Consider the following 56,650-nt stretch of genomic DNA (forward strand, 5'->3'; position numbering starts at 1 on the left):
AGACCGCCTGCCGCGGTGCGCGCTCGCCTTCGACGGTGAGGTACACGGGCGACGGGATGTGTCGAAGGTCGGCGGGGCGGTCCATGAACAGCCGCTTCGACATCGGATGCAGTCCGGTGAGGTGATCCTCGATGTCGGGAAGGTCCTCCGGCTCGGGGAGACCCGTCGGCATCGGGGCCTGGTGCTCGAGACCCGGCGTCTCGATCTCGAACGACGCGATCATCGAGAAGATCGGCAGTCCATCCTGGAACGCCTGCGTGCGGCGGGTCGAGAAGGAGCGTCCGTCATGGATGCGGTCGACCGCGAAGGTGATGCCCTGGTTCGCGTCGCCCGGTCGCAGGAAGTATCCGTGCATCGAGTGCGCGATGCGGTCCGACGGAACCGTTCGCGCCGCCGCGACGATCGCCTGCGCGAGCACCTGGCCGCCGTACACGCGGCCGAGAGGCATCCGATGCGACACGCCCGTGAAGATGTCTTCGGTCGTGCGCGCCTCGGAGTCGCTCAGCGCGAGCACGTCGAGCATCGACGCGACAGGGTCGGGGTCGGGGGTGACGCCCTCGGGCACCGGCTGATTCGCGTCGGTCACGAAGCCTCCCGTCTGCGCGGCCGACTCGCCGGTCGCCCTTGGTATTTTAGGCGGATGCCCGCCCGACTGCCGTTCGCCGATGCACACGCTGCGGCCGACGCCCTCACCTTCGCCGGGCGCACGACCCGGCTCGGCGACGGGGCGGTCCGGCTCGCCGGGCGGAACGGCGTGCTCGCGATGACGTCGGCGCCACTCGCGCCGCGCGGTCTCCTCGACCACACGCCGACGATCCTCGGCATGCGTGCGGTCGCCGTCGATCCCGAGCTCGAGTGCGACTTCGTCGTCGACGCCGAAGCCCTCCGCCGCGACCCCGAGGACGATCGCGCGATCCTGCTTCCCGACACCGCGGTATCTCCGGCATGGGCCGGAATCGCGCCGCCGCGTTCGGGGTGGACCGAGGTGGGGCGGGTCGCGGCATCCGTGCTCGCCGAACGCGCACAGTGGGGGATCGCGGCCGTCGCGCACGCCGTCCCGACGGATGCGGGTGAGGACGCCGTGCGCGCCGTGCGCGCGTCGGTCTGGGGCGCTCCGGATGACGCGCTCGACGGGCTCCCGCGGGGCGTCGCGTTCGCCGCGTTCGCACTCGGGTTCATTGCGGGTGAGGAGACCGTGCCGGTGCGCACGTCCGGCCCGTGGACCCGACTCACGCTGGCGCGCGGACACGTACTCGCGCGAGGGCCGGCGCGCGTCGGACTCACCGACGTGAGGCGCACCGGCCCGTCGGCGTGACCGACCCGCGGACTAGACCGCGGACGCCGCCGCCCGTCCTGCGACGCGACCGGAGAAGAGGCAGCCGCCCACGAACGTCCCCTCGAGGGCGCGGTAGCCGTGCACGCCGCCGCCGCCGAATCCGGATGCCTCGCCCGCCGCGTACAGGCCGGGGACCGGCTGTCCGTCCGAGCCGAGCGCGCGGCCCTGCAGGTCGGTCTCGATTCCGCCGAGGGACTTGCGCGTGAGCACATGGAGCTTCACCGCGATGAGGGGACCGTTCGACGGGTCGAGGATCCGGTGAGGTACTGCCGTGCGAACGAGGCGGTCGCCCCGGTACGAGCGCGCGGAGCGCAGCATCGCGATCTGCGCGTCCTTCGTGAACTCGTTGTCGATCTCGCGGTCACGCGCCTCGAGTTCGAGGCGCACGCGGTCGGCGTCGAGCACGTCGCCGCCCGGGAGCTCCTTCATGCCCGCAATGAGATCGTCGAGCGTGTCGCGCACGACGAAGTCGGCGCCCTTGTCCATGAACGCCTGCACGGGACCGGCCGCACCCTTGCCGAGTCGCGACTTGACGAGCAGCGGGAGGTCCTTGCCCGTGAGGTCGGGGTTCTGCTCGCTGCCCGAGAGCGTGAACTCCTTCTCGATGATCTTCTGCGACAGCACGAACCACGAGTGGTCGTACCCGGTGGCGCGAAGGTGCGCGAGGGTTCCGAGCGTGTCGAAACCCGGGAAGAGAGGTACGGGCAGACGGTGACCCGTGGCGTCGAGCCATACGGACGACGGTCCGGGCAGAATCCGGATGCCGTGGTTCGGCCACACCGGGTCCCAGTTCTGGATCCCCTCGACGTAGTGCCACATCCGGTCACGATTGATGAGTCGCGCGCCCGCGGCGTCTGCGACGATCTGCATCGAGCCGTCGACGTATGCCGGCACACCCGTCACCATCGTCGCCGGAGCGGGGCCGAGTCTCTCCGGCCACCACTGGCGCACGAGATCGTGGTTTCCGCCGATGCCGCCCGAAGCCACGATCGTCGCTCCGGCGGTCACCTCGAACGAGCCGACCGCCTCGCGCGAGGTCGCAACCCCACGCGCGGCGCCCGAGGGCTCGAGGATGTCGCCCGTCGCACCCGTCACCGCGCCGCTCGACATCGTGAGCGCGGTCACCCGATGCCGGGGGAGGATCGTGAGCCGCCCGGCCGCCTCGGCCGCCTCCACAGCGGCCTGGAACGGCGCCACGAGGCCCGGACCGGTGCCCCACGTGATGTGGAAGCGCGGCACCGAATTGCCGGGTCCTGCGGCCGTGTACCCGCCGCGCTCCGCCCAGCCGACGACAGGGAAGAACCCGACGCCCTTCTCCCGCAGCCACGCGCGCTTCTCGCCGTGCGCGAACTGGAGGTATGCCTCGGCCCACCGGCGCGGCCACGCGTCTTCCTCGCGATCGAAGCCCGCATTGCCGAACCAGTCTTGACGCGCGAGCTCGAGCGAGTCCTTGATGCCGAATCTGCGCTGCTCGGGCGAGTCGATGAAGAACAGCCCTCCGAACGACCACCACGCCTGGCCGCCGAGGTTCGTGCGGGGCTCCTGGTCGACGATCACGACGCGCTTGCCGGCCGCGACCGCCTCCGATGCGGCGACGAGGCCGGCCAGGCCCCAGCCGATGACGAGCAGGTCCGCGGAGTGCGGAGAGGATGCGGGCATGTGGCGACTCCTTTGTCGTGTGCTGCGTGGGTGTGCGGGGGAGATCAGTCGCTGTCGGGCGGCCCGGCTGAGTCGTCGCGTCGCTCATCGCCGGATGCCCGGGCGGCGGTCACCGGGATGGACGACCTCGGCACGGCCCCCGCGTCCGGTCCCGGTACGATCGTGGCGTCGCGTCCGCCTGCCGCGGGGCCGATGCCCGTCGGCTCGAACGTGTTCACCATCGCGAACGCCGCGCGCTGCAGGTAGTCCCACAGCGTCTCCTCGTGGAGCGGCGGAAGCCGCAGCTCGTCGACGGCATCCCGCATGTGCTTGAGCCACCGGTCGCGGGCCTCGGGGTTGACGCGGTACGGGGCGTGCCGCATCCGCAGTCTCGGGTGCCCGCGTCGCTCGCTGTACGTCGTGGGACCGCCCCAGTACTGCTCGAGGAACATCGTGAGCCGCTCGGCGGCGGGACCCAGATCCTCCTCCGGATACATCGGTCGCAGCACTTCGTCGTCGGCGACGCCCCGATAGAACGTGTCGACGAGGCGGACGAACGTCTCGTGGCCGCCGACCTCTTCGTAGAAGGTGAGGGGCGCGGCATCCGTGTCGTCGCTCATTGCGCACCCCCGCTCGGATCCTGTTTCTGCTGCTTCGACTTCTTCGGCTTCCAGACCACGCTGCCGGCCTTGCCTGCGTCAGGCGGCACGGGGTTGGGCTTCGTCTTCGGAGGGTTGGCTCCCCGCACGCGCTGCGCGCCCTCGAGGCCGGTCGGCATGACCGTGCTCAACTGCGGGAGCGTGAGGCCGAGATCATCGACGGCCCGCTTGAGGCGCATGCGCAGCTCGCGCGCGACGTCGTCCTTCGCGTTGGGGCGCGTCTTCATGACCACGCGGATGACGAGGGCGTCGCCCGACACCGATTCGAGACCCCACACTTCGGGCTGCTCGAGGATGCGCGTGCGCCACTTCGGGTCTTTGTGCAGGTTCTTGGCGGCCTGCAGCAGGGCGTCCTCGACCGTCTCGATCTCGGCGTCGGCCGGCACCGCGAGGTCGACGATGACGCGCGACCAGCCCTGCGACATATTGCCGATGCGCGTGATCTCGCCGTTGCGCACGTACCAGAGCGTGCCGTTGACGTCGCGCACGTGCGTCACGCGCACGCTCACGTACTCGACGATGCCCGTCGCGAGGCCGAGATCGACGACGTCGCCGATGCCGACCTGGTCTTCGGCGACGATGAAGATTCCGTTGAGCACATCTTTCACGATGTTCTGCGCGCCGAAGCCGAGCCCGGCGCCGATCGCGGCCGACAGCAGCGCGAAAGAGCCGAGGACCGACGAGTCGATCACGTTGATGATCATCAGGATCGCGACGATGACGATCGCGACGTTGACGATGTTCTGCAGGATCGAGCCCAGCGTGCGCGTGCGCTGCACGAGGCGCACCGCGGCGAGCGGGGTGCGCTCGAGCGCCTGCGTGTCGTCCACACGAGCCTTGTTCTTGGCGCCCGAGACGATGCGGTTGACGATGCGCCGGATGACGAACTTCAGCAGCCACGAGGCGATGAACGCGCCGACGATGATCGCCGCGATCGCGATGACCTTCCACCCCGTCTGGGTGATGATCTGCAGCCACCACTCCCAGGACCACTGGGCGGGCGGTGCCGTTGCGAGGGGCGCGATGTCCATTGCGTCGATCTTAACGAGGCGAGTCTGAGAGAAGCGGATGCCCCGGCTTCCGCGCACGGCGGGCCGGGGCATCCGTCACGGCGTGGTTACTGCGCGTCGCGGTCCTGCACCGAGAGGGCGCGCTCGACACCGGCGAGGTTCTCGAGCACGAGGCGGCGCAGCGCAGGGGCGGCGTCGGCGTTCGCCTCGAGCCACGCCCGCGTCGCGTCGCGTAGCTCGACGTTGGCGAGCGGCGCCGGGTAGAGCCCCGTGATGAGGTACTCGGCGATCTTGTACGTGCGCGACTCCCACACCGGCAGCAGCATCGCGAAGTACGGCTCGACGAACGCGGTGAGGTCGCCGACCGTCGCCGGGTGGGTGAACCCGAGCGTCGCCGAGCGCACGATCGTGTTCGGCAGATCGTCCTTGTCGATGAGCGACGACCACGCGGCCTTCTTCGCCTCGGCGCCGGGAAGCGCGGCCTTCGCCTGCGCGGCGAACTCGCCGCCCTTCGCGGTGTTGTCGGCGGCGAGCGCCTCATCGATGTCGGCGGCGGTCACGACGCCGCCCGCGGCGAGCGACACGAGCAGCTGCCACGAGAGATCGGTGTCGATCTCGAGACCCTGTAGCGTCGTCTCGCCGGCGCGGAGCTTTCGCACGGTCTCCCACTGGGCCGGGGTTGCGGCGGCGCTCGCGAACGCCGTCACGAACTGAAGCTGGCTGTCGCTGCCGGCCTCCGCCGCCTGCGCGAGCTCCCACAGGCCGTCGGCGACCTTCACGCGCGCCTCGGTTCGCTTCTCGGGCGCCACGTAGGAGTTGGCGGCGAGCTGAAGCTGGGCGAGGGTCGTGCGAACGGTCGTCGACTCGGTCTCGGAGCCGATGTTGCGCAGCACGAGGTCGATGTAGTCGCTCGCGGATGCCTCGGCGTCGCGCGTCTGGTCCCACGCGGCGCCCCACACGAGGGAGCGCGCGAGCGGGTCGCTGATCCGCGCGAGCTGGTCGATCGCGGTGCGGAGGGACCGCTCGTCGAGACGGATCTTCGCGTACGCGAGGTCGTCGTCGTTGAGCAGCACGAGGTCGGGACGCTTGCGGCCCTTGAGCTCGGGAACCTCGGTGAGGTCGCCGTCGACGTCGAGCTCGACACGGTGGGTGCGCACGAGTGCGTCGCCCTGCAGGTCGTAGAAGCCCACGCCGAGGCGGTGCGGACGGATCGTGGGGTAGTCCGCCGGGGCGGTCTGCACGATCGCGAAGCGCGTGATCTCATCGTCCACGTCGGTCTTGATCTCGGGCGACAGCGTGTTGACGCCGGCGGTCTCGAGCCACTTCTTCGACCAGCTCGACAACTCGCGGCCGCTCGTGGCCTCGAGCTCCGCGAGGAGGTCGGACAGCTCGGTGTTCGACCACTCGTGCTTCTTGAAGTACGCCGCGACGCCGGCGAAGAACTGCTCGATGCCCACCCACGCGGCGAGCTGCTTGAGCACCGACCCGCCCTTGGCGTACGTGATGCCGTCGAAGTTGACCTGCACGTCCTCGAGGTCGCGGATCTCGGCGACGACCGGATGCGTCGACGGCAGCTGGTCCTGACGGTACGCCCAGGTCTTCTCCATGGCGTTGAACGTGGTCCACGCCTCGGTCCACTCTGTCGCCTCGGCGGTCGCGATCGTCGACGCCCACTCGGCGAACGATTCGTTGAGCCACAGGTCGTTCCACCACTTCATGGTCACGAGGTCGCCGAACCACATGTGCGCGAGCTCGTGGAGGATCGTGACGACGCGACGCTCCTTGACGGCATCCGTCACCTTCGACCGGAAGACGTAGGTCTCGGTGAAGGTGACCGCGCCCGCGTTCTCCATCGCGCCGGCGTTGAACTCGGGCACGAAGAGCTGATCGTACTTCGCGAACGGATACGGGTAGTCGAACTTGTCCTCGAGGTACGCGAAGCCCTGGCGGGTCTTCTCGAAGATGTAGTCGGCGTCGAGATACTGCCACAGGCTCTTGCGGCCGTAGACGCCGAGCGGGATCACGCGGCCCGACGAGCTCGTGAGCTCGGAGAACGTCGCCTCATAGGGGCCCGCGATGAGCGCGGTGATGTACGACGAGATGCGCGGGGTCGGCTCGAACGCCCACGTGGCGGTGCCGTCGCCGTGCCGCTCCGGCTCGGGCGTCGGGGAGTTCGACACGACCTTCCACTGCTCGGGCGCGGTGACGGTGAACCGGAACGTCGCCTTGAGGTCGGGCTGCTCGAACACCGCGAACATGCGGCGGGAGTCGGGGACCTCGAACTGCGTGTAGAGGTACACCTCGCCGTCGACCGGGTCGACGAAGCGGTGGAGGCCTTCGCCGGTGTTCGTGTAGAGGCAGTCGGCGTCGACCACGAGCTCGTTCTCGGCCGCGAGGCCGTCGAGCGCGATGCGCGAGTCGGCGAACGCGGCGGCGGGGTCGATCGACCGCCCGTTCAGCGTGATCTCGCGCACCTCGCGGGCGATGAGGTCGATGAAGGTCGAAGCGCCTTCCGTCGCGGCGAACCGCACGACGGTGCGGGATACGAAGACCTCCGCCCCACGCGTCAGGTCGAGCGTGACCTCGTACGAGTGGGTGTCGACGATCGCGCGGCGCTGCTGCGCCTCGACGCGGGTGAGGTTCTCTCCAGGCACTGCGTTCTCTCCCAGGGGTGAAGGGGATGGGCGCCCGTGCCACGCCGTTCGCGCGCACGGCAACCATGACACTCTACGTCAGGCACGGCATCCGCCCCTCACCCCTCGGGTGCCTTCGGAGTCGCCTCGTCGCGGGGTCAGCGGCTGCCCGCGGCCTCGCGCGCGATGTGGCTGCGTGCGTGCTCGATCGCCGACGGAAGGTCGGCGAACAGATGCTTGTGGTGGCGCAGCGAGCCGAGCACGCCGACGGTGCGGAAGAGCTCCTCATGCCCCGGCTGCACGCCCTTGATGAGCACCGTCACGCCGCGCCGCTCGAGCGACTGCACGATCTCGCTGAGCACGCGTGCGCCGCTCGCGTCGACGAGCTCGAGCTGCGACATCCGCAGGATCACGACCGACACGCCGCGCGTCCGCATGACCGTCTCGAAGACGCGGTCCGACGCCGCGAAGAACAGCGGCCCGTCGAAGCGGATGATCGCGATGCGCTCGTCGCCAGGCTCCGCGGGGCCGGGCAGCTCCTCGCGTCGCACGCCGGTCGCGCGCGACAGGTTGCGGATCGCGAAGACGCCCGCGCACAGCACGCCGATGCCGACGGCGACGATGAGGTCGAAGGACACTGTGATGATCGCGGTGATGACGAACGCCAGCGCGTCGGCGCGGGTCGAACGCAGGATGGAGCGCACGGTAGCCGCGTGCACCATCCGCGTCGCCGTGACCATGAGCACGCCGGCGAGAGCCGCGAGCGGGATCATCCCGACAGGGCCCGATGCCACGAGCACGATGAGCAGCAGCACGATCGCGTGGGTGATCGAGGCGATGCGCGTCCGCCCGCCCGAGCGCACGTTCACGGCGGTGCGGGCGATCGCGCCGGTCGCGGGCATTCCGCCGAACAGGCCGGACGCCACGGAGGCGAGCCCCTGGCCCACGAGCTCGCGGTCGGGGTCGTACGGGCCCGTGTCGGCGAGCGACGCCGCCACGCGCGCCGACAGGAGCGATTCGATCGCCGCCAGCGCGGCGACCGTGAGCGCGGCGGGGACCAGTCCGCCGAGCGTCGCCAGGTCGATCGACGGCAGCGCGGGGGCGGGGAGGGTCGAAGGCAGGACGCCGATCACCGCGAGGGGCGTCGGCAGCACGGCTGCGAGCACCGCGACGATCGCGATGCCGATGAGCGAGCCCGGGAGCGAGGGGTGGATCTTCGGTGCGACGAGCATGCACGCCGCGACGATCGCGACCGCGCCGAGTGCCCACGGCACGTACGACCAGTCCGCCTCGAAGAGGGACTGCACCGCGGCGACGATCGCGTTCGAGCTGTGCTCGCCCGCGTGCGGCGTCGCGGGGGAGGTCACGAGCGGCACCTGCTGCAGGAAGATGATCACGGCGATGCCGAGCGTGAACCCCTCGATGACCGGCCACGGGATGAACGAGACCGCGCGACCGAGGCGCAGGGCTCCGGCCGCGAGCACCACGATGCCCGCGACCACGCTCACCGCGGCGATCGCGCCGACGCCGTGCGACGCGACGATCGGCAGCAGCACGACGACCATCGCGCCCGTCGGACCCGAGACCTGCACGTTCGAGCCGCCGAAGATCGCCGCGACGAGGCCCGCAACGATCGCGGTGATGAGTCCCTGCTCGGCCGTGAGCCCCGAACTGACCCCGAACCCGAGCGCGAGCGGTAGCGCGACGATGCCGACGGTGACGCCGGCGATGAGGTCGCGGCGCCACGTGCGCTTCGCCGGGCGGTAGTCGTCGGGCGAGGGGAGCAGCGCCAGCGCGGCGGCGCCCGCACGCCGCCACCGCGAGTCGGGGGTGGCGGGAGCCGTCGCGCGGCTCATCGCGGTGCCCCGGGCAGTGCGGGCAGGTCGTCGGCGTCGGCGAGGCGCGCGCCGTCCGAGCGGAGCATGTCGAGCAGGAGTGCGCGGGCGACCGCGAGCAGGTCGGCCACGCGCGGGTCGGCGAGCCGGTAGTACACGTGGCTCGCGCGCCGCTCGGATGCGACGAGCCGGTGCCGGCGGAGCACGGCGAGATGCTGCGACAGGTGCGAGGCCTCCAGGCCCGTCTCGTCCTGCAGGACGGCGACGCTGAGCTCGGGCTCACTCGCGAGGAGTTCGAGGATGCGGATGCGGAACGGGTGCGACAGACCCTTGAAGAGGCCGGCCTTCACCTCGTACAGCGGACGCTGCTGCTGGGTGAGTGGCATGATGAAGTCATCATATCGCCCTTTCGCGTGCCATCCCGCCACGGACGGATCCGCCATGACGCGGTGCGAGGATGGACGGGTGAGCGCAGAAGCACAGCAGGTTCCGTTCGCGTCGCCCGCGGCGAGCGGCGGCGCCCCGTACGTCGAGACCCCCGTTCCCTACGACGCCATCCTCCTCGCGAGCTTCGGCGGTCCGGAAGGACAGGACGACGTCATCCCGTTCCTGCGCAACGTCACGCGCGGGCGGGGCATCCCCGACGAGCGCCTCGAGGAGGTCGCGCACCATTACCGCGCCTTCGGCGGCGTGAGCCCGATCAATGCGCAGAACCGGCTGCTCAAGGCGGCGCTCGAAGACGAGCTCGACCGCCGCGGCATCGACCTGCCGGTGTACTGGGGCAACCGCAACTGGGCGCCCTACCTCGACGAGGCGGTGACGGATGCCGCGGCATCCGGCCACACGAACCTCCTCGCGATCGCGACGAGCGCATACAGCTCGTTCTCGAGCTGCCGCCAGTACCGCGAGGACTTCGCGCGCGTGCTCACCGACACCGGACTCGCGGGCACGGTCACCATCGACAAGGTCCGCCAGTTCTTCGACCACCCGGGCTTCGTGCAGCCCTTCATCGACGGAGTGCGCGACGCGGTGACGCAGCTCCTCGGCGAGGGCATCGAGGGGCGGTACATCCGCGTGCTCTTCTCCACGCACAGCGTGCCGACCGACGACGCGCGGCGGTCCGGCCCGCGCGAGGGCGACGAGCTGCACCGCGAGTGGGGCGAGGGCGGAGCGTATGCCGCTCAGCACGAAGCGGTCGCCGCGTATGTGATGTCGCAGGTCGAGATGTCCGTCGACGCCGTCGACATCGGATGGGAGCTCGTGTACCAGTCGCGCTCGGGCCCGCCCAGCCAGCCGTGGCTCGAGCCCGACATCAACGACGTCATCGAGTCGCTGCCCGCCGCGGGCATGCGAGCGGTCGTGATCGTGCCGCTCGGGTTCATCAGCGACCACATGGAGGTGCTGTGGGACCTCGACACCGAAGCGACGGATGCGGCAGCCGCAGCAGGGCTCCGAGTGCTGCGCACCCCGACTCCGGGCGTCGACCCCGCGTTCGTGTCCGGCCTCATCGACCTCGTCGAGGAGCGGCTGCACGGGACGCCCGCGGCGGAGCGTCCGCACGTGACGGATCTGGGCCCGTGGTTCGACGTGTGCCGGCCCGCGTGCTGCGAGAACGTGCGCGCGGGCTTCAAGCCCGCCGCGGCGGGCTTGAAGCCCTGACTCGTCCGTAGGATTGGGGTCATGCGCATCCACATCGCGACCGACCACGCGGGCCTCGAGTTCTCCACCCAGCTGCAGCACCATCTGGCCGGTCAGGGTCACGATGTGGTCGACCACGGTCCGGTCGAATACGACCCGCTCGACGACTACCCGGCCTTCTGCATCCGCGCGGCACAGGCGGTCGTGCGCGACCAGGAAGCGGGCATCGAGGCGCTCGGCGTCGTGTTCGGCGGCTCGGGCAACGGCGAGCAGATCGCGGCGAACAAGGTGCGCGGCGTGCGCGCCGCCCTCGTGTGGAGCATCGCGACCGCGGAGCTCGCGCGCGAGCACAACGACGCCAACGTGATCGCGATCGGCGCCCGCCAGCACACGTTCGAGGAGGCCGCGTCGTTCATCGACCGGTTCATCTCCACGCCGTTCTCGAACGAGGAGCGCCACGTGCGCCGCATCGGACAGATCGCGGCGTTCGAGGCGGACGGCACGCTCGAGCCCGACCCGCGCGCGACCGCGGGTGGGCCGGATGTGCTCGCCGACGACTCGAGCTCGTTCGACCCCGAAGCCGGCTGATGCCCGAGGGCCATTCCGTCCATCGGATCGCCCGTCAGTTCGATCGGAACTTCGTCGGCCGTACGGTGACCGCGTCGAGTCCGCAGGGACGGTTCGTCGAGGGTGCCGCCGTGATCTCGGGGCGCACGGTCACGGGCGTGCGCGCGGTGGGCAAGCAGATGTTCCTCGAGTTCGACGAAGAGATCTGGCTTCGCGTGCACCTCGGCATGTACGGCGCGTGGGACTTCGCGGGAGAGATCCTCGTCGACCCGACGATCGCGTCGGCGAACGGCCGCATGGGCCAGACCAACCAGCGGGGAACGTCGCTCGACGACCAGCCGATCCTCGACTCCGCGGGCGAGAACTCGCTCACGTCGATCGGCGCGCCGCGGCGTGCGCGTGTGCATGTGCGCATGTCCGAGCAGACGACGGGCCTCCCCGACGAGGGCGCCGAGTGGCCGCCGCCGGTCGTGGGTCAGGTGCGCCTGCGCCTGCTCACCGACACGACGTGCGCCGACCTGCGCGGTCCGACCGCGTGCGAGCTGCTCACTCCCGACGAGGTCGCAGCCGTGATCGCGAAGCTCGGCCCCGATCCGCTCGTCGACGACGTGCAGGAGGGGGAGGAGCGCTTCGTGTCGGTCGTACGGCGCAAGCCCACGCCGATCGCCCTCCTGCTCATGGACCCGAGCGTCGTGAGCGGCATCGGCAACGTGTATCGCGCCGAGCTGCTGTTCCGCGCCCGACTCAACCCGCACACGCCGGGTCGCGACGTGCGCGAGGAGGTCGTGCGCGAGCTGTGGCGCGACTGGGTGCGCCTGCTCGCGATCGGCGTCGAGACGGGCCAGATGATGACGATGGACGGCCTTGATCCCGACGCGTACCGCAAGGCGATGGCCAACCGCGACGACCGCCACTGGGTCTACCACCGCGCGGGGCTCCCGTGCCGCGTGTGCGGCACGGCGATCGTCGTCGAGGAGCTCGCGACGCGCAAGCTCTACTGGTGCCCCAAGTGCCAGGCGTGAGTCACGCCTGACCCCGACAGATGCTCACAGGTCGTCGACCGGCGCCGGGCCGTGCATCCATGACCACTCGGTGTCGCGCATGAACCACGCACCCCACGACTTCTCGGCGGCCGCGCGGTCGACGCCGTAGTGGTCGAGCACGTCGTGCACGAGCGCGTCGACGCGCTGCACCGAGGGATCGTCGTAGAGCGCGGAGATGTCGTCGAGAAGGCGGGCAGGGCGGTCCGGGGCATCCGCCGTGACCCGCAGCAACCACTTGTGGAACGGGAACAGCATCGCGTTCTCGTTCAGCACGATGCGGCACGCGAACAGCACAGCGCGGTTGAGCGAGATGCCGCGCAGGTAGGGGTTCTGCTTCTCCCAGCCCTGCTCGTGGTACCAGCGCCACGCGAGCGCCTGCGACACGAAGCGCTCGCGCCGCAGCGGCTGCTCCTCGGCGGGGAAGCGGACGACGTCGGCGAGAGTCCTTTCGAGCCCGGGTATGCGGGAGAAGAGCACGCGCGCGTCCTGGTAGCCCCACCGCGTCGCGTCGTCCCCGCGCGACGCGACGTCGTCGAGGAAGCGCCGCGACACGAACTTGCCGTCGACGTAGCCGCCCTCGTAGGTGCTGAGATCGTGGCTCACGAAGCCGGTGTCGGGCACGGCGAGCCGGCGCTCGAACTCGTCGTGAGGCACGACGATCACGATGTCGACATCGGATGCCTCGGTGCCGAAGCCGTGCGCGAGTGATCCGGTGAGCAGCAGCGCCTCGACATCGGGTTGGGCGGAGAAGTGCGCGAAGACGCGTTCGACGGTCTCAACCTGGTGCGGCCAGATGCGCACGTCGTCGAGTGGGGGAAGGGCGAGGGTCACAGTCGCACGCTAGCGCCTGACCGAGCTCCCTCGCGATCCCTCCGGCACGGGAGGACTCGTAGGCTGGTGGGGTGCGCCAGAACCCGTCCTTCGCGATGACCGACGTCGGTGAGCTGCGACGTCTCATCGACCACAACCCGTGGGTCACTCTCGTCAGCTCGACCGACGACGGACTCGTCGCCTCGCACTACGCCGTGCTGCTCGACGAAGGCCGCGACGACCTCACGATCGTGGGGCACGTCGGGCGTCCCGACGACATCGTGCACGGTCTCGGTCAGCGCGAGCTGCTCGTCGTCGTGCAGGGCCCGCACGGGTACATATCGCCGGGCTGGTACGGCGACACACAGTCCGTCCCGACGTGGAACTTCGTGGCCGCCCATCTCACGGGCGTTCCCGAGCTTCTGTCGACCGAAGAGAACCTCGCGGTGCTCGATCGGCTCGTCGAGCGGTTCGAGAGCCGGATGCCTCAGCCGAGGCTCATGTGGCAGCCTCCCAACGACCGCTCGTTCATCGAGAAGCTCGAGAAGGGCACCGTCGGCTTCCGTCTGACGCCCACGCGGGTCGTCGCGAAGCGCAAGCTCAGCCAGAACAAGAGTCCCGAGGTGGTCGAGACGATCATCGCGGAGCTCTCGGGCGACGGCCCGTACGCCGACCCGCAGCTCGCCGCCGAGATGCGTCGCGCGCACGATGCGATCGCCGCGGCACGCGCTTCGCTCGAGGCGGCCGATGCGGGTCCGGCCCGATGACGCTCGCGCGCGGCGAGCACGTCGCGGTCATCGCGAACGTGCGCCTGACCGGACGCGACCGCCTCGACCCGTTCGGCGCCGACCCCGTCGACGTCCACCTCGCGGACGGGGTGGTCGCCGACATCGCCCCGGCGAACGCCCTCCCACGTCGCGGAGCCGTGCTCGATGCCTCGGGGTCGTGGCTCATCCCGGGACTGTGGGACCACCACGTGCACACGGTCCAGTGGGCCCTCGTCGCGCAGCGCGAGGCGCTCGCGCACGCGGCATCCGCGGCTGAAGCAGCAGCGATCATGTCGAACGCACCCGTCCTCGGCGACGGCCGACGCGTCGGCACCGGCTTCCGCGACGCGCTGTGGCCCGACCAGCCGACGATCCGGATGCTCGACGCCGCGACAGGCGACGTGCCGACCTATCTCATCAACGCCGACGTGCACAGCGTGTGGCTCAACTCCGCCGCGCTGCGGCGGGAGGGCTTCGAGCCCGACGAGACCGGCATCCTGCGCGAGGCGCCCGCGTTCGATGTCTCGCGGCGCCTCAACGCGGTCGATGCCGCCGTCGGCGACCGGCTGGTCGCCGCGATGGCGACGGATGCCGCGGCCCGAGGAGTCGTCGGAATCGTCGACCTCGACATGGCGTGGAACGAAGAGGCGTGGGCGCGGCGTCTCGCCGGCGGGTTCGACGCGCTCCGCGTCGAGTTCGGCGTGTATCCCGACCTCCTCGATCGCGCGATCGCCGAAGGGCTCCGTTCGGGCGACGTCGTGCGCGGAGTGGACTCGGACCTCGTGCGCGTCGGCCCGCTCAAAGTCATCACGGACGGCTCGCTCGGCACACGAACCGCGGCGTGCTCGCATCCGTACCCCGGAGATCCGCACAACCACGGCATACTCACCGTCGATCCGGTGCACCTCGTCGAGCTCATGACGCGCGCGACGGGCGCGGGCCTGGAATGCGCGATCCACGCGATCGGCGACGTCGCGAACTCGCACGCGCTCGACGCGTTCGCGATCACGGGAGCGGTCGGCACGATCGAACACGCGCAGCTCGTGTCGGCTGTCGACATCCCGCGATTCGCCCGGCTCGGCGTCGCCGCGAGCGTGCAGCCCGAGCACGCCGTCGACGACCGCGACATGACCGACACGATCTGGGCCGAGCAGACCGCGATCCCGTACCCGCTGCGGGCGCTGGCCGACGCGGGTGCTGCGCTGCGATTCGGGTCGGATGCCCCGGTCTCGCCCCTCGATCCGTGGGCGGCCCTCGCGGCGGCGATCCACCGGACGCGCGACTGGCGTCCCGCGTGGCGACCCGAGCAGGCGCTGGACGCCGCGACGGCGCTCGCGGCGTCGACGCACGGCGGCTCGGGTGACGACGCCGCGACGATCGAGCCCGGCGCGATCGCCGACCTCGCGATCGTCGAGCACGACCCGCTCGCCGCGTCGGAGGGTGAGCTGCGGGACATGCGCGTCGCCGCGACGATGATCGAGGGCCGTCTCACGCACGTCGCCTGAACGATTCGACGCCCGGCGGGAACTCCCGCGCCCGAGCCGGGGGACAACCCCCGTCCGCATTCGGTCGGCACCCGGATGGGGTCGAGGGTCCGTCCTCGGTTGGCTGGAGTCATGCTTCACCGACCCCTGTCCGACCGCAGACTTCGACGCCCCCGCGCCGTCACGGCCACCCTCGCCGCACTCGCGGCCGTGGGCGTCGGCCTGTCCGTCGGCATCTCCGGATGCGCCGTCTTCGCCCGCCCCGCGCCGCCTGCAGCCGGCAGCGTGTCGTTCTCGGAGCCGCTCCGCGTGCCGCCGCTCGCGGAGTCGACGGTCGAGGACGGAGTGCGCGTGTACGAGCTCACGGCTGCTGCGGGCTCGACCGACATCGTTCCGCAGGGATCGACCCCGACGCTCGGCTACAACGGCTCGTACCTCGGTCCGACCCTGGTCGCCGAACGCGGTGAGACCGTGCGCGTCGACGTCGCCAACCGGCTCTCCGATCCGACGACCGTGCACTGGCACGGCATGCACCTGCCGGCCGCCATGGACGGCGGGCCGCACAGCCCGATCGCACCCGGCGCCACGTGGACGCCGGAATGGACCGTCGACCAGCCCGCCGCGACGCTCTGGTACCACCCGCACCTGCACGAGCACACGCGCGAGCAGGTCGATGCGGGGCTGGCCGGCATGTTCATCCTGCACGACGAAGTCGAAGCCGCGCTTCCGCTGCCGCGCGAGTACGGGGTCGACGACATCCCCGTCATCGTGCAGGACCGCTCGTTCGGTGCCGATGGCGCGTTCACCGGTGAGCTCGGGCAGTTCGACGGCGTTCTCGGCGACACGATCCTCGTGAACGGCACGGTGTCGCCGTACCTCGACGTCACGACCGAACGCGTGCGGCTGCGCCTGCTGAACGGCTCGAGCGCGCGCATGTACGAGTTCGCGTTCGAAGACGGCCGTGCGTTCGACCTCATCGCGACCGACGGCGGGCTGCTCGAGGCTCCCGTCGAGACCGAGAGCATCCCGCTGTCGCCGGGCGAGCGGGCCGAGATCGTCGTGACGATGACGCCGGGGGAGAGCGCCGTGCTTCGCTCGCTCGCGCCGGATCCGGCCCTCAACGCGGGCTCTTCGTCGTTCGATGTGATGGAGCTGCGCGCGGCATCCGATCTGTCTTCCTCTCCCGAGGTCCCCGAGCGACTCGCCGACATCCCCGAGCCGGATGCCTCGACCGCTGTCGGCGAGCGGACGTTCGAACTGAGCGGCCACAACATCAACGACCGCCAGATGGACATGGGCCGCGTGGACGAGGTCGTCACCGTCGACACTAGCGAGGTGTGGCGTGTGCGCAACGACAACCCGCTGCCGCACAGCTTCCACGTGCACGACACGCAGTTCCGCGTGCTGAGCATCGACGGAGAGGCGCCGCCGCCGCGACTGGCCGGCTACAAGGACACGATCGCGCTCGAGCACGACCGCGAGTACCGACTCCTCGTCCGGTTCGAGGACTACGCCGACCCGACCACGCCGTACATGTACCACTGCCATCTGCTGTGGCACGAGGACCAGGGCATGATGGGACAGTTCCTGGTCGTCGAGCCGGGCCAGCAGCCCGAACTTCGCACAACACCGGGAGGATCCGATGACCACCACGACCACTGACGCCGCCGTGGCGCCCCCGCAGAAGCGGCCCGCCGAGGGCTTCTGGGCGACGTACGGGCGGTGGTGGGTCAACGCGCCTGGAAGCGCGCTGTACCTGATCGTCGTGTTCGCCCTCGCGATGACGAGCATCGGGGTGCTCACGTCGTTCTTCTCGGCCGGCGTCGGACTGCTCGTCCTCGTGATCGGGCTCCCGTTGGTGGTGCTGACGCTGTTGATCGCGCGCGTGTTCGGCGTGGTCGATCGCTTCCTCCTGCGACTGACGGGCCTGCCGCAGATCGCCGAACCGGAGTGGAACCGCGACGCGCCGGACGTCGACGGCTTCTGGATGACCCTGACCCGTCCGATCCGCAACGGCCACTACTGGTCGTACCTCGTGCACGGGATGATCGTGAATCCGATCATCGCGACGATCTCGTTCGCGCTCACCGTGACGTGGCTCAGCGTGGGGCTCGGCGGGCTGACGTACTGGTTCTGGGGCATCTTCCTGCCCCGCGGCGACGTCGGTCGCTGGGGTCAGTACGTCGCGGACTTCATGCCGTGGCTGTTCGACGGCTGGTCGTGGTGGGCCGTCGAGGTCGTGCTGCACCTCCTCGCCGGCATCGTCCTCACGTTCACCCTGCCGTGGGTGGTGGGAGGTCTCGCCCGCATGCACCACGCCATCGCGCAGGGAATGCTCGGGCGGTGGCCGTCCGACGATCTCGCCGCCGAAGTGCGTGCGGAGGCCGCGGCCCGCGGCGCGGCCGTGCAGGCCGAGGATGCCGCACTCCGTCGCCTGGAGCGCGACATCCACGACGGCCCGCAGCAGCGCCTCGTGCGCCTGCAGATGGACCTGGCGGCCCTGCAGCGGCGCGCAGAGGCCGGTGACACGGATGCCGCGGCCGAGCTCGCACGCGAGGCGCAGCTCCATGCGAAGGCGGCCCTCGACGAGATGCGCGCGCTCTCGAGCGGGGTCGCCCCGCCACTTCTGCAGGACCGCGGGCTCGGCGCCGCGCTCAATGCGCTCGGCGCCGCGACCGCGTTGCCGGTCACGCTCGACGTCGACCCCGCCGTCGACGGGGTGAGCCCCGAGATCGCGCGCACGGTCTACTTCGTCGTGGCTGAGCTCCTCACGAACGCGGTCAAGCACTCGGGTGCATCCGAGGTGACCGTGCGCGCCGCGATCCGGCCTGCCACCCCGCAGACCCAGGCGATGCTCGACGTATGGGTCGTCGACAACGGACACGGCGGCGCCCACATGTCGCCAGGACACGGCCTCGAGGGTCTCCGCGACCGGGTGGCGGGCCTGCGCGGCATCCTCCGGGTCGAGAGCCCGTACGGCGGACCGACGACGATCGGCGCGCATGTGCCGCTGCCCGCTCCGGGCGCGGCGGACGCGGGAACGGGGGTGCGATGATGGCCGATCCACAGACCAAGACGCCGGATGCCGGGCTCCGCGTCGTGCTCGTCGAGGACTCCGTTCTCCTGCGGGAGGGCCTCGTGCGACTCTTCGACGAAGCGGGCTACGTCACGGCGGGAGCTTTCGGTGACGCCGACGACATCGTCGCGCGGGTGCGCGGCGCGCAGGCCGACGTCGCGATCCTCGACGTGCGGCTGCCGCCGACGTTCCGCGACGAGGGGATCAAGGCGGCCATCACGCTGCGCGCCGAAGCGCCCGACGTGGGGATCCTCGTGCTCAGCCAGTACGTCGAGGGTCTGTACGCACGAGAGCTTCTCGCGGGCGGCGACGGCGGCATCGGCTACCTGCTCAAGGACCGGGTCACGTCGCTCGAGGAGTTCACGGATGCCGTGCGCCGCGTTCGCGAGGGCGGCACGGTGCTCGATCCGCTCGTCGTGAAGGAGCTGCTCGCCGCGCGACCCGACCCGCTCGCGAGCCTGACGCCCCGCGAGCGCGACGTCCTCGAGCTCATGGCCGAAGGCCGCAGCAACGCGAGCATCGCGGAGCGCCTCTTCATCGGGGTGGGCGCGGTCGAGAAGAACATCAGCTCGATCTTCGCGAAGCTCGGGCTGGAGGAGACCGGCAGCGAGCACCGACGCGTGCTCGCGGTCCTCGCGTTCACGCAGCGGAGCTGACGACGGAATGACGGATGCCCCCGCCGGCGTGCGCGCCGGGCGGGGGCATCCGTGGGTATCGGTCGATCACTCGGCGAGGTGCGCGAAGAGGAACCAGCGGTCCTTCTCGAGCGACTCCTTGATGGCGATCGCGATGTCCTGGCTTGTGAGGTCGATCTCGTCGAGGCCGTCGATCGCGGCCTGCGTGTCGGCGATCACGGCGTCCATGTCGGAGATGACCGCGCGGATCATGTCCTCCCACTGCGTGAAGCCGCCGCCGACGGCGGTCTTCTTCGCCTTCTCGGCGACCGTCGCCACGCGCGCGTCGATCGGAAGGCCGAGGGCGACGATGCGCTCCGCGGCGGAGTCGGCTCCGTCCTGCGCGTGCGCCACCACGGTGTCGAGCAGCTCGTGGATCGCGATGAAGTTCGCACCGCGGACGTTCCAGTGCGCCTGCTTGCCGTTCACGGCGAGCGCCTGCAGCCCGAGGACGAGGGGAGTGAGGAACTGTGCTGCCGCTGCGGCGACCGTCGGGTCGGCAGCGGTTGCGGGGGTCGTTTGCGTGTTCGTCATGGCCTTCGCCTCCGATAGCGTCGGGGAACCGGTCGGTCCGATGGGAGCAACGCTACTCAGCACCCCGTATTCCGCAAGCAAGAGAAGCCTGGGCTAACCGCGCGGCGGGGGAGGGCGTCGACGGCTCGGCGCGTCGGTCGCATCCGCTCGGAGCGGCTAACGTCGAGGGGTGCCATCCGCCGATCACGACCTCGGACCGCAGCACCTCGAAGACCCCGCACGGGTCGTGCTGCGGCAGCCGACCGACCGTTCGCCCGAGCACGCCGAGCCGTCGCGGTTCATCCCCCACGTGCAGGGACTCCGCGCGATCGCCGTCATGTGCGTCGTGCTCTACCACTTCTGGCCGGGGCGGTTCCCGGGTGGGTACGTCGGCGTCGACATCTTCTTCGTGATCTCGGGCTTCCTCATCACGTCGCACCTCATGCGCGAGCTCACGGCGACCGGCACGGTGAAGCTGTCGCAGTTCTGGGCCCGCCGCGCGCGGCGCCTTCTGCCGGCATCGCTGCTCGTGCTGCTGTTCTGCGCGATCGTCGCGGGCTCGGCCTACCTCATGCCGACATCGGCGCTGCCGAACGAGGTGCGCGAGATCATCGCGTCGACGTTCTACGTCGAGAACTGGTATCTCGCGCTGAATTCCGCCGACTACCTCAACCATTCCGGTGATCCGACGACCGTGCAGCACTACTGGTCGCTGTCGCTCGAGGAGCAGTTCTACGTCATGTGGCCGCTCATCATGCTGCTGGCGGCGTGGATCGGGCTGAAGTGGTTCCGCGGCGCGCGCCGCCGCACCGTCATCGGGGCGCTCGCGGTCGTGTCGGTCGTGTCGTTCGTCTTCTGCGTGTGGTTCACACTCACGAACCCCGCACCGGCGTACTTCGTGACGTTCGGCCGCATGTGGCAGTTCGGCGTCGGGGCGATGGTGGCCCTCATCCCGATGCTCCGCATCCGCAATGCGGTCGGAAGCTTCGTGCTCGGGTGGGCGGGTGTCGCGGCGATCGTCTTCACGCTGTTCCGATTCGACGGCCAGACGCCGTTCCCGGGCTACGCGGCGGCGCTGCCGACGCTCGGTGCGGCCGCGATCATCGCCGCCTCGAACACGGAGCGCTGGTGGTATCCGACTCGCGTCCTGTCGCTGCGCCCGGCGCAGTTCGTCGGCGACATCTCGTACTCGCTGTACCTGTGGCACTGGCCGCTCATCATCATCGCGCCGTCGGTGCCGTTCTGGGGTCTCACGATCTACCACCGGCTCGCTCTGCTCGCGCTGTGCTTCGTGCTCGCCTGGCTCACCAAACGCTTCGTCGAAGATCCCGTCCGCGGCTGGAAGGTGCTCACGTCGAGACCCGCGCGCGTGACGCTGTGGTCGTCGCTCGCCGCGATGCTCGTGGTCGCCGGCGCCGCGGGGACGGCGTGGGCGGTGAACGCCCCTGCTTACAACGAGGGGGTCCGCGGACTTCAGGAGCTTCGCGAGAATCCGCCGCAGTGCTTCGGTGCGGCGCTCGAGCTCGACCCCGGGTGCGAAGGCGTCGACTTCGGCGACACGATTCTGCCCGCCCCCGGCTTCGCGGGGGTCGACCGGCCGGGCGACGAGCAGTGCTTCGTGCAGCTCAACGACGCGCGCCCGGTGTCGTGCGAGTTCGGATCAGACGATGCGGATGCCCCCACCGTCGCCCTCATCGGAGACAGCCACGCCTTCCAGCTGCTGTCGACGTTCCAGCGCATGGCAGAAGACAACGGCTGGCGCCTCGTGACCTACTTCAAGGGCGCATGCCCGTGGAACACGACGCCCCTCGCGACGCCCGGCGCGTTCGGTGCGGCGTGCACCGAGTGGCGTGACGGCGTGCGTTCCCAGCTCGCCGAGCGCGACCTCGATGTCGTGTTCACGGCTGCGATCGCGACGACCCCGTATTCGTCGGCCGGCTTCGACTCCGCACACGACGCCGCGGTCGCCGGATACCGCGAGGCGTGGGGAGAAGTGCTGGACCGGGGCATCCCCGTGGTCACGGTCGTCGACAACCCCGTGTGGGAGACCGACCCGAACAAGTGCCTGCGCACGCGCGACGCATCGGAGTGCGACGGTCCGCGGTCCGCTCTCCTCGTCGAGGACGATCCGCTCCGGGAGGCCGCGACCGACGTCGACGGTGTCTCGCTCCTCGACTTCACCGACGTGTTCTGCGGCCCTGAGGTCTGCAGCCCTGTCGTAGGCGGCGCGAACGTCTACCGCGATCAGGACCACCTCACGGTGACCTTCGCCGACACGCTCGCCCCGTGGTACACCGAGGCGATCCAGAGCGCGCTCGCCCGCGAATAGGCTCGAAGCATGACCATCGCCGACGATGCATCCGTTCTGTCCATCTCCAGCTCGAGTCCTGACCTGCACCCGACCGCCTTCGTCGCCTCCGGTGCGCGGGTGATCGGCGCCGTGACCCTCGGCGAGGGCGCGAGCGTCTGGTACAACGCGGTGCTGCGTGCAGACGGCGACACGATCACGATCGGTGCCAACACGAACCTGCAGGACAACGTGTCGGTTCACGTCGACCGCGGCTCGCCGGTCGTGATCGGCGAGAACGTGTCGGTGGGCCACAACGCCGTCGTGCACGGATGCACCGTCGGCGACGGCGCCCTCATCGGCATGGGCAGCGTCGTGCTCTCGAACTCGGTCATCGGCGCCGGCTCCCTCGTCGCCGCCGGTGCGGTCGTGCTCGAGGGCACGGTCGTGCCGCCCGGCTCGCTCGTGGCGGGCGTCCCCGCGAAGGTGCGTCGCGAGCTCACGGACGAGGAACGCGAAGGCATCCGCAACAACGCCGCCGGCTACCTGCGCCTGCGCGACGTGCACGAGTCCGCGAGCGCGGCCGCAGACTGACATGCGCATCGAGTCGCTCGGACCGGGCGAGATCTTCGTCTTCGGATCGAACGCGCAGGGCGCGCATGCCGGGGGAGCGGCGCGCTTCGCTCACGAGCGCTTCGGCGCGGTGTGGGGTCAGGCCGAGGGGCTGCAGGGGCAGTCGTACGCGATCGACACCATGTCGGGCCTCGACGTCTTCGAGGAGCAGGCTGCGCGGTTCGTCGCCTTCGCGCGCGATCATCCCGAGCTGCGATTCCTCGTGACCGAGGTCGGATGCGGCATCGCCGGCTACACGCCTGAGCAGGTCGCCGGGTTCTTCCGCGGAGCGCCGGAGAACGTCGTGCTGCCGGAGTCGTTCGTGAAGGTGCTCGAGCAGGATTGAGCCGCGGTCGGCGCCCGGGAGCGAGGCCGGTTCCGACGTCATCCACGCGAAAGCCCTGAGCGCCGCCGGTGGCGGCCCTCAGGGCTTTGGAGGGGATGACGGGAATCGGCCACTCCGCGCCTCCACCCGCCGCTGCGCGGCGCGCGGAGCCTCTAAGCGCGGAGCGGGACCCCCCGAAGCCGGTCGGTTCCGACGGCACTCACGCGAAAGCCCTGAGGGCCGCCGGTGGCGGCCCTCAGGGCTTTGGAGGGGATGACGGGAATCGAACCCGCGTAGCCAGTTTGGAAGACTGGGGCTCTACCATTGAGCTACATCCCCGTGCGCCCGATGGCGGGCACCGACCAATCGTAATACACGGGCGGACCTTCCTTGCCCACCGCCAGCCTCCGCGCGGATCCACGGGAGGAGACAGCGATGTCCGACGAAGGAAGGGCTGTCGTCGAGGCTCTCATCGCGACGCTCAACGCAGGCGATGTCCCGGGCATGGACGACGTGTTCCATGAGGACGCCGTGATGGAGTGGCCGCAGTCGGGGGAGCGCATCGTCGGCGGAGACAACCGCCGCGCGGTTTACGGCGCATTCCCCCAACTGCCGAAGATCACGCCGCGCCGGCTCACCGGTGAGGGCGACCTGTGGGTCGCCGAGGCCGACCTCGACTACGGCGACGGCGACCCGTACCAGACGGTGTTCATCTTCGAGCTGCGCGACGGACGCATCGCGAAGGAGACCGCGTACTGGACGAAGCCGTTCCCTGCGCCGGATTGGCGCGCCCGATGGGTCGAGCGGACGCGGTAGCGGGGCATCCGGCATATCAGCGTCAACACGTCGGCTAGACTTACCGGGGCCGAAATCGGCGCACTCGTGTGCGCACCCGCCCGGGGCGTAGCTCAGCTTGGTAGAGCGCCCGCTTTGGGAGCGGGAGGCCGCAGGTTCAAATCCTGTCGCCCCGACGTCACGGCCCCCGAGACCCAGACTTCAGCCGCCGCGCCGTGCGCGGACCACACGAGGAGAACGAACAGGCATGGTCACGAGCACCGTCGAGAAGCTCAGCCCGACGCGGGTGAAGCTCCGCATCACGGTCACCCCCGAAGAGCTCAAGCCGAGCATCGCTCACGCGTACGAGCACATCGCACAGGACGTGCAGATCCCCGGCTTCCGCAAGGGCAAGGTGCCCGCCCCCATCATCGACCAGCGCATCGGCCGTGCCGCCGTCCTCGAGCACGCCGTGAGCGAGGGTCTCGACAAGTTCTACCGTGACGCGGTCGCCGAACAGGGCGTGCGCGTGCTCGGCCGTCCCAGCGCCGACATCGTCGAGTGGCCGAACGAGAAGGACTTCTCGGGCGACCTGCTCGTCGACGTCGAGGTCGACGTCCGTCCCGACTTCGAGCTCCCCGAGCTCGAGGGCACCACGATCGAGGTCGACGCCGCCGAGGTCGACGAGGCCGCGATCGACGAGGAGCTCGACCGCCTGCGCGCGCGCTTCGGCACGCTCGTGACCGTCGACCGTCCCGCCGCCACCGGTGACTTCGTCGAGCTCGACCTCGTCGCGACGATCGACGGCACCGAGATCGACCGCGCCGACGGCGTGTCGTACGAGGTGGGCTCGGGCGAGCTGCTCGAGGGCATCGACGAAGCCGTCGAGTCGCTCACCGCGGGCGAGGAGACCACGTTCCGGTCCAAGCTCATCGGCGGCGACCACGCCGGCGAGGAGGCCGAGGTCACGGTCACCGTCAAGAGCGTCAAGGAGCGCGAGCTGCCCGAGGCCGACGACGACTTCGCCCAGATCGCGAGCGAGTTCGACACGATCGCCGAGCTGCGCGACAGCCTCACGGAGCGCGTCGGACAGCAGTCCGTGTTCACGCAGGGCTCGCAGGCTCGCGACAAGCTCGTCGAGCGTCTCCTCGAGCAGGTCGAGATCCCCGTCCCGGCACAGCTCGTCGAAGACGAGGTGCACAACCACCTCGAGGCCGAAGGCCGCCTCGAAGACGATGTGCACCGCGCCGAGGTGACCGAGGCGAGCGAGAAGCAGTTCAAGACGCAGATGCTGCTCGACGCGATCGCCGAGAAGTTCAACGTGCAGGTCTCGCAGGACGAGCTCACGCAGTACCTCATCCAGTCGTCGGCGCAGTACGGCATGGCGCCGCAGGACTTCGTCAACGCGCTGCAGCAGAACAACCAGCTGCCCGCGATCGTCGGCGAGGTCGCGCGCAACAAGGCCCTCGCGGTCGCGCTCGGCAAGGTCACCGTCGTCGACACCAACGGCGCCCCGGTCGACCTGACCGGCTTCATCGCCAGCGAAGACGAGGCTGAGGCTGAGGAAGAGGTCGTCGAAGAGGCCGAAGAGATCGCGGATGCCGCGGCCGAGGCCGACGCCGTCCTCGAGGCCGAAGAGGCCCGGGCCGCCGAGAAGCCTGCGAAGAAGGCTCCGGCCAAGAAGGCGCCCGCCAAGAAGAAGGCGCCGGCCGACAAGGAGTGATCGCCGAACGGCGATGTGAACCGGGGGACGGGTGCTGTGGCATCCGTCCCCCGGTCGTCTCTCGAGAGGATCGATGATGACCGACTGGGACGACCGCGTCGCCGCGGTGTGGGCCGACGAGACGCTCACCGACGAGGAGGTCGTCGCGCGGATCGACGCGCTGGCGGCGGAGCGACCCGACGGCGATGCACGCGCCCTCTTCGAGCGCGCCGGTGCGCGCGACTCGGCAGGACTCGAGGCCGATGCCGAGCCGCTGTACCGCGCAGCGCTCGAGGCGGGACTCGACGAGGAGCATCGCGCGCAGGCGGTCATCCAGCTCGCGAGCACCGTGCGCAACCTCGGCAGGACGGACGAGTCGATCCGGATGCTCCGCGCCGAGCTCGACCGCCGGCCGCGGTCGCCCCTTCGAGACGAGGCCGCCGCGTTCCTCGCGCTTGCCCTGGCCTCGGCGGGGCGCGAGCGGGAGGCGGTGTCCGTCGCGCTCCGCGCACTCGCTCCGCATCTGTCGCGGTACCGGCGATCCGTTCTCGCCTACGTCGACGAACTCGCGACGGACGCGCCCTGATCTGCCCACGGCGAACACGGGCGGGTCGCACGCGACGCGCCGGTAGATTCGATGCCACGAACGGAATCAGGAGTACACATGGCCGCTGAACCCCTTGTCGCGACGAGTGTCTTCGACAGGCTGCTGAAGGACCGCATCATCTGGCTCGGCTCGGAGGTGCGTGACGACAACGCGAACGAGATCTGCGCGAAGATCCTCCTCCTCGCGGCCGAGGACTCGCAGAAGGACATCTACCTCTACATCAACTCGCCCGGCGGCTCGATCACGGCCGGCATGGCGATCTACGACACGATGCAGTTCGTCCCGAACGACATCGTGACCGTCGGAATTGGCATGGCCGCGTCGATGGGTCAGCTGCTGCTCACGAGCGGCACGAAGGGCAAGCGCTACATCACCCCCAACGCGCGCGTGCTGCTGCACCAGCCGCACGGCGGCTTCGGCGGCACCGCGAGCGACATCCAGACGCAGGCGCAGCTCATCCTCGACATGAAGCGTCGCCTCGCCGAGATCACCGCCGCGCAGACCGGCAAGACCGTCGAGCAGATCAACGCCGACGGCGACCGCGACCGCTGGTTCTCGGCCGAGGAAGCGCTGGAGTACGGCTTCGTCGACCACATCCGCGAGCACGCCGCCGACGTGTCCGGCGGCGGCGGGACCGCGAGCTGACGGCACCGAGGGCGAAAGAGAGAGACATCGCTATGCACACCCCCACCTTCGGCGCCGGCCTTCCGCAGGGCTTCCAGGTCCCGAACAGCCGATACATCCTGCCGCAGTTCGAGGAGCGCACCGCCTACGGCTACAAGCGCCAGGACCCGTACAACAAGCTTTTCGAGGACCGCGTCATCTTCCTCGGCGTCCAGGTCGACGACGCGTCTGCCGACGACGTGATGGCACAGTTGCTCGTGCTCGAGTCGCAGGACCCCGATCGCGACATCATCATGTACATCAACTCGCCGGGCGGCTCGTTCACGGCGATGACGGCGATCTACGACACGATGCAGTACATCGCGCCGCAGATCCAGACCGTCGTCCTCGGTCAGGCCGCGTCCGCAGCGGCCGTGCTGCTCGCGGCGGGCACGCCGGGCAAGCGCCTCGCGCTGCCGAACTCGCGCATCCTCATCCACCAGCCCGCGATGGGCGAGGCCGGTCACGGCCAGGCCTCCGACATCGAGATCCAGGCGGCCGAGATCATGCGCATGCGCACGTGGCTCGAGGAGACGCTCGCGAAGCACTCGAACCGCTCGGTCGAGCAGATCAACAAGGACATCGACCGCGACAAGATCCTGTCCGCCGAGGACGCCGTCGACTACGGCCTCGTCGACCAGGTGCTCTCGTCGCGCAAGCGGGCGCAGCCCGCGCTCACGAAGTAGGCGAAGCCTCCGCGGATGCTCCGCCCGCGCCCCGTCGCCCGAGAGGGTGGCGGGGCGCTCGTGTTCTCCCGGGCTCCAGCCGGCGGGCAGGCTTTCGCTCTCAGCGGACGGGCGATCGCGGCATCCGGAATCCGCGTCGCAATCCATCCGCTTGTCGCCGTCACCCGTTAGGCTCGAACACGTTCACGGGGAATGCACCCACCGGCCCATGAGGAGGAGCCTGATGGCACGCATCGGTGAGAGCGCCGACCTGTTCAAGTGCTCCTTCTGCGGAAAGAGCCAGAAGCAGGTGCAGCAGCTCATCGCGGGGCCCGGTGTCTACATCTGCGACGAGTGCGTCGAACTGTGCAACGAGATCATCGAGGAGCGCATGGCCGAGTCCGGTCAGGGCGCTGTCGCGGACTTCGACCTCCCCAAGCCGCGTGAGATCTACGCCTTCCTCGAGGAGTACGTCGTCGGGCAGGAAGACGCGAAGCGCGCCCTGTCGGTCGCCGTCTACAACCATTACAAGCGCATCCGCGCTCACGGCACTCTCCAGCCCGCCGAGCAGCGCGCCGACGAGGTTGAGATCGCGAAGAGCAACATCCTGCTCATCGGCCCGACCGGATGCGGCAAGACCTACCTCGCGCAGACGCTCGCGAAGCGTCTGAACGTGCCGTTCGCCGTCGCCGATGCGACGGCGCTGACCGAGGCGGGCTACGTCGGCGAAGACGTCGAGAACATCCTCCTCAAGCTCATCCAGGCGGCGGACTTCGACACCAAGCGCGCCGAGACCGGGATCATCTACATCGACGAGGTCGACAAGATCGCGCGCAAGGCCGAGAACCCGTCGATCACGCGCGACGTCTCGGGTGAGGGCGTGCAGCAGGCGCTTCTGAAGATCCTCGAGGGCACGGTCGCGTCGGTGCCACCGCAGGGCGGCCGCAAGCACCCGCATCAGGAGTTCATCCAGATCGACACGACGAACGTGCTGTTCATCGTCGCGGGTGCTTTCGCGGGGCTCGAAGACATCATCTCGTCGCGCGTCGGCAAACACGGCATCGGATTCGGCGCCGAGCTGCACAACAAGGGCGAAGACCTCAACCTCTACAGCGAGGTGCGCCCCGAAGACCTGCACAAGTACGGCCTGATCCCCGAGTTCATCGGGCGACTGCCGGTCGTGGCATCCGTGTCGCCGCTCGATCGGCAGGCGCTCATGGAGATCCTGACGGAGCCGAAGAACGCGCTCGTCAAGCAGTACCAGCGCATGTTCGAGCTCGACGGCGTGACGCTCGAGTTCGAGACCGAGGCCCTCGAGGCGATCGCCGACCTCGCGGTCGAGCGCAAGACGGGCGCCCGCGGTCTGCGCGCGATCCTCGAAGACGTGCTCGGACCGATCATGTTCGAGATCCCGTCGACCGACGACGTCGACAAGGTCGTCATCACGCGCGCCTCGGTGGAGCAGGGTGCCCCGCCGACGCTCGTGCTGCGCCAGGCGCGCAAGAGCGCCTGACACCCGGGCGTGCGGTCGCCGACCGTGTCGGTGGCACTCCGTAGCGTGGACGGATGCAGAGGCTCCAGCCTTTCCGCATCGCCGTCGCCGACGAGGTTCTCGACGACCTGCGCGGTCGCCTCTCGAGGTTTCGTCCGTTGCCCGACTCTCCGCGCCGCCCCCGGCGGGCATGACCGCGGAGTACCTCGCGGATCTCGTGAAGTCGTGGATCGCGCTCGATTGGCGGGCGCGTGAGGAGTGGCTCAACCGCCATCCGCAGTTCCTCGTCGACATCGGCGACGCCACGATCCACTTCGCGCACATGCGATCGGAGCGAGACGACGCGCCGGCGCTGCTCGTCATGCACGGGTGGCCGCACACGTTCGCCCTCCAGCTCGACTTCGCCGACCTGCTGCGCGACTTCCATGTGGTCGTGCCGAGCTTCCCCGGGTTCGCGTTCTCGTCGTCGTACCGCGACGGCCCCATCACCGAGAAGCGCCTGGCCGACACGATGCACGCGCTCATGACCGATGTGCTCGGGTACGACCGGTACCTCACCTACGGCGAGGACGTCTCGGCGAACGTCAACGATCTCATCGCGGCGACGCATCCCGAAACGGTGCAGGGCATCATCGTCACCCACTCGCACTTCCCGTCCCGTCAGGAGCGCGCGACGCTCACCGCGCCCGACGAAGTCGCGTTCTTCTCCAGGCTCGACGCGGCGCACGGGACGGAGGGCGCGTACGGGCACGTGCAGGCGACGCGACCCGACACACTCGCCGCGGCCCTCAACGATTCGCCCGCCGGTCTGCTCGCATGGCTCGCCGAGAAGCTCGTCGAGTGGAGCGACACGCCGACCGATCGGCCGGCAGAGGTCGAGCGGCGTATCTCGCGCGAGCGCATCCTCACCGAGGCGATGATCTACTGGGTCACCCAGAGCATCGGCACGTCGTTCCGCCCGTACTACGAGGGCGCCGACCAGCCCGACGCGATGCCGCCCGTCGAGGTCCCGGCGACGGTGCACATCCAGCGCCACGAGGGCGATTACCCGGAGTCGCTCGCGCGCAGCTACTACCGCGACCTGCGCACGTTCGAGCGGCTGACCGAGGGCGGGCACTTCGCTGTGGCCGAGGTTCCCGACGTGATGGCCGAACGCGCGAGGGCGTTCGCCGCCGAGCTCGGTCTGCTCGCGGGCGCACGCGCTCCCGTGCCGGGGCGCTGAGGGGGATCACTCCGCCGTCACGATTCCGTCGTGGATCGACACGAGCCGATCGGCGTACGCCGCGATGCGCGGGTCGTGGGTCGACACGATCGCGGCGATCCCCCGCTCGTGCACCATCCCGGCGATGAGACCCATCATCGCCTCGGCGTTGAGACTGTCCAGCTGCCCGGTGGGTTCGTCGGCGATGAGCAGTCGCGGGCGCATGGCCAGCGCACGGGCGATGCCGAGGCGCTGCTGCTGCCCACCCGAGAGCTCCGGAGGGCGCTGCTCGGCATGCTCGGCGAGTCCGACGGCCTCGAGCAGTTCGATGACGCGACGTTCGCGCTCCCGGCGGCGCACGCCGGCAAGCCGCAACGGCAGGTCCACGTTCTCGCGTGCCGACAGCACGGGGAGAAGCGCGAACGTCTGGAACACGAACCCGAGGTCGTTGCGCCTGAGTTCCACGAGCTGCTCCTCGTCCGCATCCGTGACGTCGCGGTCTCCGATCCAGACGCGGCCGGAATCGGGGGTGTCGAGCAAGCCGATGAGGTTCAGCAGCGTCGTCTTGCCCGAACCGGACGGTCCTCGCAGCACGACGACCTCACCGGCTCGGAGGCTCAGTGAGGCCTCCCGCACCGCGTGGACCCTGCCCGCACCGCGGCCGTACGTCTTGGTGAGCTGCTCGCAGCGGACGATGACATCGGCGGTCATCGCTGCTCCTCGCGGTGATCGCTCGCCTCGGCATCCGGCTCACCTGTGGGGTGGACCGCGACGTGGTCCGTCTCGAGCTCGAGGCGAACGAGATCGCGCATGTCGAGTGCGCGCAGATAGTCGGCCGGAAGCTGGAGTCTTCCGACGCGATCGAGCACCGCATACTCCTGCGCGTGCACGCGTTCCTGCCCGTGCTCGTCGATCGCCTGGCGGCGGTGCACCTCGGTCGACAGCCGTCCGTCGCGGATCTGCACGGTGCGACGGACCTGCGCCGACACGCCTTCGTCGTGCGTCACGATGAGGATCGTCGTGCCGAGCTTCTCGTTGACGTCGCGGAGCGAGGAGAACACGAGCTGCGAGTTCGCCTCGTCGAGCTCGCCGGTCGGCTCGTCCGCGAACAGCACCTCCGGTTCGTTCGCGAGCGCGACCGCGATCGCCACGCGCTGCTGCTCGCCGCCCGACATCTCGGGGGGCCGACGGTCGCGCAGCGGACCGATGCCCAGGAGCTCGAGGAGGGCGGTCGCGCGCTCCTTCCGGGATGGGCGCGGGGTGTGGCCGATCGCGAGGGCCATCGCGATGTTCTCGCCGGCGGTGAGGTACGGCACGAGGTTCTTCGAGGCCTGCTGCCACACGAATCCGACCGTGTGCCTGCGGTACTCCGTGCGCTCCCGGGTCGACATCGTGAGGAGGTCGTGCCCCGCGACGTTCGCGGAGCCCGCAGTCGGCTTGTCGTGCCCCGACAGGATTCCGAGGAGCGTGGACTTGCCTGAGCCGGATGCGCCGACGATCGCCGTGAGCTCGCCGCGCTCCACCGTCAGCGTGAGTCCTTGCAGCGCCTGCACCTCGACGCCCTCGGTGCTGTAGATGCGCACGAGGTCGAGGCAGCGGATGTGGGCGGTCATCTCTCTCCCATCTTGAGCGTCGTGGCGACGGATGCGCGTCGCCCCAAGACGAACGCCACCGCGCCCGCCGCGAGCGCGAACACCAGGACCGTTCCCAGAGCGAGCACGATCGAGGCTGGATCGATCGTCGGTGCGGGGGGCGCGATGCCTCCGACGAACGGTCGCAGGTCGATCAGCCGCGCGAGCACGGCGGGGAGTGCGAAGCCGACCGCGGTCCCCACGAGCACGGCGGCGATGACCGGGGGAGCGAGCTCCCACAGGAGCACGCCGCGCTGCTGACGTGCATCGGCGCCGAGGATCCGCAGCACGGCCACCGTCCGTCCACGCGTGGCCGAGGCGGCCACCGTGGCGAGCGCGACGCCGATCAGCGTGAGCACGAGCGCGGCGGCGGACACCCAAGGAAGAGCCGCCTCCACGCCGCGCGTGAGCGGTGAAGAGCGTGCATCGTCGAGCAGGAGGTCAGCCGTGAGCACCGAGACCGTGCCGAGCCGGTCGTCGGGCTGTGCGGCCGACACCGCCTCTTCGATCGCGCCCGCGACGGTCGCGGCATCCGCGTCGTCGCTGAGACCCACGAGAAGCCGCTCGGTGCCGATGTCACCGCGGCCGACATCGGCGGCGAAACGAGCGTCGATGAGCGCCCACGCGCGGGCACCGCCCGGCAGCGCCTCAGGCGGAAGCTGACCGATCCGCTCGACCGCGGCGTTCCCGATGCGCGGGTCCGCACCTGCCCGCGCGAGGGCGCCGTTCGACACGACGATCGGCACCGCGCCGTCACGCAAGGTGTCGATCGCGGGGATGTCGGGGCGCACGCGGTGCAGCGCGGCGGTGTCGGCCGCCACGAGGGTGACCGTCGCCGTGCCGGCCTCGCCGAGCACCCGCACGCCGGCCACCGGCGCGAGGGCGACCACGTCATCGACGCCTTCGATTGCGTCGATCGCGGCGATCACATCCGGCCCGAGTTCCGCGGCCGACACCTGCGCGTCGGCGCCCACGCGGTCTCGCGTTCCCGACACGATGGCCTCGCGCAGTGTCGAGCCGAGCACCGCAGAGAAGACGACGACCGACACCCCGAGCAGGAGCGCGAACGAGGCCGCGAACCCGAATACCGGGGAGCGGACCGCGCGCGCCGAACCGAGCAGGGCGATCGCGCCGTCCCTTCCGCGGCGGCCGGCCAGCACGAATCGGAGCGGGATGGGGTACAACCGCAGCGCACCGATGCACAGCGCAGCGGCGACGAGGAGCGGCGCGAGCAGGATCAGGGGGTCGACGCCTCCCGCGTCGGTCGGGGTGTCGATGCCGCGACGGGCGAGGAGCGCGATCGACACCGCGGCCAGTCCCACCACCGCGATCTCCGTGACCGTGCGGGTGCGACGGTCTCCTGCCGGTGCGTCCTCTCGCTCCGCGCGGAACGGCCGCGGTCCGGAGAGGAGCGCGAACAGCCCGGGCACGGCGAGTGCGACGGGGATGGGAAGAGCCCAGGCATCCGCCCCGACCCGTTCCGGGATCACCGCCGCGGCGGCCGCGATCCCGAGCGCCGCGGCGGGCGCCGCGACCGCGAGGCCCTCGAGCGCCATCGCGGCGCGCACCTCCAGCCCGCTCGCTCCGCGGGCGCGCGCGAGAGCGAGCACGGGACGGCGTCGGTCGACGATCGATCCGACCCCGAGAGCGAACACGGCGAGCAGCACGCCGAGAAGGCCGGATGCCCCGAGAGCCAACAGTCCCGCGACCGTGGCCGTGCGACCCATCGCCTTGTTGAGCTCGTCGGCGAGCGCCGTGCTGAACGCGAGGCGTCCTCCGTACGGAAGGGCGATGTCGGCCGCGACCGCCGCGCGCAGCTGCTCGGCGACTTTCGCCGCTTCCACGGAGGTGAGGAGCGACCCGTCGAGGGGGACCCACGCGACAAGTGATCCGTCGGGGATGCTCGTCGAGAGCCCACCGAGCGAGCCGGGGTCGACGAAGACCGACGCGCGCACGGTGAGGGTCGACCCCGGCTCGCGTTCGACGAGCGGAGTCGCGAGGTCGGAGAACTGCGACCAGTAGCCATCCGCTTCGTCGATGGGCTCGTAGAGACCCGTGACCCGCAGCTCGAGTGGGCCGTACTCGAGCAGGTCGCCCACAGCGACGCGCGCCTCGGCGGCGACGGCGGTCGAGACCGCGATGTCGATGGGCGGCTGATCGGATGCCTCGTTCTCGTCTCCCGCCCACGGCGCGGGCGCGTCTCCCGACACGATGCGGACCTGTTCGAGCCACCGCGGATCCGAAGCCAGGCGCACGACGAACCGCGCGCCGGACTCTCCATCCGCCCGCAGTGCATCGCCGGATTGCGTGCTCGCGACCCAGTGCGGTTCGCCCGCCATCGACGCGACGGGCTCCGGCAGATCGTCGAGGAAGAGCCCGATGGCGCCGTCGGTCGGGGCGACGAGCCGCGGGGCCGGGGTGCCCGCGATTCCGACGGGCAGCCCGAGCCTACCGACACCTCGCAGATCGCGCACGATCGGCGGAGTCGCCGCGACCGTCCGCCGCACCTCCTCGGTGCCGAGCTGTGCGACGGCCCGCGGCGCGGCGGCGACCGCGAAGACCGACACCGCCACGAGGGCCGCCATGAGCAGCGACGCCGCCAGTCCACGCCGCGCGTGCCGCAGGAGCAGGCCGATCGTGCCGTATCGCGACCGCGCGTTCATCGCAGACCCTCCGGTCCTCGAACAGTGCGCGCATCGCGTGCGACGGTCGCCGAGATCCACACGACGGATGCCGCGCACACGAGCACGAGCGCGACGAGGGCGATCGCGAGCCCCGTGACGTCGATCCGCAGCGGCGTGCCCAGGCCGAGATCGGTGCACGGGATCGTGGCGCTCGCGAGCTGGGGAACGGTGAGCGCGGCGACTGCCAGCCCGGCCACGAGCCCGATCACGATGGCGCCCGCGAGCACTGCGGTCCACTCGCCACGTCGGGTCGACGCCTGCTCTCGCGCGCGGAGACCGAGCGCGCGCAGGAGTCCGATCTCAGGCATCCGAGTGCGGTGCTCCGAGCTCGCGACCGCCGCGAGAGTGACGAGCGCGAGGAGGCAGCACAGGGCGGCGGCCGCCCACACCGCGAGGGCGGCGGAGCCGACGACAGCGCGCCCGGCCGAGTCGTCGGAGTAGCTCAGGGCGGTGTTGGGCGGCAGCGCGCGGCGGACGTCGGCGGCGGCATCCGTCTCACCCTGCTGGATCCACAGCGCGTTCGGCGCACGGGGGAACTCGGTCGTGAGCACCGCGTCGACCTGCAGCACCGCGAGGTCGATGAGGACGGCATCCGCATCCCCCGCAGACGGGACGGCTGGAACGATCGCCACGACCTCGCCGTCGATGCGCGCGTACGACCGCTCGACCGCGAACGAGAAGATGTCGCCCACTGTGAGGTCGTAGCGATCCGCGAGCGACCGTGTGACCGCGATCGGCGGTCGGTAGAGTCCGGCATCGAGTTCGGCGTCGGGCATCAGTCGTACGTTCATGACGCCCGGTGCGGCGCCGAAGCCTCCGTCGGCGAGGGCGAGGGGCGCGACGACCACCATCTCGCCGCCGCGCGGGGACCACTGCCGCGCCGCGAAGGCGGGGAGCGGCTGTCCGCTCGAGTCGGTCCACGCGACGGGCACGAAGCGGGCCTCCTCCGACATGACCGCGTCGTCCGTCAGGTCGACGTCGAACGCGAGGATCTGCCCGCGGCCGTCGCGCGCCGACGTCGGCACGGCAGACGTGATCGTCAGCGTGCGTCCGACGGCGGCGTCGCCCGCGCCCGCGACATCGGCGGTCACTCGCGCGAGCCGCCCGGCACTGTCGAGCACGAGCATCGAGATGGTCGGGTCGACGGCGAGGTGCTTCGTGTCGGCCTCGAGCACGACGGTGTCGAGCCCCTCCGGGATCAGGACGCCCGGGGCCTCGACCGGCAGCGCCGCCGCCAGCGCGTCGGCGTCGATCGCCTCCGTGACCGGCGGTACGAGTGTCGGAAGCGCCGCGGGCGGTGCCGCGACCAGGGCGGCGGACCCGTCGCGCACCTGCAGCTGCGCGCGTTGCACGGGGAACACGGCCATGACCGACGACTGTCCGTCGAGCGTCTCCAGCTGCCGGGGCTGGAACCCGCCTCCGGACGCGGTCGCGAGGATGTCAGCGCCGGACCGGAAGGCGCTGACGCGCACGAATCCCTCGGCCCACGTCGCCTGATACGCGGCTGCGGCGACGAGCGAGCCCGTCGCGACCCCGAGCACGACGATCGAGGCCGTCAGGCGCGGCAGGCGTCTCGAGACGTTGTGGGCCGCGAGCATGCGGGGCGCCCGCGACCGGCGCGACAGCCGCTCGAACAGACGCATGACCGCGGGGAGGACCGTGAGCCCGATGAACACGATCGCGACGAGCGCGAGCGCGGGCGCGAGCGCCGTGACGAGATCGACGGATGCCTCATCGTCCGCCTGCTCCGTGATGGGGGAGCCGTACAGCTGGAGCTGCCACACCGCGATCGCGGCCGCGAGGGTGAGGAGCACCGCCGCCCCGGGGGCGACGAGACGGCTCGCCCGCCCAGCGTCGCCCGCGTCGGTGCCGTGCGGGCGCGAGGCGCGCAATGCACCGACGCCGAAGCCCGTCGCGGCCACGAGCGCGAGCGCCGCGACGTTGGCCGACACGGCGAGGACCGGCATTCCCCATGAAAGTCCCCACACCGACGAGACCGCAGCCGCCGCGGCCGCGCCGACGATCCCGCCGATCACGGCGGCCCCCGCCCCGAGCGAAGCCGCTTCGAGCGCGTTCGCCGTCGCCGTGCGTCCGCGCGACCACAGGAGTGCGAGCTCGTGGGCGCGGCTCGCGCCGGCGAGGCGTGCAAGCTCGGCGAGGGTGACGACGGCGGCCGTCGCGACGAGCAGCAGCACGACGGGCGCGATCGCCTGCATGCCCTGCACCTGCGCCCGCAGCTCCGCGGCCGTGTCGGTGAACCCTCCTGTCGTCGAGAGCACCGCGGGGTCGATGCCCTCGGCCCGCAGTGCGGCGCGCAGGCGTGGCCAGCCTTCCTGTGCAGCGGCGAGGTCGGATGCGGTGACCCTCGTCACGTCGGGGACGACGGTCCAGTGCACCCGCGCCGACTCCCACACGCGTTCGTCGGCCTCGCCGAGCACGATCGGGACGACGGCGCGCCCGCGTCCGGCGGTGATCCGCTCGTCTCCGAGCCAGCGCGCGTCCAGCGCATCGGTGACCAGCCATGTGCCCGTGAGCCGCATCGGGGTGCCGGCGACGACCACGGTGTCGCCGTTCTCGAGGCCGAGGGCGGTCGCGGCATCCGCCTGCATCGTCAGCTCCCCGGCATCCGTCGCCCACCGTCCTTCGACGATCTCCGTGTGGTGCTCGAGGTCGTCGTCGACGAGCACGAGGGCCTCGAGCTGCTCGAGCAGCCCGGGCACCTCGACGGGCGCCTCGCCGACGGTCGAGCGGGTGACCTCCACGGGCGCCGACACGGCGGCGAGCGCGCGCGAGATCGCAGACCGCACAGCGGCGTCCTGCTCCTGCGCCTCGTCGGCGAGGGGAAGGGTCGCCCGCAGACCCAGATCTGCCCCGGAGCGGGTCGCGAGGCCTCGCCGCACGCCGTCGTCGGCCGCGACGTCGAGCGTCCCGAGGAGCGCGATGACCGTGCCCGTGACGACCGCCGCGACGACGGCGACCGCCGTGAAGACAGCGCCGTGCGGGCGTGCCCGCCTGAACCACTTCACGGTGCGCCGGCCTCATTCTCTCGGGTGTGCGCTCTGGAGTGTGCCGAGTCTATTGGGGGACCGCGACACGACGTCGATCAGGTTGCGCCGCATCCGTCGCACAGGTCTTCCGGGCGGACCGTCGCGGACGTACACTCCGGCCAGAACACCCGACAGGAGGACGATCATGATGACCACGACCACGGACGAGCCCCTCGCGGCTCGCGCCGAGGCGTTCTCCGCCCGCCTCTTCGAGGCGCTCGTGCCCGCGATGGAGCTGCTCTGTGTGGAGCTGGGGGTGCGGCGCGGCCTCTATGCCGCCCTCGAGAGGATCGGATCGGCGACGGTATCCGATCTCGCGCGCGAGACGGGCATCGTCGAGCGCTACGCCCGGGAGTGGCTCGAGCAGCAGGCCGCCGCCGGCATCCTCGAGGTCGCCGAGGAGGGCGACGCCCGAAGCCGCCGGTACGCCCTGCCGGCCGCGCACGCCGAGGTGCTTCTCGACAGCGAGAGTCCGTACGCCATGGCGGGCGTCGGCTCATTCCTCGTCGGGATGACGGACGTGTTCGACGCCGTCGTCGACGACTTCGCAAAGGGTGAGGGCGTCGCCTACCACCGGTACGGGGCCGCCGTGCGCGACGCGATCTCATCCCTCAACCGTCCCGGATTCTCGCTCGCCATGGAGGAGTGGATGCAGTCGGCAGCCGACCTCGACGAGCGTCTTCGCACCCGCCCTTCGGTCATCGTCGATGCGGGGTGCGGCACCGGCTGGTCGACGCTCGCGCTCGCGCGCACTTACCCACTCGCGCACGTCATCGGGGTCGACCTCGACGAGGCATCCGTCGAAGACGCCCGCGCCAACCTGGCCGAGACGGACCTGGGCGACCGCGTCGAGTTCGTGCGTGCCGACGCCGGCGACGCGGAGGCCCTGCGCCGCGCCGTACCCGGACCCATCGCGCTGGGGACCGTGTTCGAGGCGCTGCACGACATGAACGGACCCATCCGGACGCTCCGAGCGCTCAGGTCGCTGCTCGCGCCGGGCGGTGCCATCGTGATCGGCGACGAGAAGGTCGCCGACGAGTTCACACCCGACGGCGACTTCCTCGAGCGCCTCAACTACGGGTTCAGCGTGCTGCACTGCCTTCCGGCGACGATCGCCGAAGGGCAGGACGAGGCGAACGGAACCGTGATGCGCGCGCCGACGGTCGAACGGTGGGCTCGAGAAGCAGGGTTCACCCGCTTCGAGGTGCTCCCGATCGAGCACGAGCTGTGGAGTTTCTACCGCCTGGGCACCGACTGACGCGCGCGGATCAGGCCACGAGCCCGCGCCGTTCGAGCAGTGGCTGGATCTCGGCGTCGCGCCCGCGGAAGTCCCGGTACGCCGCGAGCGGGTCCTTCGACCCGCCGACGCCGAGCAGCCGCTGGCGGAATCGGTCGCCGTTCTCACGGCGCAGACCGCCGTTCTCGCGGAACCACTCGACCGTGTCGGCGTCGAGCACCTCACTCCAGATGTACGAGTAGTAGCCGGCGCTGTAGCCGCCCGCGAAGACGTGCGCGAAGTAGGTCGACGAGTAGCGCGTCGGCACCACCGGGTTGTCGAGTCCGATGTCGGCGAGAGCGGATGCCTCGAACTCGGCCACATCGATCTCGCGAGACGCCTCCTCGCGTGAGAGCGAGTGCCACGCCTGGTCGAGCCACGCGGCGGCGAGGTACTCGCTCGTCGCGAAGCCCTGGTTGAAGCTCTCGGTCGCGCGCAGCTTCTCGACCACGCCGTCCGGCAGCTTCTCGCCCGTCTCGACGTGTCGCGCGTACGAGTCGAGGATCTCGGGCCAGTAGATCCACATCTCGTTGACCTGGCTCGGGAACTCGACGAAGTCACGGAACACGTTCGTGCCGGCGAAGTGCGGGTACGTCACCGTCGCGAACAGGCCGTGCAGCGCGTGACCGAACTCGTGGAACAGCGTCGTCACCTCGTCGAGGGTGAGCAGCGTCGGTCGGCCCGGAGCGGGCTTGGGCACGTTGAGGTTGTTGACGACGACCGGGCTCGTCCCGCGCAGACGGGACTGCGACACGATCGAGTTCATCCACGCGCCGCCGCGCTTCGTGTCGCGTGTGTAGAGGTCGAGGATGTAGAGGCCGAGCGCGGAGCCGTCGGCGTTGAAGACCTCGAACACGCGCGCGTCGGGGTGGTAAGCAGGCAGGTCCTCGCGCTCGGTGAACGTGATGCCGTACAGGTCGGTCGCAGCGCGGAACACCCCGTCCTTCAGCACTCGCTCCGTCTCGAACCACGGCCGGAGCGCGGTCGTGTCGAGGTCGTACTTCGCGGCACGCACCTTCTCGGTGTAGAACGCCCAGTCGTGGGCCTCGAGCGTGAACGGCTCGGGCTCGGCGTCGATGATCGCCTGCAGCGCTTCGCGCTCGCGCTCCGCATTCCGTCGGGCCGGTGCGGCGAGCCGGCGCAGCAGGGAGTGCACGGCCTCGGGCGATCCCGCCGTCTCGTCGGACGTCACGTATGCCGCATGCGAGGGGTAGCCGAGCAGCTCGGCGCGCTCCGCGCGCAGCCGCACGATCTCGAGGAGCACCGCCCGGTTGTCGTGCTCGTTGCCGCGCGACCCGCGCGCACGGGACGCGTCCATGATGCGCTTGCGGCTCTCGCGGCGCGTGAGCGTCGACAGATACGGATGCCCCGTGAACAGCGTCAGCGTCACGACGTACTTGCCCTCGAGGCCGCGGTCCGCGGCCGCCTGCGCCGCGGCCGAGAGCTCGCCCTCGGTCAGTCCGTCGAGCTCAGCCGCGTCGTCGAACACGACGGCGAGGTCGTTCGTGTCGGCGAGGAGGTTCTTCTCGAACTGCGTCGTGAGCGTCGAGAGGCGCTGGTTGAGCTCGGTGAGCCGCGCTTTCGCCGCCTCGTCGAGTCCGGCGCCGGCGTGCGACATCTCGGTGTAGCGGCGCTCGAGCAGGTAGCGCTGCTCGTCATCGAGGTCGAGCTCGTCCGCCCTCTCGTAGAGGCTGCGGATGCGGCTGAAGAGCGCGCTGTCGAGTTGGATCGAGTCCTCGTGGGCAGCCATGAGCGGTGCGAGCGTCTCCTCGATGTGCTGGATCTCGTCGGTCGCGTCGGCGGAGGACACCGTGTAGAAGGTGCGCGAGAGGTCGCCCAGCATGCGTCCACTCTCCTCGAGCGCGACGAGCGTGTTCTCGAACGTCGGCTCATCCTCGTTCTGCGTGATCAGGGCGACCTCGGCCTTGTGCCGCGCGAAGGCCTCTTCGAAGGCGGGGAGGTAGTGCTCAGGCTTGATCGCGGGGTAGTCGGGGAGTCCGTAGGGGAGCGTGCTGGGGGAGAGCAGTGGGTTGTCGGTCGCCATGCGCCCAGCCTAGTGACGGCGCATCCGATGCCGCCATTCCTTTGCAAACGACAGATTGCAAAGAAGTACTTGCAAAGAAGTGTTTGCAACGCTATCTTTGTGGACATGGACGAAGAGATCCGCGAAGAGGGCCGAGACGACGCCGAGACGGAGTCCGCGCTCCTGGCGCACCACCGCGACGACCGAGTGCTCGACACCGGCGCGCTCAGGGCGCTTGCGCACCCGATGCGCGTTCGGATCTACGACATCCTGAGTCAGTACGGTCCGCAGACCGCCAGCTCACTTGCCGAGCGGCTGGGTGAGTCGACGGGATCGACCAGCTACCACCTGCGCGCCCTCGCGAAGCACGACCTGATCGAAGAGGTCGAAGGGCGCGGCAACGCACGCGAGCGCTGGTGGCAGCGACCCGTCGGCGGCGTGTCGTTCGCGAACCCCGACGCGATGAAGTCGCCGGCCGGGCGCGCCGCGACCCAGCTCGTCATGAACGAGTTCTTCCACCTCCGTCAGGAGCAGCTCATGCGCTTCATCCAAGGCGGGCTGATGTCGGAAGACCCCGAGTGGCAGGAGTCGAGCATGATCTCCACCGCTCACGCGCGTCTCACACCCGCGCAGAGCGCGGAGCTCTCCCACAAGATCATGGCCGTGATCGATGAGGCCGTGGAAAAGCACCGCAACCAGACCGGCGATGACGTCCGGCCCGTCACCATCCGTGCCGACGTCTTCCCGCTTCCAGAACTTGGAGAAGAGTCATGACCACCATCTCCGCACCGCGGCTCTCACACTCACGCGTGTCGGCGACGCGATTCGAGCGCGCGCTGCTTCGCGTGACGGCCGCCATCGAGTCGTACGTCGCGCACCGCCTCGAGCGCCGCGCGATGGCGGCGGCGCGTGCCGCCGCGGCGTCGCAGGAGCGCTACGTCGAGGCGCGTCGCAACGCCGAGGCGCTCGGTGCCGCCGGAATGCTCCGCTGATGGGCGACGCCGTCGACACCACTGAGCAGAAGACGTCCGGAGGAGCGGCCGAGCGGGGGAGCAGGGCCCCGCTCGGCCGCGACTTCGGCAAACTGTGGACCGCGGCCGCGTTCAGCAATCTGGCCGACGGCCTCGGTCGCACGGCGGTCCCGCTCATCGCCACGACCCTCACGCGCGACCCGCTTGCCATCTCGGTCATCACGGCTCTGGCGTTCCTGCCGTGGCTCGTGTTCGGCCTGCCGGCCGGCATGATCGTCGACCGCTTCGACCGCCGCATCATCATGGCGGCGGCGAACGCGATCCGCGGCGGCGTCGCGCTGTGGCTCGCAGTGCTCACCGTCACCGGTTCGCTCGACCTGTGGGCGCTGTTCCTCGGCACACTCGTGTTCGGACTCGGCGAGACATTGTTCGACAACGCCACGAACGCCGTGATCCCCGGCGTTGTGACGCGTGCTCAGCTCGACCGCGCGAACGGTCGCATGCAGGCCGCCCAGATCACGATCGACTCGTTCGTCTCGCAGCCCATCGCAGGGCTGCTGTTCGCGGCGTCGCTCGCGCTGCCGCTGTGGGTGGGGTCGGCGGGCTACCTCGTGCCCATCGTGCTCGCCCTGCTGCTGCCGCTCTCGGCCGCGCGTCCGCTGCGTCGGCCCGATGTCGTCATCGATGCGGATGCCCCCGACGTCGCCGCCGGCGCCGTCGCCGAGCCCGTCGCGGTGCCGCCGACGCCGTCGAAGGTGTCGGCCCGCGAAGCGATCTCGTACCTCTGGCACCAGCGGTACCTCCGCACGATGGTGGCGTTCACGGCCCTCGTCGGCAGCGCGCTCACGTTCTCGCAGGCCGCGATCATCCTCTATTTCCTCGACGTCATGCGCGTCGCACCGGCGGCGATCGGATTCGTCACGGCGTCGATCGGGGTCGGCGCCCTCCTCGGCTCGCTCGTCGCGTCGCGCTTGGTCGAGCGGTTCGGGCGCGGCCCGGTCATGCTCGCTGCGAACCTGGGCGCGGGTGTCGGGCTGCTGCTGACGGGACTTGCGCCCGAGGTCGCGACCGCGTGCGTCGCGTACGCCCTCGGCGCCATGTCCGTTTCGATCTGGAACGTGCCGTGGGGCGCTCTGCGACAGCAGATCGTACCTGCGCAGCTGTTCGGTCGTGTGCTCGGCATCATCCGGATGCTGACGTGGGGGCTCTTCCCGATCGCCACCATCATCGGCGGGCTCGTGTCCCGCGTCGATCTGCGCGTGCCGTTCATCGTCGGTGGCGGCGTGATCGTCCTCGCTGCGCTGGTCGGCTCGCGTCTGCTCATCGTCGGGACGCGCAAGGCGGGCGCCGAAGCCGGTGTCGAGCACCCCTGATGACATGACGAAGGGGGCGGGCCGCCTGTGCGGCGCCGCCCCCTTCGCACGTTCTACCCGAATCCGGACTCGGGGTCGTTCTGCGCGACCGGTTCGCCGTTCTCGTCGAGCGTCACGATGACCCCTGTGTCGAGCTCGGCGATCGGCTTGCCCTCGAGCCACGTGAGCGTCCAGCGCGGACGCGGCTGACCGAGGTCGTCACCGGGGATCGACGCGTCGACCGACCGGATGCCGCGGACGAGCGCCTCCGGAACGGCCTTCGGGGGTTCGTCGCCCGAGGTCCAGCGAGTGCCGAGCTGCATGGTCACGCCTCCTGGGGGACGAGCTCGATGTCGGAGACGGTGACGGCCTCGGCATCCGCGAAGGTGAGCTCGTCGATGCGGCCGACGGCCTTGAGATCGCCTTCGGCGGCCTTCAGCGCTGCGACGGCTGCAGCAGGGGCGCCGATCGTGAGCCGGGCGACGGGCGTCTTCTGCGAGGCCTTGGCCTCGGTCTTCGCGCGACGGATGCCGATGAGCGCCTCGCTCACGGCGGCGAGCACGGCGGGGTCTCCCTCGATGCCGAGCGGCTCGGGCCACGACGCGAGGTGCACGGAGCCCTCGTTGAACCACGACCAGGCCTCTTCCGTCGCGAACGCGAGCACGGGTGCGAGCAGACGCAGCAGCGTCGAGAGGGCGAGGCGCAGCGCGAGCGCTGCCGATGCCTGGCCGACGTCGGTGCGGTCGTACGCGCGCTCCTTCACGAGTTCGAGGTAGTCGTCGCAGAACGTCCAGAAGAACGCCTCGGTGACTTCGAGCGCACGGGCGTGGTCGTAGGCCTGGAAGGCCTTCGTCGCCTGGCGGATGACGTCGTCGAGCGTGGCGAGCATCGATGCGTCGAGCGCGTGCGTGATCTCGGCGCCCTCGGGCACGGGGAACGACAGCACGAACTTCGCGGCGTTGAGCACCTTGATCGCGAGACGGCGGCCGATCTTCACCTGCGTCGGGTTCTGCGGGTCGAAGGCCGCGTCGGCGCCCAGGCGGCTGGAGGCTGCCCAGTAGCGGACCGCGTCAGACCCGTGCTGCGCGAGGATGTCGGCGGGCGTGACGACGTTGCCCTTCGACTTCGACATCTTCTTGCGGTCGGGGTCGACGATGAAGCCCGAGATCGCGGCATCCGTCCACGGCGCACGACCGTCTTCGAGGGCGCTGCGCAGCATCGTCGAGAACAGCCACGTGCGGATGATGTCCTGACCCTGCGGGCGCACGTCGAACGGCGCGACGAGGTTCCACAGCTCCGGGTCGCGCTCCCAGCCGCCCGCGAGCTGCGGCGTGAGCGACGACGTTGCCCACGTGTCGAAGATGTCGCGCTCGCCGTCGAAGCCGCCCGGCTTGCCGCGCTGGTCTTCGGTGTACCCCGGGGGCACGTCCGTGCTCGGGTCGACGGGGAGCTGCGACGCGTCCGGCACGAGCACACGGTCGTAGTCGCGCTCACCGGTCTCGTCGAGCGCGTACCAGACGGGGATCGGCACGCCGAAGAAGCGCTGACGCGACACGAGCCAGTCGCCGGTGAGGCCGTTCGTCCAGTTCTCGAAGCGCACGCGCATGAAGTCCGGATGCCACGCCATGCCGCGGCCGAGCTCGATGAGCCGCTCGCGCAGCGCCTCGTCGCGCGCGCCGTTGCGGATGTACCACTGGCGAGTCGAGACGATCTCCATCGGGCGGTCGCCCTTTTCGTAGAACTTCACGACGTGGGTGAACGGCTTCGGGTCGCCGATGAGCTCGCCGGACTCGCGGAGGAGCTCGACGATGCGCTTCTTGGCGCTGAACACGGTCTTGCCCGCGAGCTCCGCGTACGCGGCGCGGCCGGCGTCCGACGTGATCGCCTCGGGCGGGTCGGCGACGACGCGTCCGTCGAGACCGAGGATCGTGCGGTTCGGCAGGTTGAGCTCACGCCACCACACGATGTCGGTCACGTCGCCGAAGGTGCAGATCATGGCGATGCCGGAGCCCTTGTCGGGCTGTGCGAGCGGATGCGCCAGCACCGGCACCTCGACGTCGAACAGGGGCGTGCGGACGGTGGTGCCGAACAGCGGCTGGTAGCGCTCGTCGTCGGGGTGGGCCACCAGGGCGACGCACGCTGCCAGAAGTTCGGGACGCGTCGTCTCGATGTGCACGTCGCCCGCGCCGTCGGTGCGGTGGAACGCGACGCGGTGGAATGCGGCGGGCTGCTCGCGCTCTTCGAGCTCGGCCTGCGCGATCGCGGTGCGGAAGTCGATGTCCCACATGGTGGGTGCGAGGTCCTGGTATGCCTCGCCGCGCTCGAGGTTGCGCAGGAAAGCGAGCTGGCTCGTGCGGATCGTCTCGTCGGAGATCGTGCGGTAGGTCTGGGTCCAGTCGACGCTCAGGCCGAGGTCGCGCCACAGCGCCTCGAAGTGCTTCTCGTCTTCGACCGTGAGCTTCTCGCAGAGCTCGATGAAGTTGCGCCGGCTGATCGGCACCTGATCGGCGGCTTTGCTGCTCTTGTTGTCGCCGCCTTCGAACGGGGGCGTGAAGTCGGGGTCGTAGGGCAGCGAGGGATCGCAGCGGACGCCGTAGTAGTTCTGCACGCGACGCTCGGTGGGCAGGCCGTTGTCGTCCCAGCCCATCGGGTAGAACACCGTCTTGCCGCTCATGCGCTCGAAGCGCACCTTCACGTCGGTGTGCGTGTAACTGAAGACGTGTCCGATGTGGAGGGTTCCGGATGCCGTCGGCGGGGGAGTGTCGACCGAGTAGATGCCGGCGCGGCCGACTTCGACGGCTCGTGCGCGGTCGAACAGGTACGTGCCCTGCTCGCGCCACTTCGCGTCCCACTTCTTCTCGAGACCCTCGAGGGCGGGCTTGTCTGGGATCTGGGCGTCGGCCATGGGGTCTCCTAAGGCGATATATGCGGCACTGTGTGAGCGTGCCTGAGTGTGGGAACGGCCCGATTCTACCGGTCGCCCCCGATCGCCGCTGGCGGCCCGTCAGCAGCCTGGACCGCGAGGGTCTTCCGCGCACGTGCGGTCGACGAGCGCGGTGCGTGCCTCGAGCACCTCGATCCGGTAGGCGCCGGATTCGGCGGTGACGTAACCCGGCACCGGTCGCCACACCCCCGACCCGAAGTCGACGGCCGCCGAGTAGAGCACACGCGCCGACGCGGTGTACGTGCCGCGTGCGCGGTAGGTGTGACTGGTCGCCGTCGGTGTGAACTGCGGCTGACCCGCCGCAGCCCATGCCGCGCCGCCCGTCGCCGTGCGGAGCGTCGTGCCGTCCCCGTAGTCGAACACGTAGCCCGCAGGACGGAAGCGGACGGTCACGTCCCATCCCAGCAGCTCGCCGTTCAAGCGCTGTTCGGATGCCGCGGCCACCACGTTCGCCGGCAGCCCGACCACTCCGAACCCGAACGGCTCGCCGGTGAGCGTCGGTGCGGCGGGCCGGAAGGAGGCGAGGTCTTCGATCGTGACGTCTGGGACCGAGATGATCTTGTACGGCATGTCGCGACAGACCGTCGCGGTGGCGCAGTCGTCGGGTTCCGTCGAGCGAGGAGATTCCATCCTTGAATTGTCTTGCTCAGCGTGCCCCGGAGCTATTGCGGACCCCGCGATGTCTACCTGATCTCCTGAGTTGACAATCTCACAGATCTCGATCGCGTCGTTGCAGAGCGCGGCTTGCGCGAGGTCCGTTGGGACCAGCGTGAGCACAGTAATGAGGATTACGACGCCAAGCGCTACCCGTCGCAAGTTGGTTCCCCGTCTCTCCCATCGATGCTCGTTATAAGCAGTCCTGTCGGCGACTCGGCACTACTCGTCAGTTCGACAGCGATCGACTGAACATCGGGCCGATTTGTGTTCACGACCGACTTTCCAGACGGGTCGACGACTTCCACGTCGGAGACGTCCAGGCAGACGTTCAGAGCAGCCACTGAGATCTCCGACGTCGGCTCTCTGACGGCCACAAGGACTACTTGACGTGCGCCGGACAGACGCCACGCCTCTGCATGCATCTGGCTGTACTGCTTGCGGGCGTCGGCGGCTGCGTCGTCCGTCAACAGCGTGAAGACCGACGCAAACGTTGCGGGGTCCGCTAGATCGACGGCGTTCGTCGCATCCACATACGCGCGGTACGTCTCCTCGGCCGCCGCGAACGCCTCCTCGTCGGTTGCGAACGTCGGCGCCGAAGGGGTCGAGGGTTCCGGCGCGGGCTGGCCGCTGCATCCGGTCACCATCGCGCCGACCAGCAGGAGGGCGACGAGGCCCGAGACGATCCGTGGCAGCACACGAACACGGTAATCGCGGGTTGCTGCGCCCCTGCCGAGTTGTCCACAGGCATGCGCGTGGGGAGGAGTGGTGGACGAGGCATCCGCGTGGTGCCATGCTGACCACCGTGAGATCGGTTCGAGTCTTCTCCGCTCTCGTCGCCGTCACCGCCGCACTGATGCTCGGCGCGTGCAGCCCGGCGATGAACGGGCCTGTGATCGCACCGGTGACGATGAGCGCGAACGATCTGCAGGGGCAGACCGTCGACCTCGTCGTGGGACAGGTGCTCAACATCGACACGGGGTCGCTCCCGGTCGACAGCTACAACGCCGATATCGAGGACGAGTCGGTTGCCACGTTCACGCAAGGACGTGAGGACGACACGGCGACCTTCAACCCGGGCATCAACGCCGTGGGAGTCGGCTCGACGGGTGTCGTCATGCCGAACGAGGACGGCGGCATCCAGCCGCTGGAGTTCACCGTGGTTGTGACGGAGCGGACTCCGTAGCCGCGGTGGGCGGCTCCACGAGAGCCTCGTGGATGCGCCGCAGGTCTTCGAGCAGCGAGCCGATCAGGACCCAGTGGTCCGCCGACGGCGTCTCGATCGTCAGCGGCGCGGTCAGCGCCGGCCCCTCGTCGGCGGTCGTCTCCGCGTCGGCGTGCGGCACGCGCGGCGCTTCCGGAGCTGTGGAGGCGAGATGCGGGTCGAGCCGCACGTCGTGGGCCGCTCTTCGCAGCTGGTCGGCGATCGCGTGGACGGCGGGCTCGTCGACGAGTCCGGGGTCGTAGCGGTCCACGACGGCACGGGTCATCCCGATCACCTGCGTCACGATGGGGGAGTAGCGGTCGATGAGCGCCTGCGAGACGGCGAGGTCCGCGCGGTGCCGGCGCGCCCGCGGATTGAGTGTGAGCGAGTCGCTCGCGGCTTCGATGTCCGCCTCCGCCTTGCGCACCATCGGGCGCATGAGCCTCGCCTCGAGCATGAGCTCCGTGAGCTGTGCGGGAGTCTGCACAGACGTCAGGGCGCGGGCGAGTCGTTCGAGCGAGTCGGCGACCGCCGCGCCGAGACCCAAGGCGTCGGTCCGCGCCGGCGCCACCGCGACCGGCGGCACGAGGAGGACGTTCACGACGAAGCCGATGACGGCGCCGATGAGGGTCTCGAGCACGCGGTTCATCGCGTAGCCGGGCGTCGCGGTGCCCAGGGCGAGCACGAGGAGGGCGCTGATCGCGACCTGGTTCGTCGTGCCGGACGTCATGCGCAGCGCCCACGCGACCGCGAGGGCGACGACCGTGGCGAGCAGGATCACCCACGACTCCGAGCCGAACGCGAGACCGAGCAGCGAAGCGATCACGACGCCCACGATCACGCCGACGCTGCGTTCGATCGCCTTGGTGAACGACTGGTTGAGGCTCGGCTGGACGACCAGCAGGGCCGCGATAGCCGCGAACACCGGCGGTGGGCCGGGCACGAGCAGACCGGCGACGATCCACGCGAGAGCCGTTGCGACGGCGGACTTCGCCACCTGCAGGAGCGGCGCCCGCTTCGTCGCACGGAACGACTGGGTCATGCGCATGTGCCCACGCTACGACCCATGACGCCCGTGTGCGTCGCGCGGCGATCCCGAGGCGGATGCCGTACCCGGCGCGCCGCGCCCCTGACGGCCCTTCCGCGATGAGGCGGGTCTAGTCTCGAACGATCGAGGCTCATGGGGAGGTCGAGATGCGCGAGGCCGAGATGCGCAAGCTGCTGGACGAGCTCGCGGCCGACGCGTCCGCGCGCCTGGCGGCCATCGACGCGGATCTCGAGGAGCTGCGCGCCGATCGTCGCGGCGACCAGGCCGACGACGAGCACGACCCGGAGGGCGCCACGCTCTCCGCCGAATGGTCGCGCCTGGCCGGGCTTCGCGACGAGATCGCCCGTGAACAGCACGACATCGACGCGGCGTTCTCCCGGTGGGAGGCGGGCGAGTTCGGCGTGTGCGTGGACTGCGGCAAGCCCATCCCGGTGGGCCGCCTTCGAGCGCGGCCGACCGCGACTCGGTGCGTCGTATGCGCGGAGCGCGCGGGGGGCTGACTTCGTCGTTTCGGCGCGTTCGGCGCCGCATCCGGTCCTTTTTGCGGTAGAACAGCACCGTTACGATCCGGGGGGACCGTCCAAATCTCGCCGACCGAAGGGACCCCGTGCCGTGAAGCTTGTCAAGCGAATCGTGATCGGGCTCGTCATCGCGTTCGCCGTGTTCTACCTCGTCACCCGCCCGGAGGACGCCGCGAACGCGGTGCAAGGCGCCGTCGGCGCGGTGTGGGGTGCGGGTGTCGCCGTCACACAGTTCTTCGTCAGCCTCGCGGGCGGATGAGGTTGTTCGACCCCAAGACGCAGAAACATCTCATCTCGGATCACGGCGAGGTCGTGATCGACGAGGTGAAGAAGCACTGGGCCGCTCTCGTCTCGGCCGCCCTCGAGATGCTGGGCGGCATCGTCGTCATGGCGTTCGTGGTCGTCGTGCCGCCGCAGCTGTGGTGGATCCCGATCTTCGGAGGCGCCGCGATCATCGCCCACGGAGCGTGGCGCATCCTCGACCGGCACGTCGACCGATTCGTCATCACCAACATGCGCGTGTTCCGCGTGCACGGGATCCTCTCGCAGCGCATCGCGACGATGCCCTTGTCGCGAATCCTCGACATCTCGGTCCACAAGCCGCTGATCGGACGGATGCTGGGCTATGGCCACTTCATCTTCGAGTCCGCCGCGCAGGAGCAGGGTCTGCGCGAGATCAAGTACGTGGGCGATCCCGATGGACGCGGTCTCACGATCCAACGTGTCATCCAGCAGGCCGGTCTGCGCGGTCTCGCGGCGGCGCAGCAGGGCGGCGCGCCGACGCCCATGCCGGTGCCGAAGCCCGCGGAGCCGACCGTGACCGTCGCGCCGGCCGAGTCGACCGAGACCTCTCCGCCCGCGCAGGACGACAGCTGGCGCAGGATGGGCTGGCTCGAGGCGGCGCAATTGCGCGAGGCGCAGCGCATCGCCGAGCTCCGCGGGGAGGGCGAGGGCCCGTATCCGCCGTTCGACCCCGACCGTACGACGACGGCGCCGATCGACCTCCCTCGCACGGGGGCCTGATCCTCACGGGAACATCACAGCCGCCGACGGCGTTCTGATACCCTGGAGTGTCACACGTGTGGCTCGTTCCGCACGCCCGGACTCCGGTCCACGTGGCACCGCACGACAACAATCCGCTCCGCTCCGGTGTGCTGCGCCTTGCTCATGCGGTCGATTCCGACCGTGAAGACAAGGAAGGCGCGTGCCGGGGCCCGATCAACAACCAACTAGGACAACCCACTACATGACTACCGCAACGACCGCCCCGGCCGCCAAGCAGGTCGCGATCAACGACATCGGATCTGCCGAGGACTTCCTGGCCGCGGTCGAAAAGACGATCAAGTCCTTCAACGACGGCGACCTCATCGAAGGCACCGTGGTGAAGGTCGACCGCGACGAGGTCCTCCTCGACGTCGGCTACAAGACCGAGGGCGTCATCCCCTCGCGCGAACTCTCCATCAAGCACGACGTCGACCCCAACGAGGTCGTCAAGGTCGGCGACGAGGTCGAGGCGCTCGTTCTCCAGAAGGAGGACAAGGAAGGCCGCCTCATCCTCTCCAAGAAGCGCGCGCAGTACGAGCGCGCGTGGGGCGACGTGGAGAAGATCAAGGAGAACGACGGTGTGGTCACCGGTCAGGTGATCGAGGTCGTCAAGGGCGGCCTCATCGTCGACATCGGCCTCCGCGGCTTCCTCCCCGCCTCGCTCATCGAGCTGCGTCGCGTCCGCGACCTCACCCCGTATCTCGGGCAGGAGATCGAGGCGAAGATCCTCGAGCTCGACAAGAACCGCAACAACGTCGTTCTGTCGCGTCGTGCCCTTCTCGAGCAGACGCAGTCCGAGTCGCGCACCACGTTCCTCAACAACCTGCACAAGGGCCAGGTCCGCAAGGGCACGGTCTCGTCGATCGTCAACTTCGGTGCGTTCGTCGACCTGGGCGGCGTGGACGGCCTCGTGCACGTCTCCGAGCTCTCGTGGAAGCACATCGAGCACGCATCCGAGGTCGTCGAGGTCGGCCAGGAGGTCACCGTCGAGATCCTCGAGGTGGACCTCGACCGCGAGCGCGTCTCGCTGTCGCTGAAGGCGACGCAGGAGGACCCGTGGCAGGTCTTCGCCCGCACGCACGCGATCGGCCAGGTCGCGCCGGGCAAGGTCACCAAGCTCGTTCCGTTCGGCGCGTTCGTTCGCGTCGCGGACGGCATCGAGGGCCTCGTGCACATCTCGGAGCTGTCGGGCAAGCACGTCGAGCTCGCCGAGCAGGTCGTGTCGGTCGGCGAAGAGGTCTTCGTCAAGATCATCGACATCGATCTCGAGCGTCGCCGCATCTCGCTGTCGCTCAAGCAGGCGAACGACTCGGTCGACCCGTACGGCACCGAGTTCGACCCCGCCCTCTACGGCATGGTCACCGAGTACGACGAGAACGGGGAGTACAAGTACCCCGAGGGCTTCGACCCGGAGACCAACCAGTGGAAGGAAGGCTTCGACGAGCAGCGCGAGAAGTGGGAGCAGGAGTACGCTGCGGCCCACGCGCGCTGGGAGGCCCACAAGGCGCAGGTCGCCAAGGCCCTCGAGGCCGAGGCCGCCGCGAACGACCTGGGCCCGTCGACCTTCGTGTCGGAGAGCGGCCCGCAGGGCACCCTCGCCGACGACGAGGCGCTCGCCGCTCTGCGCGAGAAGCTGTCGGGTCGCTGATAGATCCCACGAAAGGGCCGGATCCTTCGGGTTCCGGCCCTTTCGCTTTCCATGAGACGGATGCCGCGGCATCCGTCTCATCGAATGCGCGGCCGTACGGCGCACTCGCCCGGTATCCGTTACCGTCACGGTATGGCTGTGGCAGACGACGACGTCGCGCCGCCGGTCGACCTGGTCGACTCGGGCGTGCGACCGTTCAGCGATCGCGGCGCCGACCGCACGCGCGAACGAGCAGCCGTGCTCAACCAGCTGCTGCTTGCGACCGTCGTGTTCATCCTCGCCGTGATCGTCGCCCTCGGACCGTTCGGCGGCGAGATCGCGCTCTTCTTCTTCGGGGTCGTCCTCGTGCTCGTGCTCACGGGTGCGACCTTCCTCATACCGTGGAACCGTCTCGCGCCGGGTTGGGTCGCGATGATCCCGACCCTCGACATGGTCGCCATCATCCTCATCCAGCTGTCGTCGCCGCGGTCACCGCTCGGGCTGCTGTGGATCTTCCCGGTGACGTGGCTCTCGGCGGGTTTCGGTACGCTCGGACTGTGCGGCGCGGTCGCCGGCATCGCGGCGATGCTCGCGATCCTGCTTCCCGTCGGCGGTGAGGACCTCAGCTACGCCACGCTCCTGCTGCCGCTCGTGCTGCTGGCGGTCGCGGCGACGAACTTCCTCACGGCGAGGCGCGCCGACGCGCAGCGCACGCTGCTCGCGAAGCAGGCGCAGCTGCTGCGCCGGGTGCTCGAGCGCACGAGACGCCAGGAGCAGGAGCTCACCGAGGTGCTCGACGCCGTCGACTTCGGCGTCATCCGCATCGGTCCCAACGGCGAGGTCGCCGTGACGAACGAGGCACACGGCCGACTGCAGCTCGCGCTCGGCGCGGGCGATCGCTCCGACCTGTCCGACCCAGGCGACCCCGAGGGGCACGAGGTGCCCGCCTACCTCGAGGACGGTGAGACACTGCTGCCGCCGGGCGAGCTGCCCCTCGAGCGCGCGCTGCGCGGCGAGGCGTTCGACGGTCAGGTGGTGTGGTTCGGCGACCCCTCGGGGCCGCGCCGCGCGCTGAACATCACGGCACGCCGGCTCACCGACACGTCGGGGGCGGATGCGGGGGCCGTCGTCATCTCGCGCGACGTCACCGCCGAGCTCACCGCGCTCCGCGCGCGCGACGACCTCGTCGCATCCGTGTCGCACGAGCTGCGGACGCCGCTCACCTCGATCCTCGGCTACCTCGACCTCGCACTCGACGACGAGGAGCTGCCCGAACGCGTGCGCGGCGGACTCGAGATCGCGGAGCGCAACGCCGAGCGGCTGCTCGGGATCGTCGGCGACATCCTCGCCGCGTCGAGCTCGTCGCCCTCGTCGGCCGAGCTCACCGTCTCACCGCGCGAGGTGAGCGCCGACGAGATCGCTCGCGCCGCGGCCGAGGCGATGCTGCCGCGCGCCCAGTCGCGCGCCATCACGATCGACACCGTCGGACTCGAGCCCGCGATGGTGTGGGCCGACCCCATGCGCCTGCGGCAGGTGATCGACAACCTCCTCGCGAATGCCATCACATACAACCGCGACGGCGGCTCCGTCTTCCTCGGCACGACGACAGACGGGACCTCGACGTGGGTGCTGGTGCGCGACACGGGCGTCGGGATCAGCGAGGCGGATCGCGCGCGGCTGTTCCACCGCTACTATCGAGCGTCGGCGCCGCGGGGGACGGGCACCGGCCTCGGGCTCGCCATCTGCCGCGACATCGTGCGCGCGCACGGCGGCGAGATCGGCTTGCACAGCTCACCCGGCGTCGGCTCCACCTTCGTGGTCAAGCTGCCGGCGACCCAGGCGGCGTCCGCGGCCGAGGGTGCATCGAGCGGGAGCGGAAGCACGGAATGAACCTGGACCTGTTCAGCGTGATGGTCATGACGGCGCTCGTGGTCAACACGAGCGGCGTGCTGTTCATCGTCGAGACGATCATCCGGCGCGACGAGGGTGCCGGGCGCATCTGGTCGATCGGCTTCCTCGCGGCGATGCTCACGACGATCGCGTACGTCCTGTGGACCGAGATGCCAGGGGTCTCATGGCCGGTCGCCGTGGGCAACGCCGCGTTCGTCGCGGGGACCGGATGCATGTGGCTCGGCGCACGGGCGTTCAACGGGCGGCGGATGGTCGCCGCATCCGCGATCGTCGTGCTCGCGGTCGCCGGCGCCGCCCTCTCGACCTTCCTCGACCCCGTCGGCGGGGACTGGGCGGGTGCGACGTGGATGTTCCTCTCGCTCGTGGTGTTCGCGGGACTGGGCGCGGCGGAGTGCCTGCGCGGGGCACTGCTCGAGAGCAGGACGGCCTGGGTGCTCGCGACCGTGCTCGCGTTCCAGGCGATCTACTTCATCGCGCGGACGAGCGCATTCCTCGTCGCGGGTCCGGAGAGCGCACTGTTCCAGGGCGTCTTCGGCACCGCGAACACCGCGATGCTCACCGTCGTCCTGACGATCGTGGCCGTCGTGGTCACCTCGGTGCTGCGCGCGTCGCGAGCGCCCGTGCGCGGGTACGGTCCGGTCGCGCACGGCGAGCGCAGGGACGGGATCGTGCCGCTCCCGGTGTTCGAGCGCGACCTGACGGACGTGTGCAGGCGTGCGGCGTGGCGGAACGACCTCGTGGGGGTCATCGCGATCCGCGTCGAGGACCTCGACCAGATCTCGACGGCGTTCGGCAGCGAGGTCGCCCGAGCGGTGACCGACGCGTGGCGTGCCGGCGTGCGGCGTCACGCCCCGTCGAACGCGATGGTCGGCGAGGACGGCCCCACAGGACTGCTCGTCGCGGTGGTCGCCGATTCGCCCGCGACGGCGCGTCGCAGCGCGGGGGTCATCTACCGGGGACTGTTCGACGACCTCGGCAAGGTCGGCGGGGGAGTGCTGCCCGTCGTCGGTGTGGGCGTGAGCCTGAGCGACACGTCGGGGTACGACACCGAGGCGCTCGTTCGGGTCGCGCGCGAGGCGGCACGGCGGGCTGCGGCGAGCGTCGAGACATCGGTGCTCGTCGGCGACGAGCGCTGACGCCGCGCTGCGGGTCGCGGGCGGTGCGCGTCAGGCCGTGAGGCGGTAGCCCACTCCGCGGACCGTCTCGATCCACTGCGGGTTCGCAGGCGATTCGCCGAGCTTGCGCCTCAGGTTCGCGACGTGGACCTCGATCGCGCGCGCATCGCTGTCGCTCACGTACTCGACCCCGGTGTACCGCTCACCGCGCAGCATGAGCGCGAGATCGCTCTTGCCGCGCACGCGCCGTCCGGCGGCGAGCAGATCGGCGAGGATGTCGAACTCGCTGCGTGTGAGTTCCAGATCCTGGCCGTTGAGCGTCGCGATCCGCATGTCGCGGTTGAGCCGGACGCCCTTGTGCTCGAGCCATGCCGAAGCGGCCGGCGGGTCGGTGCTCGGCTCGGGCCCGGCGGTCGGGGCCGCGTCGAGGCGGTGGCGAGGGCGGCGCAGCATGGCGTCGATGCGCGCACGCAGCTCGCGCGGACGGAACGGCTTGGCGATGTAATCGTCCGCGCCGGCCTCGAGACCCTGGAGCGCGTCGATCTCCTCGGTGCGCGCGCTGAGCATCACGATGTACGTCGAACTGAACGTGCGGATCCGCTTCGCGGTCTCGAATCCGTCCATGCCGGGCATGTTGATGTCGAGCGTCGTCACGAGCGGCTCGTGGTCGCGGACAAGGCGGAGGCCCTCCGCTCCGGTCGCGGCGCCGTGCACGGTGAAGCCCGCGTTGGCGAGGACTGTGCTCAGGAGCGAGCGGATGTCTTCCTCGTCTTCGATCACCACCGCGACGCGCTGCTGATCCATCGAAGCACCCCCGGGCGCGGCCGTTTCCGCCGTCGGATCGTTGACGTCGGTCATGATATCCCAGAACGCCGCCTCGAATCGGCGGTCGCCGGGCATCTCAATCACCGCATGGGGAGGGGCCGTGTGCGTCGACAGAAGAGCGATCGCGTCGACGCTGCGAGACGGGAGGACGGCGAGGGGGAGCCCCCAGTCGCTCCCCGTCGCTCGCCCTGCCGCTGCGAGTGGTGGGCGCCGCGCCCCCCGCGTGCGCCCTCACCACCCGCATCGCCCTCCGGCGCTTCGCATGAGCCCCCGCACCATCGCCGACGCCTTGCATGGGATCAGGACCGACACCGCGTCGCAATTCGGCGGCGGCGGTGCGGCACGAGCAGAGGGTCGCGTGAGTCGAGAGCGCTTGTGACCGGCGCCGCTCGAGCATCTCACGACCTCCCCAGACTCCGCTCGTGCCGAAGTCCGTCTCTCTTTCGGGTACCCCAAAAACTAGTCCGCACGGCTCAAGCGCTCCTCAGGCGTTCCTCAGGAGCGCCCAAAGGTTGCGGGCGCGCCTGGCATGCGCGGGCGTGGCATCCTCGTTGACATGCCGCTCATCGCCCTCACCGGTGGGATCGCCTCGGGCAAGTCCACCATCGCCACCCGTCTCGCCGAGCACGGGGCGGTCGTCGTCGACGCCGACGCGATCGTCCGCGACGTGCAGCAGCCAGGCTCTCCGGTCCTCGACGAGATCGTGCGCGAGTTCGGGGCGGATGTCATCCGCCCGGACGGCTCGCTGGACCGAGCCGGGCT

50 protein-coding genes, 2 tRNA genes and 1 pseudogene (2 of these 53 only partly in view) are annotated in these 56,650 nt (G+C 70.1%); 32 read left to right on the forward strand and 21 right to left on the reverse strand.

Features of this window, described 5'->3' with window-relative positions; genetic code table 11:
- On the reverse strand, nt 1-523 hold the 5' portion of the coding sequence (locus tag VNR19_RS14805) for an acyl-CoA thioesterase (protein WP_325728242.1). Its footprint begins 338 nt before the window's first position; only the first 523 of its 861 coding nucleotides appear in the window; its start codon is at nt 521-523; the stop codon falls past the left edge of the window.
- 117 nt (nt 524-640) lie between these two features.
- Between VNR19_RS14805 and VNR19_RS14810 the strand changes: the two genes are divergently transcribed.
- Nucleotides 641-1,315, forward strand: coding sequence for a DUF8185 domain-containing protein (locus tag VNR19_RS14810; protein WP_325728054.1), 675 nt, complete (start codon nt 641-643; stop codon nt 1,313-1,315).
- Nucleotides 1,316-1,327: 12 nt separating this feature from the next.
- On the opposite strand, the gene VNR19_RS14815 is transcribed toward VNR19_RS14810, so the two are convergent.
- From VNR19_RS14815 to VNR19_RS14840, 6 genes and pseudogenes are all read right to left on the reverse strand, one after another.
- Nucleotides 1,328-2,995, reverse strand: coding sequence for an FAD-binding dehydrogenase (locus tag VNR19_RS14815; RefSeq protein ID WP_325728055.1), 1,668 nt, complete (start codon nt 2,993-2,995; stop codon nt 1,328-1,330).
- Between the two features lie 203 nt (nt 2,996-3,198).
- A pseudogene (locus tag VNR19_RS14820) lies at nt 3,199-3,594 on the reverse strand (globin); the annotation flags it as partial.
- Nucleotides 3,591-4,664 (reverse strand): mechanosensitive ion channel family protein, encoded by a 1,074-nt coding sequence (locus VNR19_RS14825; RefSeq protein ID WP_325728056.1) that lies wholly within the window; start codon nt 4,662-4,664, stop codon nt 3,591-3,593. The gene VNR19_RS14825 and the pseudogene VNR19_RS14820, both read right to left, overlap by 4 nt.
- A gap of 86 nt (nt 4,665-4,750) precedes the next feature.
- Complete coding sequence (gene pepN, locus VNR19_RS14830) at nt 4,751-7,297, reverse strand: aminopeptidase N (protein ID WP_325728057.1); 2,547 nt, start codon at nt 7,295-7,297, stop codon at nt 4,751-4,753.
- Nucleotides 7,298-7,434: 137 nt separating this feature from the next.
- Entirely contained in the window at nt 7,435-9,132 is a 1,698-nt protein-coding gene (locus VNR19_RS14835) for a SulP family inorganic anion transporter (RefSeq protein ID WP_325728058.1), read from the reverse strand.
- Nucleotides 9,129-9,497, reverse strand: coding sequence for an ArsR/SmtB family transcription factor (locus VNR19_RS14840; protein WP_325034163.1), 369 nt, complete (start codon nt 9,495-9,497; stop codon nt 9,129-9,131). The genes VNR19_RS14835 and VNR19_RS14840 overlap by 4 nt, the downstream gene beginning before the upstream one ends.
- A gap of 55 nt (nt 9,498-9,552) precedes the next feature.
- Between VNR19_RS14840 and VNR19_RS14845 the strand changes: the two genes are divergently transcribed.
- From VNR19_RS14845 to VNR19_RS14855, 3 genes are read left to right on the forward strand one after another with little or no spacing between them, the layout of a single operon-like run.
- Nucleotides 9,553-10,770, forward strand: coding sequence for a ferrochelatase (locus VNR19_RS14845; protein ID WP_325728059.1), 1,218 nt, complete (start codon nt 9,553-9,555; stop codon nt 10,768-10,770).
- A 21-nt stretch (nt 10,771-10,791) separates the two neighbouring features.
- A complete protein-coding gene (locus VNR19_RS14850; protein ID WP_325728060.1) occupies nt 10,792-11,337 on the forward strand; it encodes a ribose-5-phosphate isomerase in 546 nt (181 codons plus the stop codon).
- Nucleotides 11,337-12,338 (forward strand): Fpg/Nei family DNA glycosylase, encoded by a 1,002-nt coding sequence (locus tag VNR19_RS14855; RefSeq protein WP_325728061.1) that lies wholly within the window; start codon nt 11,337-11,339, stop codon nt 12,336-12,338. Before VNR19_RS14850 ends, VNR19_RS14855 begins: the two co-directional genes overlap by 1 nt.
- A gap of 24 nt (nt 12,339-12,362) precedes the next feature.
- On the opposite strand, the gene VNR19_RS14860 is transcribed toward VNR19_RS14855, so the two are convergent.
- Nucleotides 12,363-13,190, reverse strand: a complete 828-nt coding sequence (locus VNR19_RS14860; protein ID WP_325728062.1) for a nucleotidyltransferase domain-containing protein — start codon at nt 13,188-13,190, stop codon at nt 12,363-12,365.
- A 71-nt stretch (nt 13,191-13,261) separates the two neighbouring features.
- Between VNR19_RS14860 and VNR19_RS14865 the strand changes: the two genes are divergently transcribed.
- The 5 genes from VNR19_RS14865 (at nt 13,262) to VNR19_RS14885 (ending at nt 19,152) form a co-directional block, all read left to right on the forward strand.
- The gene (locus tag VNR19_RS14865) at nt 13,262-13,936 is read left to right on the forward strand and encodes an FMN-binding negative transcriptional regulator (protein ID WP_325728063.1); all 675 of its coding nucleotides are present in this window, start codon (nt 13,262-13,264) and stop codon (nt 13,934-13,936) included.
- Nucleotides 13,933-15,441: an amidohydrolase gene (locus VNR19_RS14870; protein ID WP_325728064.1), complete on the forward strand. Its 1,509-nt coding sequence runs from the start codon at nt 13,933-13,935 to the stop codon at nt 15,439-15,441. Before VNR19_RS14865 ends, VNR19_RS14870 begins: the two co-directional genes overlap by 4 nt.
- Nucleotides 15,442-15,552: 111 nt before the next feature.
- Entirely contained in the window at nt 15,553-17,082 is a 1,530-nt protein-coding gene (locus VNR19_RS14875; protein ID WP_325728065.1) for a multicopper oxidase family protein, read from the forward strand.
- Nucleotides 17,063-18,475 carry a sensor histidine kinase gene (locus tag VNR19_RS14880; protein ID WP_325728066.1) on the forward strand — a complete coding sequence of 471 codons (1,413 nt, stop codon included), beginning with the start codon at nt 17,063-17,065 and terminating at the stop codon, nt 18,473-18,475. Before VNR19_RS14875 ends, VNR19_RS14880 begins: the two co-directional genes overlap by 20 nt.
- Nucleotides 18,475-19,152 carry a response regulator transcription factor gene (locus VNR19_RS14885; protein WP_325728067.1) on the forward strand — a complete coding sequence of 226 codons (678 nt, stop codon included), beginning with the start codon at nt 18,475-18,477 and terminating at the stop codon, nt 19,150-19,152. Before VNR19_RS14880 ends, VNR19_RS14885 begins: the two co-directional genes overlap by 1 nt.
- Before the next feature lie 66 nt (nt 19,153-19,218).
- Here the strand turns inward: VNR19_RS14885 and VNR19_RS14890 are convergent, their stop codons facing one another.
- The gene (locus VNR19_RS14890) at nt 19,219-19,704 is read right to left on the reverse strand and encodes a Dps family protein (protein WP_325728068.1); all 486 of its coding nucleotides are present in this window, start codon (nt 19,702-19,704) and stop codon (nt 19,219-19,221) included.
- A 169-nt stretch (nt 19,705-19,873) separates the two neighbouring features.
- On the opposite strand from VNR19_RS14890, the gene VNR19_RS14895 reads away from it, so the two are divergent.
- Genes VNR19_RS14895 through VNR19_RS14905 form a run of 3 tightly spaced genes read left to right on the forward strand, consistent with a single transcriptional unit; the run spans nt 19,874 to nt 22,928 of the window.
- Nucleotides 19,874-22,012, forward strand: coding sequence for an acyltransferase family protein (locus VNR19_RS14895; protein WP_325728069.1), 2,139 nt, complete (start codon nt 19,874-19,876; stop codon nt 22,010-22,012).
- Between the two features lie 9 nt (nt 22,013-22,021).
- The gene (locus VNR19_RS14900; RefSeq protein ID WP_325728070.1) at nt 22,022-22,564 is read left to right on the forward strand and encodes a gamma carbonic anhydrase family protein; all 543 of its coding nucleotides are present in this window, start codon (nt 22,022-22,024) and stop codon (nt 22,562-22,564) included.
- 1 nt (nt 22,565) lies between these two features.
- The gene (locus VNR19_RS14905) at nt 22,566-22,928 is read left to right on the forward strand and encodes an A1S_2505 family phage non-structural protein (protein WP_325728071.1); all 363 of its coding nucleotides are present in this window, start codon (nt 22,566-22,568) and stop codon (nt 22,926-22,928) included.
- A 244-nt stretch (nt 22,929-23,172) separates the two neighbouring features.
- Here the strand turns inward: VNR19_RS14905 and VNR19_RS14910 are convergent.
- Nucleotides 23,173-23,246 (reverse strand) — tRNA-Gly (locus VNR19_RS14910).
- Between the two features lie 96 nt (nt 23,247-23,342).
- Here VNR19_RS14910 and VNR19_RS14915 point away from each other — a divergent pair.
- The 8 genes from VNR19_RS14915 (at nt 23,343) to VNR19_RS14950 (ending at nt 30,032) form a co-directional block, all read left to right on the forward strand.
- Entirely contained in the window at nt 23,343-23,723 is a 381-nt protein-coding gene (locus VNR19_RS14915) for a nuclear transport factor 2 family protein (protein WP_325728072.1), read from the forward strand.
- 81 nt (nt 23,724-23,804) lie between these two features.
- Nucleotides 23,805-23,878, forward strand: a tRNA-Pro gene (locus tag VNR19_RS14920).
- 71 nt (nt 23,879-23,949) lie between these two features.
- Nucleotides 23,950-25,404 (forward strand): trigger factor, encoded by a 1,455-nt coding sequence (tig, locus tag VNR19_RS14925; RefSeq protein ID WP_325728073.1) that lies wholly within the window; start codon nt 23,950-23,952, stop codon nt 25,402-25,404.
- A gap of 76 nt (nt 25,405-25,480) precedes the next feature.
- Entirely contained in the window at nt 25,481-25,969 is a 489-nt protein-coding gene (locus tag VNR19_RS14930; RefSeq protein WP_325728074.1) for a tetratricopeptide repeat protein, read from the forward strand.
- A 78-nt stretch (nt 25,970-26,047) separates the two neighbouring features.
- Complete coding sequence (locus VNR19_RS14935) at nt 26,048-26,635, forward strand: ATP-dependent Clp protease proteolytic subunit (RefSeq protein WP_325728075.1); 588 nt, start codon at nt 26,048-26,050, stop codon at nt 26,633-26,635.
- A 32-nt stretch (nt 26,636-26,667) separates the two neighbouring features.
- Nucleotides 26,668-27,339: an ATP-dependent Clp protease proteolytic subunit gene (locus VNR19_RS14940; protein ID WP_325728076.1), complete on the forward strand. Its 672-nt coding sequence runs from the start codon at nt 26,668-26,670 to the stop codon at nt 27,337-27,339.
- Between the two features lie 223 nt (nt 27,340-27,562).
- A complete protein-coding gene (gene clpX, locus VNR19_RS14945; protein WP_325728077.1) occupies nt 27,563-28,831 on the forward strand; it encodes an ATP-dependent Clp protease ATP-binding subunit ClpX in 1,269 nt (422 codons plus the stop codon).
- A gap of 169 nt (nt 28,832-29,000) precedes the next feature.
- Nucleotides 29,001-30,032 (forward strand): epoxide hydrolase family protein, encoded by a 1,032-nt coding sequence (locus tag VNR19_RS14950; protein ID WP_325728078.1) that lies wholly within the window; start codon nt 29,001-29,003, stop codon nt 30,030-30,032.
- A gap of 6 nt (nt 30,033-30,038) precedes the next feature.
- Here the strand turns inward: VNR19_RS14950 and VNR19_RS14955 are convergent, their stop codons facing one another.
- From VNR19_RS14955 to VNR19_RS14970, 4 genes are read right to left on the reverse strand one after another with little or no spacing between them, the layout of a single operon-like run.
- Nucleotides 30,039-30,722, reverse strand: coding sequence for an ABC transporter ATP-binding protein (locus VNR19_RS14955; protein ID WP_325728079.1), 684 nt, complete (start codon nt 30,720-30,722; stop codon nt 30,039-30,041).
- The gene (locus VNR19_RS14960) at nt 30,719-31,624 is read right to left on the reverse strand and encodes an ABC transporter ATP-binding protein (protein ID WP_325728080.1); all 906 of its coding nucleotides are present in this window, start codon (nt 31,622-31,624) and stop codon (nt 30,719-30,721) included. Before VNR19_RS14960 ends, VNR19_RS14955 begins: the two co-directional genes overlap by 4 nt.
- Nucleotides 31,621-34,305, reverse strand: a complete 2,685-nt coding sequence (locus VNR19_RS14965) for an FtsX-like permease family protein (protein ID WP_325728081.1) — start codon at nt 34,303-34,305, stop codon at nt 31,621-31,623. Before VNR19_RS14965 ends, VNR19_RS14960 begins: the two co-directional genes overlap by 4 nt.
- Nucleotides 34,302-37,352 carry an ABC transporter permease gene (locus VNR19_RS14970; RefSeq protein ID WP_325728082.1) on the reverse strand — a complete coding sequence of 1,017 codons (3,051 nt, stop codon included), beginning with the start codon at nt 37,350-37,352 and terminating at the stop codon, nt 34,302-34,304. The genes VNR19_RS14965 and VNR19_RS14970 overlap by 4 nt, the downstream gene beginning before the upstream one ends.
- A gap of 169 nt (nt 37,353-37,521) precedes the next feature.
- On the opposite strand from VNR19_RS14970, the gene VNR19_RS14975 reads away from it, so the two are divergent.
- Nucleotides 37,522-38,631, forward strand: a complete 1,110-nt coding sequence (locus tag VNR19_RS14975) for a class I SAM-dependent methyltransferase (protein ID WP_325728083.1) — start codon at nt 37,522-37,524, stop codon at nt 38,629-38,631.
- A 10-nt stretch (nt 38,632-38,641) separates the two neighbouring features.
- Here the strand turns inward: VNR19_RS14975 and VNR19_RS14980 are convergent, their stop codons facing one another.
- The gene (locus VNR19_RS14980; RefSeq protein ID WP_325728084.1) at nt 38,642-40,693 is read right to left on the reverse strand and encodes a M3 family metallopeptidase; all 2,052 of its coding nucleotides are present in this window, start codon (nt 40,691-40,693) and stop codon (nt 38,642-38,644) included.
- Between the two features lie 105 nt (nt 40,694-40,798).
- Here VNR19_RS14980 and VNR19_RS14985 point away from each other — a divergent pair, with 105 nt between their 5' ends.
- The 3 genes from VNR19_RS14985 to VNR19_RS14995 are packed head-to-tail and all read left to right on the forward strand — an operon-like array spanning nt 40,799 to nt 43,016.
- Nucleotides 40,799-41,446 (forward strand): ArsR/SmtB family transcription factor, encoded by a 648-nt coding sequence (locus tag VNR19_RS14985; protein ID WP_325728085.1) that lies wholly within the window; start codon nt 40,799-40,801, stop codon nt 41,444-41,446.
- On the forward strand, nt 41,443-41,664 hold the full coding sequence (locus VNR19_RS14990) for a hypothetical protein (protein ID WP_325728086.1): 222 nt from the start codon (nt 41,443-41,445) through the stop codon (nt 41,662-41,664). The genes VNR19_RS14985 and VNR19_RS14990 overlap by 4 nt, the downstream gene beginning before the upstream one ends.
- Nucleotides 41,664-43,016 (forward strand): MFS transporter, encoded by a 1,353-nt coding sequence (locus VNR19_RS14995; RefSeq protein ID WP_325728087.1) that lies wholly within the window; start codon nt 41,664-41,666, stop codon nt 43,014-43,016. Before VNR19_RS14990 ends, VNR19_RS14995 begins: the two co-directional genes overlap by 1 nt.
- A 53-nt stretch (nt 43,017-43,069) precedes the next feature.
- Here VNR19_RS14995 and VNR19_RS15000 read toward each other — a convergent pair whose 3' ends face one another.
- The 4 genes from VNR19_RS15000 to VNR19_RS15015 form a co-directional block, all read right to left on the reverse strand.
- Nucleotides 43,070-43,318 carry a hypothetical protein gene (locus tag VNR19_RS15000; protein ID WP_325728243.1) on the reverse strand — a complete coding sequence of 83 codons (249 nt, stop codon included), beginning with the start codon at nt 43,316-43,318 and terminating at the stop codon, nt 43,070-43,072.
- Between the two features lie 2 nt (nt 43,319-43,320).
- Entirely contained in the window at nt 43,321-45,900 is a 2,580-nt protein-coding gene (gene valS, locus VNR19_RS15005) for a valine--tRNA ligase (RefSeq protein WP_325728088.1), read from the reverse strand.
- Between the two features lie 99 nt (nt 45,901-45,999).
- A complete protein-coding gene (locus tag VNR19_RS15010; RefSeq protein ID WP_325728089.1) occupies nt 46,000-46,569 on the reverse strand; it encodes a hypothetical protein in 570 nt (189 codons plus the stop codon).
- Between the two features lie 173 nt (nt 46,570-46,742).
- Nucleotides 46,743-47,291 (reverse strand): hypothetical protein, encoded by a 549-nt coding sequence (locus VNR19_RS15015; RefSeq protein ID WP_325728090.1) that lies wholly within the window; start codon nt 47,289-47,291, stop codon nt 46,743-46,745.
- Between the two features lie 107 nt (nt 47,292-47,398).
- On the opposite strand from VNR19_RS15015, the gene VNR19_RS15020 reads away from it, so the two are divergent.
- Nucleotides 47,399-47,779 (forward strand): hypothetical protein, encoded by a 381-nt coding sequence (locus VNR19_RS15020; RefSeq protein ID WP_325728091.1) that lies wholly within the window; start codon nt 47,399-47,401, stop codon nt 47,777-47,779.
- Here the strand turns inward: VNR19_RS15020 and VNR19_RS15025 are convergent.
- On the reverse strand, nt 47,748-48,845 hold the full coding sequence (locus VNR19_RS15025) for an FUSC family protein (RefSeq protein WP_325728092.1): 1,098 nt from the start codon (nt 48,843-48,845) through the stop codon (nt 47,748-47,750). The two genes, VNR19_RS15020 and VNR19_RS15025, sit on opposite strands and share 32 nt — an antisense overlap.
- Nucleotides 48,846-48,991: 146 nt before the next feature.
- On the opposite strand from VNR19_RS15025, the gene VNR19_RS15030 reads away from it, so the two are divergent.
- The 6 genes from VNR19_RS15030 to VNR19_RS15055 all read left to right on the forward strand — a co-directional run bounded on the left by VNR19_RS15030 (nt 48,992) and on the right by VNR19_RS15055 (nt 55,084).
- On the forward strand, nt 48,992-49,345 hold the full coding sequence (locus VNR19_RS15030; RefSeq protein ID WP_325034198.1) for a TraR/DksA family transcriptional regulator: 354 nt from the start codon (nt 48,992-48,994) through the stop codon (nt 49,343-49,345).
- Between the two features lie 112 nt (nt 49,346-49,457).
- Nucleotides 49,458-49,625, forward strand: coding sequence for a hypothetical protein (locus VNR19_RS15035; protein ID WP_325034199.1), 168 nt, complete (start codon nt 49,458-49,460; stop codon nt 49,623-49,625).
- Entirely contained in the window at nt 49,622-50,389 is a 768-nt protein-coding gene (locus VNR19_RS15040; RefSeq protein WP_325728093.1) for a PH domain-containing protein, read from the forward strand. Before VNR19_RS15035 ends, VNR19_RS15040 begins: the two co-directional genes overlap by 4 nt.
- A gap of 223 nt (nt 50,390-50,612) precedes the next feature.
- Entirely contained in the window at nt 50,613-52,058 is a 1,446-nt protein-coding gene (gene rpsA / locus VNR19_RS15045; RefSeq protein WP_325728094.1) for a 30S ribosomal protein S1, read from the forward strand.
- A gap of 132 nt (nt 52,059-52,190) precedes the next feature.
- Nucleotides 52,191-53,927, forward strand: coding sequence for a sensor histidine kinase (locus VNR19_RS15050; RefSeq protein ID WP_325728095.1), 1,737 nt, complete (start codon nt 52,191-52,193; stop codon nt 53,925-53,927).
- Nucleotides 53,924-55,084 carry a hypothetical protein gene (locus VNR19_RS15055; RefSeq protein WP_325728096.1) on the forward strand — a complete coding sequence of 387 codons (1,161 nt, stop codon included), beginning with the start codon at nt 53,924-53,926 and terminating at the stop codon, nt 55,082-55,084. Before VNR19_RS15050 ends, VNR19_RS15055 begins: the two co-directional genes overlap by 4 nt.
- A gap of 30 nt (nt 55,085-55,114) precedes the next feature.
- Here the strand turns inward: VNR19_RS15055 and VNR19_RS15060 are convergent, their stop codons facing one another.
- Complete coding sequence (locus tag VNR19_RS15060; RefSeq protein ID WP_325034204.1) at nt 55,115-55,867, reverse strand: response regulator transcription factor; 753 nt, start codon at nt 55,865-55,867, stop codon at nt 55,115-55,117.
- Nucleotides 55,868-56,444: 577 nt separating this feature from the next.
- On the opposite strand from VNR19_RS15060, the gene coaE reads away from it, so the two are divergent.
- On the forward strand, nt 56,445-56,650 hold the 5' end (the start) of the coding sequence (gene coaE, locus VNR19_RS15065) for a dephospho-CoA kinase (protein ID WP_325728097.1). 421 nt of this gene lie beyond the right edge of the window; the window shows 206 of its 627 coding nt (coding positions 1-206); the start codon lies at nt 56,445-56,447; its stop codon lies beyond the right edge, outside the window.

Origin of the sequence: Microbacterium sp. (assembly GCF_035556355.1) — a bacterium.
Lineage (GTDB): Bacteria > Actinomycetota > Actinomycetes > Actinomycetales > Microbacteriaceae > Microbacterium.

Bases quoted from the DNA above. Each gene is read 5' to 3' on its own strand.
- VNR19_RS14810 (WP_325728054.1), top strand. From the start codon at position 641: ATGCCCGCCCGACTGCCGTTCGCCGATGCACACGCTGCGGCCGACGCC.
- VNR19_RS14815 (WP_325728055.1), bottom strand. From the start codon at position 2,995: ATGCCCGCATCCTCTCCGCACTCCGCGGACCTGCTCGTCATCGGCTGG.
- VNR19_RS14825 (WP_325728056.1), bottom strand. From the start codon at position 4,664: ATGGACATCGCGCCCCTCGCAACGGCACCGCCCGCCCAGTGGTCCTGG.
- VNR19_RS14835 (WP_325728058.1), bottom strand. From the start codon at position 9,132: ATGAGCCGCGCGACGGCTCCCGCCACCCCCGACTCGCGGTGGCGGCGT.
- VNR19_RS14840 (WP_325034163.1), bottom strand. From the start codon at position 9,497: ATGCCACTCACCCAGCAGCAGCGTCCGCTGTACGAGGTGAAGGCCGGC.
- VNR19_RS14845 (WP_325728059.1), top strand. From the start codon at position 9,553: ATGACGCGGTGCGAGGATGGACGGGTGAGCGCAGAAGCACAGCAGGTT.
- VNR19_RS14850 (WP_325728060.1), top strand. From the start codon at position 10,792: ATGCGCATCCACATCGCGACCGACCACGCGGGCCTCGAGTTCTCCACC.
- VNR19_RS14855 (WP_325728061.1), top strand. From the start codon at position 11,337: ATGCCCGAGGGCCATTCCGTCCATCGGATCGCCCGTCAGTTCGATCGG.
- VNR19_RS14870 (WP_325728064.1), top strand. From the start codon at position 13,933: ATGACGCTCGCGCGCGGCGAGCACGTCGCGGTCATCGCGAACGTGCGC.
- VNR19_RS14875 (WP_325728065.1), top strand. From the start codon at position 15,553: ATGCTTCACCGACCCCTGTCCGACCGCAGACTTCGACGCCCCCGCGCC.
- VNR19_RS14880 (WP_325728066.1), top strand. From the start codon at position 17,063: ATGACCACCACGACCACTGACGCCGCCGTGGCGCCCCCGCAGAAGCGG.
- VNR19_RS14885 (WP_325728067.1), top strand. From the start codon at position 18,475: ATGGCCGATCCACAGACCAAGACGCCGGATGCCGGGCTCCGCGTCGTG.
- VNR19_RS14890 (WP_325728068.1), bottom strand. From the start codon at position 19,704: ATGACGAACACGCAAACGACCCCCGCAACCGCTGCCGACCCGACGGTC.
- VNR19_RS14900 (WP_325728070.1), top strand. From the start codon at position 22,022: ATGACCATCGCCGACGATGCATCCGTTCTGTCCATCTCCAGCTCGAGT.
- VNR19_RS14905 (WP_325728071.1), top strand. From the start codon at position 22,566: ATGCGCATCGAGTCGCTCGGACCGGGCGAGATCTTCGTCTTCGGATCG.
- VNR19_RS14915 (WP_325728072.1), top strand. From the start codon at position 23,343: ATGTCCGACGAAGGAAGGGCTGTCGTCGAGGCTCTCATCGCGACGCTC.
- tig (WP_325728073.1), top strand. From the start codon at position 23,950: ATGGTCACGAGCACCGTCGAGAAGCTCAGCCCGACGCGGGTGAAGCTC.
- VNR19_RS14930 (WP_325728074.1), top strand. From the start codon at position 25,481: ATGACCGACTGGGACGACCGCGTCGCCGCGGTGTGGGCCGACGAGACG.
- VNR19_RS14935 (WP_325728075.1), top strand. From the start codon at position 26,048: ATGGCCGCTGAACCCCTTGTCGCGACGAGTGTCTTCGACAGGCTGCTG.
- VNR19_RS14940 (WP_325728076.1), top strand. From the start codon at position 26,668: ATGCACACCCCCACCTTCGGCGCCGGCCTTCCGCAGGGCTTCCAGGTC.
- clpX (WP_325728077.1), top strand. From the start codon at position 27,563: ATGGCACGCATCGGTGAGAGCGCCGACCTGTTCAAGTGCTCCTTCTGC.
- VNR19_RS14950 (WP_325728078.1), top strand. From the start codon at position 29,001: ATGACCGCGGAGTACCTCGCGGATCTCGTGAAGTCGTGGATCGCGCTC.
- VNR19_RS14955 (WP_325728079.1), bottom strand. From the start codon at position 30,722: ATGACCGCCGATGTCATCGTCCGCTGCGAGCAGCTCACCAAGACGTAC.
- VNR19_RS14960 (WP_325728080.1), bottom strand. From the start codon at position 31,624: ATGACCGCCCACATCCGCTGCCTCGACCTCGTGCGCATCTACAGCACC.
- VNR19_RS14965 (WP_325728081.1), bottom strand. From the start codon at position 34,305: ATGAACGCGCGGTCGCGATACGGCACGATCGGCCTGCTCCTGCGGCAC.
- VNR19_RS14975 (WP_325728083.1), top strand. From the start codon at position 37,522: ATGACCACGACCACGGACGAGCCCCTCGCGGCTCGCGCCGAGGCGTTC.
- VNR19_RS14980 (WP_325728084.1), bottom strand. From the start codon at position 40,693: ATGGCGACCGACAACCCACTGCTCTCCCCCAGCACGCTCCCCTACGGA.
- VNR19_RS14985 (WP_325728085.1), top strand. From the start codon at position 40,799: ATGGACGAAGAGATCCGCGAAGAGGGCCGAGACGACGCCGAGACGGAG.
- VNR19_RS14990 (WP_325728086.1), top strand. From the start codon at position 41,443: ATGACCACCATCTCCGCACCGCGGCTCTCACACTCACGCGTGTCGGCG.
- VNR19_RS14995 (WP_325728087.1), top strand. From the start codon at position 41,664: ATGGGCGACGCCGTCGACACCACTGAGCAGAAGACGTCCGGAGGAGCG.
- VNR19_RS15000 (WP_325728243.1), bottom strand. From the start codon at position 43,318: ATGCAGCTCGGCACTCGCTGGACCTCGGGCGACGAACCCCCGAAGGCC.
- valS (WP_325728088.1), bottom strand. From the start codon at position 45,900: ATGGCCGACGCCCAGATCCCAGACAAGCCCGCCCTCGAGGGTCTCGAG.
- VNR19_RS15010 (WP_325728089.1), bottom strand. From the start codon at position 46,569: ATGGAATCTCCTCGCTCGACGGAACCCGACGACTGCGCCACCGCGACG.
- VNR19_RS15025 (WP_325728092.1), bottom strand. From the start codon at position 48,845: ATGCGCATGACCCAGTCGTTCCGTGCGACGAAGCGGGCGCCGCTCCTG.
- VNR19_RS15030 (WP_325034198.1), top strand. From the start codon at position 48,992: ATGCGCGAGGCCGAGATGCGCAAGCTGCTGGACGAGCTCGCGGCCGAC.
- VNR19_RS15040 (WP_325728093.1), top strand. From the start codon at position 49,622: ATGAGGTTGTTCGACCCCAAGACGCAGAAACATCTCATCTCGGATCAC.
- rpsA (WP_325728094.1), top strand. From the start codon at position 50,613: ATGACTACCGCAACGACCGCCCCGGCCGCCAAGCAGGTCGCGATCAAC.
- VNR19_RS15050 (WP_325728095.1), top strand. From the start codon at position 52,191: ATGGCTGTGGCAGACGACGACGTCGCGCCGCCGGTCGACCTGGTCGAC.
- VNR19_RS15055 (WP_325728096.1), top strand. From the start codon at position 53,924: ATGAACCTGGACCTGTTCAGCGTGATGGTCATGACGGCGCTCGTGGTC.
- VNR19_RS15060 (WP_325034204.1), bottom strand. From the start codon at position 55,867: ATGGATCAGCAGCGCGTCGCGGTGGTGATCGAAGACGAGGAAGACATC.